Source organism: Microvirga sp. GCM10011540 (assembly GCF_042650665.1).
Taxonomy (GTDB): domain Bacteria; phylum Pseudomonadota; class Alphaproteobacteria; order Rhizobiales; family Beijerinckiaceae; genus Microvirga; species Microvirga lenta.
On the sequence record NZ_JBHSBQ010000133.1, the window covers coordinates 1 to 53921 of the forward strand.

The 53921-nt window shown below is 63.6% G+C and carries 60 protein-coding genes and 3 tRNA genes (1 of these 63 running past the window's edge); 39 read left to right on the plus strand and 24 right to left on the minus strand.

Annotation, left to right across the window (positions count from 1 at the left end; translation table 11 throughout):
• Positions 1-271 precede the first annotated feature (271 nt).
• Entirely contained in the window at positions 272-691 is a 420-nt protein-coding gene (locus ACFOYU_RS19720) for a BA14K family protein (protein ID WP_226742502.1), read from the minus strand.
• A 509-nt stretch (positions 692-1200) separates the two neighbouring features.
• On the opposite strand from ACFOYU_RS19720, the gene ACFOYU_RS19725 reads away from it, so the two are divergent.
• From ACFOYU_RS19725 to ACFOYU_RS19745, 5 genes are all read left to right on the plus strand, one after another.
• Positions 1201-1707, plus strand: coding sequence for a molybdopterin-dependent oxidoreductase (locus ACFOYU_RS19725; RefSeq protein ID WP_226742503.1), 507 nt, complete (start codon positions 1201-1203; stop codon positions 1705-1707).
• Position 1708: 1 nt separating this feature from the next.
• Positions 1709-3853 (plus strand): ATP-binding protein, encoded by a 2145-nt coding sequence (locus ACFOYU_RS19730; protein WP_226742504.1) that lies wholly within the window; start codon positions 1709-1711, stop codon positions 3851-3853.
• Positions 3854-3866: 13 nt separating this feature from the next.
• A complete protein-coding gene (locus ACFOYU_RS19735) occupies positions 3867-4910 on the plus strand; it encodes a response regulator (RefSeq protein ID WP_377034938.1) in 1044 nt (347 codons plus the stop codon).
• A 177-nt stretch (positions 4911-5087) separates the two neighbouring features.
• Positions 5088-5450 (plus strand): hypothetical protein, encoded by a 363-nt coding sequence (locus ACFOYU_RS19740; protein ID WP_226742506.1) that lies wholly within the window; start codon positions 5088-5090, stop codon positions 5448-5450.
• 121 nt (positions 5451-5571) lie between these two features.
• A complete protein-coding gene (locus ACFOYU_RS19745) occupies positions 5572-5760 on the plus strand; it encodes a hypothetical protein (protein WP_226742507.1) in 189 nt (62 codons plus the stop codon).
• Positions 5761-5788: 28 nt separating this feature from the next.
• On the opposite strand, the gene ACFOYU_RS19750 is transcribed toward ACFOYU_RS19745, so the two are convergent.
• Positions 5789-5998: a DUF2842 domain-containing protein gene (locus tag ACFOYU_RS19750; protein WP_226742508.1), complete on the minus strand. Its 210-nt coding sequence runs from the start codon at positions 5996-5998 to the stop codon at positions 5789-5791.
• A gap of 158 nt (positions 5999-6156) precedes the next feature.
• Here ACFOYU_RS19750 and ACFOYU_RS19755 point away from each other — a divergent pair, with 158 nt between their 5' ends.
• Positions 6157-7200, plus strand: a complete 1044-nt coding sequence (locus tag ACFOYU_RS19755; RefSeq protein WP_226742575.1) for a COX15/CtaA family protein — start codon at positions 6157-6159, stop codon at positions 7198-7200.
• 64 nt (positions 7201-7264) lie between these two features.
• Here ACFOYU_RS19755 and ACFOYU_RS19760 read toward each other — a convergent pair whose 3' ends face one another.
• Positions 7265-7675, minus strand: a complete 411-nt coding sequence (locus ACFOYU_RS19760) for a DUF1236 domain-containing protein (protein ID WP_226742509.1) — start codon at positions 7673-7675, stop codon at positions 7265-7267.
• Positions 7676-8145: 470 nt separating this feature from the next.
• On the opposite strand from ACFOYU_RS19760, the gene ACFOYU_RS19765 reads away from it, so the two are divergent.
• Positions 8146-8820 carry a ParA family protein gene (locus tag ACFOYU_RS19765; RefSeq protein WP_226742510.1) on the plus strand — a complete coding sequence of 225 codons (675 nt, stop codon included), beginning with the start codon at positions 8146-8148 and terminating at the stop codon, positions 8818-8820.
• 38 nt (positions 8821-8858) lie between these two features.
• Here the strand turns inward: ACFOYU_RS19765 and ACFOYU_RS19770 are convergent, their stop codons facing one another.
• Positions 8859-10142 carry an O-acetylhomoserine aminocarboxypropyltransferase gene (locus tag ACFOYU_RS19770; RefSeq protein ID WP_377034939.1) on the minus strand — a complete coding sequence of 428 codons (1284 nt, stop codon included), beginning with the start codon at positions 10140-10142 and terminating at the stop codon, positions 8859-8861.
• 72 nt (positions 10143-10214) lie between these two features.
• Positions 10215-10742: a CoA-binding protein gene (locus ACFOYU_RS19775; RefSeq protein WP_226742512.1), complete on the minus strand. Its 528-nt coding sequence runs from the start codon at positions 10740-10742 to the stop codon at positions 10215-10217.
• Positions 10743-10793: 51 nt separating this feature from the next.
• Here ACFOYU_RS19775 and ACFOYU_RS19780 point away from each other — a divergent pair, with 51 nt between their 5' ends.
• Positions 10794-11231, plus strand: a complete 438-nt coding sequence (locus ACFOYU_RS19780; protein ID WP_377034940.1) for a PaaI family thioesterase — start codon at positions 10794-10796, stop codon at positions 11229-11231.
• Between the two features lie 35 nt (positions 11232-11266).
• Here the strand turns inward: ACFOYU_RS19780 and ACFOYU_RS19785 are convergent, their stop codons facing one another.
• Positions 11267-11911 carry a glutathione S-transferase family protein gene (locus tag ACFOYU_RS19785; RefSeq protein ID WP_377034941.1) on the minus strand — a complete coding sequence of 215 codons (645 nt, stop codon included), beginning with the start codon at positions 11909-11911 and terminating at the stop codon, positions 11267-11269.
• 284 nt (positions 11912-12195) lie between these two features.
• On the opposite strand from ACFOYU_RS19785, the gene rplM reads away from it, so the two are divergent.
• The 7 genes from rplM to ACFOYU_RS19820 all read left to right on the plus strand — a co-directional run bounded on the left by rplM (position 12196) and on the right by ACFOYU_RS19820 (position 16849).
• Entirely contained in the window at positions 12196-12660 is a 465-nt protein-coding gene (gene rplM, locus ACFOYU_RS19790; protein ID WP_226742515.1) for a 50S ribosomal protein L13, read from the plus strand.
• Positions 12661-12664: 4 nt separating this feature from the next.
• Positions 12665-13141 (plus strand): 30S ribosomal protein S9, encoded by a 477-nt coding sequence (gene rpsI / locus ACFOYU_RS19795; protein ID WP_226742516.1) that lies wholly within the window; start codon positions 12665-12667, stop codon positions 13139-13141.
• Positions 13142-13394: 253 nt separating this feature from the next.
• On the plus strand, positions 13395-14060 hold the full coding sequence (locus ACFOYU_RS19800) for a cytochrome c3 family protein (RefSeq protein ID WP_377034942.1): 666 nt from the start codon (positions 13395-13397) through the stop codon (positions 14058-14060).
• Complete coding sequence (locus tag ACFOYU_RS19805; protein ID WP_377034943.1) at positions 14057-14875, plus strand: DUF3365 domain-containing protein; 819 nt, start codon at positions 14057-14059, stop codon at positions 14873-14875. Before ACFOYU_RS19800 ends, ACFOYU_RS19805 begins: the two co-directional genes overlap by 4 nt.
• The gene (locus ACFOYU_RS19810; protein WP_377034944.1) at positions 14872-15438 is read left to right on the plus strand and encodes a hypothetical protein; all 567 of its coding nucleotides are present in this window, start codon (positions 14872-14874) and stop codon (positions 15436-15438) included. The genes ACFOYU_RS19805 and ACFOYU_RS19810 overlap by 4 nt, the downstream gene beginning before the upstream one ends.
• A gap of 189 nt (positions 15439-15627) precedes the next feature.
• Entirely contained in the window at positions 15628-16587 is a 960-nt protein-coding gene (argC, locus tag ACFOYU_RS19815; RefSeq protein ID WP_377034945.1) for an N-acetyl-gamma-glutamyl-phosphate reductase, read from the plus strand.
• Positions 16588-16651: 64 nt separating this feature from the next.
• On the plus strand, positions 16652-16849 hold the full coding sequence (locus tag ACFOYU_RS19820; RefSeq protein ID WP_377034946.1) for a hypothetical protein: 198 nt from the start codon (positions 16652-16654) through the stop codon (positions 16847-16849).
• Here ACFOYU_RS19820 and ACFOYU_RS19825 read toward each other — a convergent pair.
• Together ACFOYU_RS19825 and ACFOYU_RS19830 are read right to left on the minus strand one after the other, a co-directional pair.
• Complete coding sequence (locus ACFOYU_RS19825) at positions 16842-17519, minus strand: protein-L-isoaspartate(D-aspartate) O-methyltransferase (protein ID WP_377034976.1); 678 nt, start codon at positions 17517-17519, stop codon at positions 16842-16844. The two genes, ACFOYU_RS19820 and ACFOYU_RS19825, sit on opposite strands and share 8 nt — an antisense overlap.
• A gap of 163 nt (positions 17520-17682) precedes the next feature.
• Positions 17683-18573, minus strand: coding sequence for a fumarylacetoacetate hydrolase family protein (locus ACFOYU_RS19830; RefSeq protein WP_377034947.1), 891 nt, complete (start codon positions 18571-18573; stop codon positions 17683-17685).
• A 389-nt stretch (positions 18574-18962) separates the two neighbouring features.
• On the opposite strand from ACFOYU_RS19830, the gene ACFOYU_RS19835 reads away from it, so the two are divergent.
• Positions 18963-20282 carry an OmpP1/FadL family transporter gene (locus tag ACFOYU_RS19835; protein WP_377034948.1) on the plus strand — a complete coding sequence of 440 codons (1320 nt, stop codon included), beginning with the start codon at positions 18963-18965 and terminating at the stop codon, positions 20280-20282.
• A gap of 77 nt (positions 20283-20359) precedes the next feature.
• Here the strand turns inward: ACFOYU_RS19835 and ACFOYU_RS19840 are convergent, their stop codons facing one another.
• Entirely contained in the window at positions 20360-22156 is a 1797-nt protein-coding gene (locus tag ACFOYU_RS19840; protein ID WP_319004873.1) for a class I poly(R)-hydroxyalkanoic acid synthase, read from the minus strand.
• A 120-nt stretch (positions 22157-22276) separates the two neighbouring features.
• Here ACFOYU_RS19840 and ACFOYU_RS19845 point away from each other — a divergent pair, with 120 nt between their 5' ends.
• The 8 genes from ACFOYU_RS19845 to ACFOYU_RS19880 all read left to right on the plus strand — a co-directional run bounded on the left by ACFOYU_RS19845 (position 22277) and on the right by ACFOYU_RS19880 (position 29273).
• A complete protein-coding gene (locus tag ACFOYU_RS19845) occupies positions 22277-22654 on the plus strand; it encodes a hypothetical protein (RefSeq protein ID WP_377034949.1) in 378 nt (125 codons plus the stop codon).
• A 42-nt stretch (positions 22655-22696) separates the two neighbouring features.
• Positions 22697-23917 carry an LL-diaminopimelate aminotransferase gene (locus ACFOYU_RS19850; protein WP_377034950.1) on the plus strand — a complete coding sequence of 407 codons (1221 nt, stop codon included), beginning with the start codon at positions 22697-22699 and terminating at the stop codon, positions 23915-23917.
• A gap of 96 nt (positions 23918-24013) precedes the next feature.
• Complete coding sequence (locus ACFOYU_RS19855; RefSeq protein ID WP_226742528.1) at positions 24014-25336, plus strand: homoserine dehydrogenase; 1323 nt, start codon at positions 24014-24016, stop codon at positions 25334-25336.
• A 57-nt stretch (positions 25337-25393) separates the two neighbouring features.
• Positions 25394-26392, plus strand: a complete 999-nt coding sequence (gene glpX / locus ACFOYU_RS19860) for a class II fructose-bisphosphatase (RefSeq protein ID WP_377034951.1) — start codon at positions 25394-25396, stop codon at positions 26390-26392.
• A gap of 94 nt (positions 26393-26486) precedes the next feature.
• Entirely contained in the window at positions 26487-26948 is a 462-nt protein-coding gene (locus ACFOYU_RS19865) for a GNAT family N-acetyltransferase (protein ID WP_377034952.1), read from the plus strand.
• A 25-nt stretch (positions 26949-26973) separates the two neighbouring features.
• Complete coding sequence (gene recJ, locus ACFOYU_RS19870) at positions 26974-28785, plus strand: single-stranded-DNA-specific exonuclease RecJ (RefSeq protein ID WP_377034953.1); 1812 nt, start codon at positions 26974-26976, stop codon at positions 28783-28785.
• 76 nt (positions 28786-28861) lie between these two features.
• Positions 28862-28936 (plus strand) — tRNA-Glu (locus ACFOYU_RS19875).
• A gap of 109 nt (positions 28937-29045) precedes the next feature.
• Entirely contained in the window at positions 29046-29273 is a 228-nt protein-coding gene (locus ACFOYU_RS19880; protein WP_226742532.1) for a DUF6894 family protein, read from the plus strand.
• A 12-nt stretch (positions 29274-29285) separates the two neighbouring features.
• On the opposite strand, the gene ACFOYU_RS19885 is transcribed toward ACFOYU_RS19880, so the two are convergent.
• Both ACFOYU_RS19885 and ACFOYU_RS19890 read right to left on the minus strand, forming a co-directional pair.
• Positions 29286-30281 carry a ribonuclease Z gene (locus ACFOYU_RS19885; protein WP_377034954.1) on the minus strand — a complete coding sequence of 332 codons (996 nt, stop codon included), beginning with the start codon at positions 30279-30281 and terminating at the stop codon, positions 29286-29288.
• A complete protein-coding gene (locus ACFOYU_RS19890) occupies positions 30278-30916 on the minus strand; it encodes a 2-dehydro-3-deoxy-6-phosphogalactonate aldolase (protein WP_377034955.1) in 639 nt (212 codons plus the stop codon). The genes ACFOYU_RS19885 and ACFOYU_RS19890 overlap by 4 nt, the downstream gene beginning before the upstream one ends.
• Positions 30917-31124: 208 nt before the next feature.
• On the opposite strand from ACFOYU_RS19890, the gene ACFOYU_RS19895 reads away from it, so the two are divergent.
• The 3 genes from ACFOYU_RS19895 (at position 31125) to speB (ending at position 33994) form a co-directional block, all read left to right on the plus strand.
• On the plus strand, positions 31125-31646 hold the full coding sequence (locus tag ACFOYU_RS19895) for an Lrp/AsnC family transcriptional regulator (RefSeq protein ID WP_226742535.1): 522 nt from the start codon (positions 31125-31127) through the stop codon (positions 31644-31646).
• Between the two features lie 92 nt (positions 31647-31738).
• Complete coding sequence (gene rocD, locus ACFOYU_RS19900; protein WP_377034956.1) at positions 31739-32938, plus strand: ornithine--oxo-acid transaminase; 1200 nt, start codon at positions 31739-31741, stop codon at positions 32936-32938.
• An 18-nt stretch (positions 32939-32956) separates the two neighbouring features.
• Entirely contained in the window at positions 32957-33994 is a 1038-nt protein-coding gene (gene speB / locus ACFOYU_RS19905) for an agmatinase (protein ID WP_226742537.1), read from the plus strand.
• On the opposite strand, the gene ACFOYU_RS19910 is transcribed toward speB, so the two are convergent.
• Entirely contained in the window at positions 33991-34965 is a 975-nt protein-coding gene (locus ACFOYU_RS19910; protein ID WP_377034957.1) for a heparan-alpha-glucosaminide N-acetyltransferase, read from the minus strand. The genes speB and ACFOYU_RS19910 overlap by 4 nt on opposite strands.
• Positions 34966-35035: 70 nt before the next feature.
• On the opposite strand from ACFOYU_RS19910, the gene ACFOYU_RS19915 reads away from it, so the two are divergent.
• The 6 genes from ACFOYU_RS19915 to ACFOYU_RS19940 all read left to right on the plus strand — a co-directional run bounded on the left by ACFOYU_RS19915 (position 35036) and on the right by ACFOYU_RS19940 (position 37583).
• A complete protein-coding gene (locus ACFOYU_RS19915; protein WP_377034958.1) occupies positions 35036-35797 on the plus strand; it encodes an NAD-dependent deacetylase in 762 nt (253 codons plus the stop codon).
• A 123-nt stretch (positions 35798-35920) separates the two neighbouring features.
• On the plus strand, positions 35921-36541 hold the full coding sequence (locus ACFOYU_RS19920) for a cold-shock protein (RefSeq protein WP_226742540.1): 621 nt from the start codon (positions 35921-35923) through the stop codon (positions 36539-36541).
• Complete coding sequence (locus tag ACFOYU_RS19925) at positions 36541-37008, plus strand: DUF192 domain-containing protein (protein WP_226742541.1); 468 nt, start codon at positions 36541-36543, stop codon at positions 37006-37008. Before ACFOYU_RS19920 ends, ACFOYU_RS19925 begins: the two co-directional genes overlap by 1 nt.
• Positions 37009-37068: 60 nt before the next feature.
• Positions 37069-37145 (plus strand) — tRNA-Pro (locus ACFOYU_RS19930).
• A gap of 37 nt (positions 37146-37182) precedes the next feature.
• Positions 37183-37488, plus strand: a complete 306-nt coding sequence (locus ACFOYU_RS19935; RefSeq protein ID WP_226742542.1) for an ETC complex I subunit — start codon at positions 37183-37185, stop codon at positions 37486-37488.
• A gap of 18 nt (positions 37489-37506) precedes the next feature.
• Positions 37507-37583 (plus strand) — tRNA-Arg (locus ACFOYU_RS19940).
• Between the two features lie 181 nt (positions 37584-37764).
• Here ACFOYU_RS19940 and ACFOYU_RS19945 read toward each other — a convergent pair.
• The gene (locus ACFOYU_RS19945) at positions 37765-38628 is read right to left on the minus strand and encodes a hypothetical protein (protein ID WP_377034959.1); all 864 of its coding nucleotides are present in this window, start codon (positions 38626-38628) and stop codon (positions 37765-37767) included.
• A gap of 56 nt (positions 38629-38684) precedes the next feature.
• Complete coding sequence (locus ACFOYU_RS19950; protein ID WP_377034960.1) at positions 38685-39014, minus strand: hypothetical protein; 330 nt, start codon at positions 39012-39014, stop codon at positions 38685-38687.
• Between the two features lie 66 nt (positions 39015-39080).
• Between ACFOYU_RS19950 and ACFOYU_RS19955 the strand changes: the two genes are divergently transcribed.
• The 6 genes from ACFOYU_RS19955 (at position 39081) to ACFOYU_RS19980 (ending at position 43983) form a co-directional block, all read left to right on the plus strand.
• The gene (locus ACFOYU_RS19955) at positions 39081-39335 is read left to right on the plus strand and encodes a hypothetical protein (protein WP_377034961.1); all 255 of its coding nucleotides are present in this window, start codon (positions 39081-39083) and stop codon (positions 39333-39335) included.
• A gap of 100 nt (positions 39336-39435) precedes the next feature.
• Entirely contained in the window at positions 39436-39894 is a 459-nt protein-coding gene (locus ACFOYU_RS19960; RefSeq protein ID WP_377034962.1) for a hypothetical protein, read from the plus strand.
• Between the two features lie 72 nt (positions 39895-39966).
• A complete protein-coding gene (locus ACFOYU_RS19965; protein WP_377034963.1) occupies positions 39967-41109 on the plus strand; it encodes an AI-2E family transporter in 1143 nt (380 codons plus the stop codon).
• 199 nt (positions 41110-41308) lie between these two features.
• A complete protein-coding gene (locus ACFOYU_RS19970; RefSeq protein WP_377034964.1) occupies positions 41309-43156 on the plus strand; it encodes an extracellular solute-binding protein in 1848 nt (615 codons plus the stop codon).
• A gap of 196 nt (positions 43157-43352) precedes the next feature.
• Entirely contained in the window at positions 43353-43598 is a 246-nt protein-coding gene (locus ACFOYU_RS19975; RefSeq protein WP_377034965.1) for a hypothetical protein, read from the plus strand.
• A gap of 73 nt (positions 43599-43671) precedes the next feature.
• The gene (locus ACFOYU_RS19980; RefSeq protein ID WP_377034966.1) at positions 43672-43983 is read left to right on the plus strand and encodes a hypothetical protein; all 312 of its coding nucleotides are present in this window, start codon (positions 43672-43674) and stop codon (positions 43981-43983) included.
• 41 nt (positions 43984-44024) lie between these two features.
• Here ACFOYU_RS19980 and ACFOYU_RS19985 read toward each other — a convergent pair whose 3' ends face one another.
• The 10 genes in view from ACFOYU_RS19985 to ACFOYU_RS20030 are tightly spaced (at most 59 nt apart) and all read right to left on the minus strand, a layout consistent with a single transcriptional unit that may run on beyond the window.
• Positions 44025-44942 (minus strand): cytochrome c oxidase assembly protein, encoded by a 918-nt coding sequence (locus ACFOYU_RS19985; protein ID WP_377034967.1) that lies wholly within the window; start codon positions 44940-44942, stop codon positions 44025-44027.
• Between the two features lie 10 nt (positions 44943-44952).
• Entirely contained in the window at positions 44953-45318 is a 366-nt protein-coding gene (locus tag ACFOYU_RS19990; protein ID WP_377034968.1) for a hypothetical protein, read from the minus strand.
• 4 nt (positions 45319-45322) lie between these two features.
• Positions 45323-47842: a cytochrome c oxidase subunit I gene (gene ctaD, locus ACFOYU_RS19995; RefSeq protein ID WP_377034977.1), complete on the minus strand. Its 2520-nt coding sequence runs from the start codon at positions 47840-47842 to the stop codon at positions 45323-45325.
• Positions 47843-47901: 59 nt separating this feature from the next.
• Positions 47902-48936 (minus strand): cytochrome c oxidase subunit II, encoded by a 1035-nt coding sequence (gene coxB, locus ACFOYU_RS20000; RefSeq protein ID WP_377034969.1) that lies wholly within the window; start codon positions 48934-48936, stop codon positions 47902-47904.
• A 5-nt stretch (positions 48937-48941) separates the two neighbouring features.
• A complete protein-coding gene (locus tag ACFOYU_RS20005) occupies positions 48942-49370 on the minus strand; it encodes a c-type cytochrome (protein WP_377034970.1) in 429 nt (142 codons plus the stop codon).
• A 10-nt stretch (positions 49371-49380) separates the two neighbouring features.
• Positions 49381-50397 (minus strand): c-type cytochrome, encoded by a 1017-nt coding sequence (locus tag ACFOYU_RS20010; RefSeq protein WP_377034971.1) that lies wholly within the window; start codon positions 50395-50397, stop codon positions 49381-49383.
• Entirely contained in the window at positions 50394-52163 is a 1770-nt protein-coding gene (locus ACFOYU_RS20015) for a GMC family oxidoreductase (RefSeq protein ID WP_377034972.1), read from the minus strand. Before ACFOYU_RS20015 ends, ACFOYU_RS20010 begins: the two co-directional genes overlap by 4 nt.
• A 9-nt stretch (positions 52164-52172) precedes the next feature.
• Positions 52173-52973 (minus strand): gluconate 2-dehydrogenase subunit 3 family protein, encoded by an 801-nt coding sequence (locus ACFOYU_RS20020; RefSeq protein WP_377034973.1) that lies wholly within the window; start codon positions 52971-52973, stop codon positions 52173-52175.
• A gap of 16 nt (positions 52974-52989) precedes the next feature.
• The gene (locus ACFOYU_RS20025; RefSeq protein WP_377034974.1) at positions 52990-53328 is read right to left on the minus strand and encodes a hypothetical protein; all 339 of its coding nucleotides are present in this window, start codon (positions 53326-53328) and stop codon (positions 52990-52992) included.
• A gap of 14 nt (positions 53329-53342) precedes the next feature.
• Positions 53343-53921: the 3' portion of a c-type cytochrome gene (locus ACFOYU_RS20030; RefSeq protein ID WP_377034975.1), read on the minus strand. Its footprint extends 243 nt past the window's final position; only the last 579 of its 822 coding nucleotides appear in the window; the start codon falls outside the window, past its right edge; its stop codon occupies positions 53343-53345.

The window sequence follows — 53921 nt, forward strand, 5'->3', positions numbered from 1 at the left end:
TGATAGTGCACATTCACAAATGCCAACGACAACGTTGACATGGGTGCGGTTCGCCTCGCGGCGTAACCATCCGGGGCTCGGGAAAGCCTAGCAACAGAAACGGCACCTTCGGGTGCCGTTCCCATTTCAGCGTCATTTCATCGACAATCCAGACCGCCGGAAGACGGCCCCGGCCGCGCTGCTCGCTGGCCGGTCCCGGACGGCTATGAAAAAGCCCCGCTACGGAGCCGTAGCGGGGCTTTTTCGCGCCTCCCGAGAGGGCACGAGCGGATTACGGATAGGTGCAGACGTAACGCATTCCGTTATGAGCCAGGAAGGTTCCGGTAACCGGATCGTAGGAGCGGTACTTGCGGGCGCAGTAGGCGGCTACGGAGGGGTTGACGGTGCCGGGAGGAGGAGGGGCGACCGGCTGTGCCTGGGCCTGACTGGCGATGGCGCCGGCGATCAGGGCGCCAGCGGCAAGGCCCGCGACACCGGCCGCGACAGCCGCCCCGTTGTCCCGACGGTAGTAGGGGCGGCCATAGTAAGGCCGGCCATAATAGCCACGGCGGTAGTAGTACTGAGAGTACGACTCGTTGGGATAGACCTTCTGCACGTCCGGGAGCGGACGGCTCTGGAATGGATCCGCACTAGCGGGCAGGGCAGGGGCCAGCACGGCCGCGCCAACCAGAACCGCAACGAACTTGCGCATTTCGAACTCCTCGTGTCGCAGAACGGCTGAGAGACCAGCCGGTGAAATGATGTGTTCAATATAGCGTGTCATCATGCCCTTGCAAAACATTTGCAAGGGTAAAATTGACGTCATGACAAATGATAGTTACCTGAAAGCAATAAAACCTTCATCGGGTTCTTAACCAAATGAGTATTGGGTCGAGAGGTATATATTCAAGGAACAAGATAAACTGCTTGCAAGAAAAGCCGACTCTCAGTTTCCTTAGATGCGCGTCATTTGAGATGATGATCTTGCAGTCATAGAAAATTGCGCGACCTTACAGCTCAGTTTGTCCTCGCGGAACTGGAACGCGGGTGGAACAACTTCGGGATCCTACCTTTTTGGGGCAGTTTTCGACGCGTCTTGCCGAACTCCGCCGGTGCAAGCACGTGTGGACCGCATCAACTTTACGGGACACACTAGATTTTCGAAGAAAAATTCTCCAAAGCGTATATTTCGCTCTGTTATAACTCTCTGGACCTCGACCCATGCACCGCCTTGGACTGTTTGCCGCCGTGGCTGCCCTTCTGGGTTGGGGCTTTCTCGCCCATGCAGCCGAGTCCCTGCCCGTGCCGTCGGGACCGGTCCTTCTGACGGTTTCGGGTGCGATCGAGCGGACCAACGCCCCTGGCGAGGCGCGGTTCGACCGGGCGATGCTCGACGCGATGGAGGAGGCGTCGCTCTCGACACTCACGGTCTGGGCGGACGAGGTCCAGCACTACGAAGGAGTTCCTCTCCGGGCCGTTCTCGACCGGGTGGGGTACAAAGGCACTCACCTGCGCGCGACCGCTTCGGATGCCTATGAGGTCACCATTCCCTTGAGCGATCTCCAGTACGAGCCTCTGATCGCCCTGCGGGCCAACGGCCGGGATCTGACCCTCAGGGACAAGGGGCCGCTCTGGATCGTGTATCCGCGCGACGATCACAAGGTTCTGCAGGATCAGCGATACGATTCGCGCTGGATATGGCACCTGAGCCGGTTGCAGGTCGAATGACATGAAACTCGGCCTCCAAACCTACCGGACCTCCCTCGTCACCCTCGTCGCCATCGCGGGGCTGGTGGCTTGCCTTGTCTTCACGGTCGCCCGGCTGCTCAACGTGGAGAGCGATCTCCGCAGCGAGGACACCCATACCAATCTGTGGCAGATCACCCAGACCCAGTTCGAGGCGACGCTGTTCGCGGAAAGCCTGACGCGCAAGGCGGCGAACGAAACCATCGCGGACCCGCAATCTGAGCCGGATTTCCGGCTCGCCATCCTCATCAGCCGTCTTGCCGTGCTCCTGGAGGGGCCGCAGGGTCAGGTGATCGAGAAGGTGGGGATGATGGGCGGCCTCAAGCGGGCCTATCTCCAGCTGACACTGGCCGAGCCGGTCGTTGCGAGGGGACTCGATGCGCAAAGCGCATTTCACATGCGGTCCCAGGCGCGCGATCTCGCCTACGAGCTGAGGAGCGCGGCCAACAAGGTCATGCTGCTCAACCGGGAGCAGGGGGCCATGACGCGCACGATGTATCTGCGGGTCGTGTTCGAGAGCCTTGCATTCATCATCGGCATCGTCATCAGCGCCTCCTTCCTGTTGCTGCGCCTCTTCAAGGGCATGCAGGAGGCGAACCAGGCCAAGCGGCTCCTGCGCCAGGAGCAGGAACTGTCGGATCTGGTGATCAACAACATCAGCAACCAGGGCATCATCATTTTCGACGAGCGGCTCAACTGCCTGCTCTGGAACCCGGGCATGGAGACATTGCTGGGATTGAAGCCCGAACAGACGGTGGGCCAGAACCTGCCCGCGCTCGACCCGCTCTTCAGCAAGCCGGATACGGTTCAGTCGCTCGGACAGGCGATCCAGGGTGCAAGCTCCGTCTTCGAGGACGACAGCCCCACCCAGACGGGGCACGAACGCTGCCTCGAGATCAACTGCTTCCCCCTCAACATGGCCGAACGCAAGCTCGGCATCGCCTTCATTCGGGACGTGACGGAGCAGTGGCTGGCGCGCAAGCAGGCGGAGCGGCAGAATTTCGACCTCGAGATCAAGGTCCTGCAACGGACGGCCGCCCTGCGGCAGGCGGAGCGCCGCCTGATCGCCGCCATCGAATCGGCGCCGGACGGCTTCGCCGCCTTCGATGCCACAGGCAGGCTTCTCTTCGCCAACGAACAGATCTGGGCGGCCGATCCGATCGCGATCTGGTGCCGGGAGGAGATGACCCTGCCGGTCTTCCTGCAATGCTTCGCCATGTGCGAGGGTGCGGACCAACGTCTTCTCCAGGGCAACGAAGCCTTCGAGGAGATCGAACTCGATCTTCTGATGAGGAAGGGTGTCTGGGTGCACCTTTCGGTCACCAAGGCGGACGGCGGCACGATCTTCGTGCGGCTGACGGACATCACCGGGTACAAGCAGGCGGCCCAGGCCCTGCAATCCGCTCTCGACCGCGAACGCGAGACGACGAACGCCTATCGCAGCTTCGTCTCCATGGTGTCCCACCAGTTCCGAACCCCGCTGGCGATCCTGGATTCCAGCGCGCAGCGCATCCTCCGGCGCGGACAGGACATTACGCAGGACGAACTCGTCACCCGCGTGCAGCGGATCAGGAATGCCACGAGCCGCCTTACGCGTCTGGTGGAAAGCGTTCTCAATGCGGCCAAGCTCGATGCGGGACGGATCGAGCTCAATCCGGCCTCCTGCAATCTGGTCGATCTCGTCGCAGAAATCTGTGAACGGCAGCGCGAATTGAGCACTCATGCGGACATCCGCTTTGTCGCGCCGGAGAAAACGGTCCAGGTTTATTGCGACAGCATTCTCATCGAGCAAGTCGTCATCAACCTCCTCTCGAACGCGGTCAAATACTCGGGCGATACTCCTGTCGTAGAGGTCAAGATCTGGGCCGACGGCGCCCGGGCTTATTGCTCCGTGCGAGATTGGGGAATCGGGATTCCGGCGGATGAAATCGCAAAGATTTTCGACCGTTTCTATCGCGCCCGTACGGCAACCGGCATTGCAGGAACGGGAATCGGCCTGAATTTCGCGCAGAAAATCATGCACTTGCACGGTGGTGAGATTCAGGTTGAGAGTTACGAGGCCGCAGGGTCTCTCTTTACTTTCGATTTGCCTGTCTCGAATGCCGGGGAGGCGCAGCAGGCAGCATGAGTGGCTTGAAACGATGAATGCTCACAAGACGATTTTGTGTATCGAGGACGAGGACGATCTGAGGACCGATCTCGCCGAGGAACTGACGGCTGCCGATTATCGGGTTCTGCAGGCCGCCAATGGGAGCGAGGCCCTGTCCCTTCTGGAGCAGAACCGGCCGGATCTCGTCCTGTGCGACATCACCATGCCGGGGCTCGGAGGATACGACGTCCTGCGCGCCATGCGGGAGCAGGGCGATCTGTCGGATATTCCCTTTATCTTCCTCACCGCCTTGGCCGAGCGGAATGACGTGCTCGTGGGCAAGCAGGCCGGTGCCGACGACTATCTGGTCAAGCCGATCGATTACGAGATCCTGCTCGCCACCGTTGCTGCGCGTCTCAGCCAGGTCGAGCGGGTCAAGTCGGGGGCCGTGCAGCGTGCCGAGGAGGCCTGGCAGGAAATCCTGAAATCCTCCCGCGGCCGCACGGTCGAGGCTCTGTACAAGGCGACGTTCGCCTTCGACCGCTTCCTCGTGGGTGTGGTCATCGTCGATGAGAATGCCACGGTGCGGTTGATGAACAAGGAGGCCGAGCGCATCCTTGGAGAGAACGACGGCCTCGGAATCGCCCAGGACGCCCTGAGGGGATCCGTGCCGCGGCAGAACACGAAACTGCTCGAGGGCATCAAGAAGGCCTTCGAGGAGGAGTTCCTGGACGAGATCGTCTCCTTCCCCCGGCTCTCCGGCGGACGGCCCTACCTCGTGCTCATTCCCGGACAGCGTTTTTCCCCCGAGGACAAGCCCGAGGCCGTCGTGCTCCTGCTGATCGATACGGAGCAGCGGACCAAGGTTTCCGGCGACACCCTCGTCCGCCTCTACAACCTGACCCCATCAGAGACCCGGGTCGCGCTGATGCTGATCGACGGCAAGCGGCTGGACCAGATTGCGGAGGAGCTCGAGGTCGCCCAGACGACGGTCGTCTTCCACCTCAAGAATCTCTTCCGGAAGACCGATACGAATCGTCAGGCGGACCTGATCCGGGTTCTGCTCTCGGTGCCGCTGCGGACGACGGCCGACTGACTTCTTCTCGTAACGGAAGGGCAGGGGGTGGATTTACCGGCCGGTTACTATGTTCGCCGATGCCGCTCGCTGCCCAAGCTTTGCCATGTTTCATTCAGCTTCCGGAGAGGTTCGGGGCGCTATAGCTTCTCGTGAAGAGAGGCGCCTCAACCCTCTCCAAGAAACAAGGTGATGATCATGAGGATCTTCCGTTTAGCATCCGGTACGGCCGCCGCTCTGGCGGTGGTGACCACCCTGGCTGCCGTCGAGCCGGCCGCAGCACGCGACCGCCTGTCGCCTGGCGCAGCAGCGGCCATCGGCGTCCTGGGAGGTCTCGCGATCGGCGGCGCAATCGCCGCGTCCCAGGGGCCGGCCTATGCCGCACCCGCTCCGGTCTACGTGGCGCCCCCGCCGCCTCCGCCGGTCTATGTGGAACCCGCTCCGGTCTACTACGCCCCTCGTCCGCGTCCTGTTTACGTGGAGCGCTGCTTCACGGAACGGTACAGCGAATGGGTGCCGGGCTGGGGCTGGGAGCATCGCCGCCGCCGGGTTTGCCGCTAGAATCAAAGGGAAAGGCCCGCATCGAGCGGGCCTTTTTCGTCGACCTAAAGAGCTGGATTTCCGATGCAACCCGGTTTTCGCTCGGGCGTTGAGGGTGAAAGGCGTCAGGATGAGCCCAGCCATGAACAAGAAATCGCAGACCGAAACGGACACGCCCAAGCTCAATCCCGGAGATCAGGGCGATGCGGGTACGCCGGGAGTGGGCGAGAACGTCTGCCCCGAATGCAAGGGCAAGGGCCGTATCGGCGTGACGTCCTGCCCGACCTGCAGCGGCACCGGGACCATCATGGAAGGCATCGGCGGCGCCTAGCGAGCCTGCGAGCCGGGCTCGAGGCGCGCTAGGCCTCGTCGGGCTTGTTCATCCAGCGGATGAGCGGCATCATGGGGATGACCCAGATCAGCCCCAGGACGACGTAGACGATCGTCTGGACGGCGGTCGACGCATCCCTGACCCGGCCTTCTGCCACGGCCATGGCGAAGAGTGCGTAGAAGCCGATGAAGAGCAGCATCACGACCGTCCCGATCAGCTTGCGGGTTCGCATGCCCATGTTCCGACTCCTCGCTGAAGGCCTCGACGCCTGCAGGGTGCGTCACCGGCATTGATTGCCTCTGGTTGAGGCAATCTCTATGTGACATGGAGCATTCCGGCTTCAAGCCCTAATCGACGACGAGAGTGAGCATGGCTGTCGCAGCCTCCCCCGAAGGCATGCCGCTGGCACGCCTTCCCCAGACGCGATCCGTTACCGCCGTCCGCACCTGGATATACGTCCTGGCCGCCTTGGTCATCGCCATGGTCGCCGTCGGCGGGGCGACCCGGCTGACCGGCTCCGGCCTGTCCATCACCGAATGGCGCCCCGTCACCGGAGCGATTCCGCCCCTGACGGAGCAGGCCTGGCTGGCGGAGTTCGAAAAGTACCGGCAGATTCCCCAGTACGAGCTCGTGAACAAGGGCATGAGCCTGTCCGAGTTCAAGTTCATCTATGCCTGGGAGTGGGGGCACCGGCAGCTCGGCCGTCTGCTGGGGCTCGTCTTCTTCGTGCCGCTCATCTGGTTCTGGCTGCGGGGGGCCATCAAGGGAAGACTCGCGCTGACTCTCCTCGGCATCGGCGCCCTCGGCGGCCTTCAGGGGGCCGTCGGCTGGATCATGGTGGCGTCCGGCCTGGAGCCGGGCATGACGGCCGTCGCACCGATCAAGCTCGCCCTGCATCTGACCATCGCCAGCATCATTCTCGCCTGCCTCGTCTGGGTGGCGGCAGGCCTCGATCCGCGTCCGGATCCCGCCCGCAAGGCCTCTGCGGGAAATCTGTCTCCGCGGGTCCTGGTCGGCCTCGTTCTGCTGCAGATCGCCCTCGGGGGACTGGTGGCCGGGTCCAAGGCCGGCTTGACCTACAACACCTGGCCGCTGATGGACGGTGCCCTCGTTCCGTCCGCGGCGGCCCTGTTCGTGGTGACCCCATGGATCGAGAACTTCGTCGATAATGTCGCTCTGGTGCAGTTCAATCACCGCATGCTGGCCTATGGGCTCGTCGCCTTTGCCTTCTGGCACGCCTGGAATGCTCGCCGCGAGGCCGCCGGTTCACGTTATGCCGCGCGGGCTACCGCCCTGGCTGGCCTGACCCTCGCGCAGATGGTGCTCGGCATCGTCACGCTGCTCCTCGCGGTGCCTCTCTGGGCCGGTCTGGCGCATCAGGTCTTCGCCATGGTCGTTCTGGCCATGGCCGTCGTCCACGCCCGGGTGAGCAGGGCCTGAACGGAGCTCCGGACAAGCGAAAGGCGGCCCGATGGGGCCGCCTCTGCTTGAAAGATCTTCCGTCTTAACGGATGACCTGAACGATCCGGCGGGTCTCCGGCTCGACGAGGACCGGGGTCTCGTTGACGACGGTGTAGCGGTAGCCGCGCACGCCGTACTCGGCCGGAACCTCATAGTACTCGATGCCGGACGAAGGCAGGACCGCGCCGACGCGAACCTCATCCGAGTAGCGGTAGGACGGCACGTCCTGCGTCACGACGTACTGACGGAACTGCTGCTGCTGCTGGCCGGCGAGGCCGCCTACGATCGCACCCGTCACGCCGCCGACAGCGGCACCGACCGGACCGCCGACGATCGCGCCGCCGACAGCGCCCGTCGCAGCACCGGCTGCAGCGCCGCCGTTGGACTGGGCAAAGGCACCGGCAGGGGCCAGAACGGCGAGAATCGCACCAGCGAGAAGAACCTTCTTCGACATGTTAACTGCTCCTTGACAAGTAAGTCGCGGTTTAAACGGTCAAGAAAAACAGAGGTTCCCAGAGTCCTTGCAGTGATTTTCATTATGAACAGTCGATGAACAATTCGTTCAGCCCCAAGTATAGAGACTCGACCAAGCGCAGCGAATATAGTTTCCGCGTCACTCCGCGCGGGAACTTTGCGAAACCGGCGCATCAGGAGTTGCAGCGGGGTGGCGGTGACTGCCGAAAGGGCTGAATAGGTGGAGCAACGGTCAGGTCTCTTTCCGCCTCGTCCGATTCTCGGCGGGGCTCGTGGGAGATGGCTTTCGCCGGGTGGAAGACCTTGCGACCATACCTAAGAGGGATATGCACAGACGGATTGAAAGACGAATTAGCAAGTCCGGCGTTGTTCTGTTAGATAGGAACAATGTTAGGGTGGCATTCACTCTGTTGCACCCAGCTGAGGGACCCAAACTATTAGGAGTTAGGCATGAACGTGCTGGTCTTTGCTTCGCGAAAAGGTGGCTCGGGTAAGAGCACGCTCGCTGCTCAACTAGCGACCTATATCGCCGGGCCGTCGCGTCGCACTCTTCTGATCGATGCGGATCCGCAGGGCTCGCTGTCCCTCTGGCACGGCCTGCGCAATCAAGACGAACTGATCCTGAAGCGGGGTGTTCGCAATCTATCCGAGACCCTGAAGGAAGCAAAGCGCGACGGCGTCGAGTGGGTGCTGATCGACACGCCTCCGCTCAAGTCGCCCATCGTGGCCGAAGCCATCAAGCACGCGACGCTCGTGATCATCCCGACGCGCCCGAGCCTGTTCGACATCGCTGCCCTGCAGGACACGGTCCACATCGCCCGTGAACTGCGCAAGCCCTATGCCGCCGTGATCAATGCCGCCCCTCCCAAGCGCGGCGAGACCGAAGCGGCGGTGGTGGCGGATGCCCGCGGCGCCCTGAATGCCCTCAAGGTTCCGGTCTGGTCGGGCCAGATCACCCATCGCGGGGAGCTTTCCCTCTCCCTGACGTCCGGCGAGGGCGCGCAGGAATACGAGCCCGGGTCGCAGGGCGGTGAGGAGATCGAGCGTCTCTGGACGGCTCTCGACCGCTCGCTGAGCGCCATTCACAACGCGTACAAGAAAGCCCGCACCTCGGCCGCGGCCTGAGGAACGGGCTTCCTTTCCGAAAAGCTCGGCGCGGCGGCTTACGCCGCGTCGAGGGCCTGGTTGAGGTCGTCGATCAGGTCTTCCGTGTCCTCGATGCCGATGGACAGGCGCACCACCTCCGGACCTGCGCCGGCTTGAACCTTCTGCTCGTCGGTGAGCTGACGGTGAGTCGTCGAGGCCGGGTGGATGATGAGCGAGCGGGTATCGCCGATATTCGCCAGGTGCGAGAACAGCTTCAGGTTCGAGACCAGCTTCACGCCTGCCTCGAAGCCGCCCTTCAGCCCGAAGGTGAAGACGGCGCCTGCGCCCTTGGGGCAGTACTGCTTGGCGAGGTTGTGGTAGCGGTCGTTGCGCAATCCCGGATAGCTAACCCAGGAAACCTTGCTGTGGTTAGACAGGTGCTCGGCCACGGCTAGAGCATTGTCCGAGTGCCGCTGCATCCGCAGGGGCAGGGTCTCGATTCCCGTGAGCAGCATGAAGGCGTTGAACGGCGACAAAGCGGGACCGAGGTCGCGCAGGCCGAGCACGCGGCAGGCGATGGCGAAGCCGAAATTGCCGAAGGTTTCACCCAGCACCATGCCGCCATATTCAGGGCGCGGCTTCGAGAGCATCGGATAGCGATCGTCGCCGGCGAAACTGAACGAGCCGCCGTCCACGATCAGGCCCCCGATGGAGTTGCCGTGGCCGCCGAGGAACTTCGTCGCCGAATGCACGATGATATCCGCGCCGTGCTCGAAGGGGCGGATCAGGTAGGGCGTCGCCATGGTGTTGTCGACGATGAGCGGGATGCGGTGCTTCTTCGCGATGGCTGAAATCGCCTGAAGATCGACGATCACGCCGCCGGGATTGGCGATCGACTCCACGAAAATCGCCTTGGTCTTCGGCGTGATCGCCGCCTCGAAGGACGAAGGATCGTCGGAATCGGCCCAGACCACGTTCCAGCCGAAGTTCTTGTAGGCGTGGTTGAACTGGTTGATCGAGCCGCCATAGAGCTTCCGGGCCGCGACGAACTCGTCGCCGGGCTGAAGCAGGGTGTGGAACACCAGGAACTCCGCTGCATGGCCGGAGGCCACGGCGAGGGCCGCCGTCCCGCCCTCGAGGGCGGCGACGCGCTCTTCCAGCACGGCGCAGGTCGGGTTGCCGATGCGGGAATAGATGTTGCCGAAGGCCTGGAGACCGAAGAGGGAGGCGGCGTGATCCACGTCGTCGAAGACGAAGGACGTGGTCTGGTAGATCGGGGTCGCGCGAGCCCCGGTCGCCGCATCCGGCGCGGCGCCTGCATGAACGGCAAGCGTGTTGAAACCGGGCAAACGGTCGGTCATTGCAGGCACCTTTCGAGGTTTTCTGAGCAGATCGTTCTATTTAAAGAACGATCTGTTCGTCCGTCAAGGAGCCTATTTCGGGCGGTTCAGGCTGAGCTTCTGGAAGCCTTTGCCCGCGAGCACGGGCTTCTTCGCGCTGAGCATCCGGGAGTTCACCCCCTGCCAGGAGATCTCGCCGGAGAGACGGCCGAACTCGATCTTGGGGCAGCGATCCATCACCACCTGAACGCCCTTGGCCTCGGCGCGGCCTGCGGCCTCGTCGTTGCGGACGGAGAGCTGCATCCAGAGCACTTTCGGGAGCGGGTCCAGGGTCAGAGCCTCGTCCGTGATCGGTCCTGCGGCTTCCGAGTTGCGGAAGATCTCGACCATGTCGACAGGTCCCGGAACGTCCGAGAGCTTGGCATAGACCTTCTTGCCGAGAAGCTCCCCGCCGGCGAGGCCCGGATTGATCGGAATCACGTCGTAGCCGCGGTCGAGCAGATACTTCATCACGATCCAGCTCGGCCGCGCAGGGTTCTGCGAAGCGCCCACGAGCGCGATCGTCTTCACGCTCTGGAGAATGCCGCGGATGTAATCGTTCGGATAATTGTCGTGGTTCATGGGCGAAACGTATGGGATAGGGCAGGGCAGTTCAATGAGCATCCATCAAGAATGACAACCCACCAGCCGATCATGACCCGGGACGAGGTGTCGGACTTCCTCGACCGGGAATTCCCGCAGCTTCATTTCGGGGGACGCACCTATCACCTGACGGGTGTGGGTCCCATGACCGCGCAGGTGCGGATGGATTATCACGAGAGGCACCTGCGGCCGGGCGGCACCCTTTCCGGCCCCTCCATGATGGCCCTTGCGGATCTGGGGCTCTACGCGGTGATCCTCGCCCATATCGGACCCGTCGGACTGGCGGTGACCACCAGCCTGAACTTCAATTTCCTGAGAAAGCCGGGGCAGCGGGCGCTGGTTGCCGAATGCCGGCTCCTCAAGCTCGGCAAGCGCCTCGCGGTGGGCGAGGCCTCGATCTATTCGGAAGGAGGCGAGGATCTGGTCTGCCACGCGACGGGGACATATTCGATCCCCGATCGCCGGTAAGGCGGGCCGTCTCCGGTGAACGGAGGCCGTGGCTTCTATGAGGAAGCAGCCTTGGTCTGCTCCTGCGCAACGAGTGCGTCGTCGATCTCCCGCGCCCGGATGGCAGCCGGCCGGCTGCTGATCCGATTCCAGTAGGCCTCGAAGGACGGTCGTTTTTCCAGCGTGCCGAACATCATGGCCCAGCCGATATGCGAGCCCACATAGACGTCGGCCGCGGTGAAGCGGTCGCCGGCGATGAATTCCGACTGTGTTACCGCATAATCCAGGGTATTGACCGCATCCTCGACGCTTCCGTAGCCCATCATGCGCTTTCGCTCGGCAGGCACCTCGAAGCCGAGGGACCTGTTGGTCAGAGCCGCCTCGAGCGGGCCGGCGGCGAAGAACATCCAGCGGTAGTACGGTCCCCTGCGGGGATCGCCGGGCGCCGGAGCCAGGCCGGCTTCCGGGAAGGCATCGGCCAGATAGGCGCAGATCGCAGCTCCCTCGGTCACCACGGTGCCGCCGTGGACGATGGCCGGGACCTTCCCCATGGGATTGATCGCCAGATAGGCCGGATCCTTCATCGAGGTTGCGAATCCGAGCAACTCGGTGCGGTAGGGGCGCCCGACCTCCTCGAGCATCCAACGGACGACGCGGCCCCGCGACATGGGATTGGTATAGAAGACGATCTCGCTGCTCATATCGTCGCCCTTCTGGTTGACGCCGAAAGGGTAGAGCCGCGGAAGGGGTGTTTCAACACCGCCCGCGATGAATGTGGTAATATGATACCTACATTGCGGTATTTAGATACCACAAGCGCCGGAAGCCATGAATTATAAGGGTTTTTCGCTCCTGGCGGGCCGCAAAAGCCTGTTGACTTGCCCGGCGGAACGACGTAATTAGCCGCCACTCGCCGCCGCATCTCGCGGCGGTTTGTCGTTTTCAGAACCAGGGCCCTCAACAGGTCCATACGGGAAACAGCGCGATGAAGACTACTACTTCGCTGAAGCCCGCCGAGGTCGAGAAGAAGTGGGTTGTGATCGATGCGAAGGGCCTCGTCGTTGGCCGTCTCGCCTCGATCGTGGCGATGCGCCTGCGCGGTAAGCACAAGGCCAACTACACCCCCCACGTCGATTGCGGCGACAACGTCATCGTCATCAACGCCGATCAGGTGGTGTTCACCGGCCGCAAGCGCGAGCAGAAGGTGTACTATCACCACACCGGATATCCGGGCGGCATCAAGGAGCGCACTGCGAGGTTCATCCTCGAGGGCCGCTTCCCCGAGCGCGTGGTCGAGAAGGCTGTGGAGCGCATGCTCCCCCGCGGCCCGCTCTTCCGCCAGATCATGGGCAACCTGCGCGTCTACGGCGGCGCTGAGCATCCGCATACGGCTCAGCAGCCTGAAACGCTGGACGTTGCTGCCCTCAACAGCAAGAACGTGAGAGTCTAATCATATGGCGACCCTCCAGTCTCTCGCCGATCTGGGCCAGAACGCCCAGCCCGCCGCTCCGGAAGCTCCGAAGCACGTCCAGAAGCTCGACGCCCAGGGCCGCGCCTATGCCACCGGCAAGCGCAAGGACGCGGTCGCCCGCGTCTGGATCAAGCCCGGCTCCGGCAAGATCGTCATCAACGACCGTCCGGTCGAGGTGTACTTCGCCCGTCCGGTGCTGCGCATGATCCTGTCGCAGCCGCTGCAGATCGCGAACCGCGACGGCCAGTACGACATCGTTGTCAACGTCGATGGCGGCGGTCTCTCCGGCCAGGCCGGCGCAGTCCGTCACGGCCTCGCCAAGGCGCTGACCCACTATGAGCCGGAGCTTCGCGCTCCGCTCAAGAAGGAAGGCTTCCTGACCCGCGACGCCCGCGTCGTCGAGCGCAAGAAGTACGGCAAGAAGAAAGCCCGCCGCAGCTTCCAGTTCTCGAAGCGCTAAGCTTTCTCTGCATCCAAGATGTCGAAGGGCGGCTCCGGCCGCCCTTTTTCTTTGCGGGCAGCGGTTGGACGGACACGTCATCGAGTGCCGGCGAGTGCGGCAAACCGGCTGTCTCAATTGCTGGTATCTGCTGCGGCGATGTTTCCGGGGTGGCTCAACCACCACAATATTGTAACAGTATATAGAAGCGCGCTATCGGGTTTCCGCGTCGCAGGGTTCTCCTGCTTCAGCCTCGACTGATCGGGAACCGCCGTTGAACACCAAAACAAAAATTGCCGGCATCGGTCTGTTCCTCGGGCTGGCGGCTCTCCTTCTTGTCGCAGTGTCGCCGCTCCATCTCCAGGCTCTCAACCCCGGACCGATGACGCCGGGCCATGAGGCATTGTCCTGCACGTCCTGCCACACGGAAGCTCCGGGAACCGCACGCCAGCAGATCCAGGCCAATCTCGCCTACCTGACAGGCTTCCGAAAAGCGCCCGTGGCTTTCGGCTACGAGACGCCGGACAGCAACGACTGCAGCGCCTGCCATGCACGCCCCGACGATGCTCATCCGCTGCATCGGTTCGCCGAGCCGCGTTTCGTGGAAGCGGTGAGGGTGGTCCGCGCCACCACCTGCCTGGGGTGCCACAGGGAACACCAGGGAACGCGCGTCTCTTCAAACACCGAGTTCTGCGCCGCCTGTCACGATGATCTCGTGGTGAAGAACGACCCCGTTGACATCCCCCACCGCATCCTCGTTGCGGAGGAGCGCTGGTCCACCTGCCTCGGCTGCCACGACTATCACGGCAATCACGCCCGCGAGGCGCAGAAGCGGTTGGCCGACGCCTTCGACGTGCAAACCATCCGCTCCTACCTCTCCGACGGGTCCGACCCTTACGGCAAGGCAAGACGCCATCCGGCGAAGGGAGAGCGCCCATGATGCGCCAGGTCATCATCGCGCTGCTGCTCGGTGTGGCGGCCATCTATCTGTTCGTCACTGCCCCGCCGCCGCTGCCGGAAACGGCGATAGCACAAGCTCCGCAAACTTCGGACCTGCCGGTGAAGATCCTGCTGGACGCCGCGAACCTCGTGAATGCGGCTGCCCGGAAGATCTATACCGAGCGGATCGTGACACCCGGCCAGCAGGTGGGCCTCGTCTTTGGGGAAGACTGGCAGGAGGCGCATTCGAAGACAGGGCCTCTTCCGGCGCTGTTCCTGCGCAAGGTGGCGGCGGAACTCCAGGCACAAGGAGCGCCGCTCGCCCTATTCCTGGGGTCGGACCAGCCCATCTCGCCGTCCAACGCCTTCAAGGGCGAGCAGGTCCGCCACTTCGCGGCTCTGAAGGAGGACCGCAAGCCCCGCTATTTCGATATGCCCGCGCTCAGGCTTCAGGTGGCCCTCTGTCCCGACATCGCTGCGGCTCCGGGCTGTGTGAGTTGCCATAACGAACACCCGAACTCACCGAAGACCGACTGGCGGCTGGGCGACGTGATGGGTGCCACGACCTGGACCCATCCCCGAGCCGCCGTGTCCGACCGGGAGCTGCGCCAGGGCATCGCCCAGGTCTATGCCGCGGTCGAGAGAGCCTATGCCGCCTATCTCGAGAAGGTTCGACGCATTCCCGACCCGCCGTCCATCGGCGCAGCTTGGCCCGGCAGGGAGGGCAGGCGGCTTCCGGATGCCGAGACGTTCATGAGTGCGGTCAAGGAGGCGACGGCAGCCCAGATCCTCGATGCCGCGGTTCTGTTGCGATGAGCGTTCTCCTCAAGCTTCAGCAACGGAAGACCGCCTATCTCCCGGTCGGTCTGTGCTTCGCCGCGATCGCGCTCGCCGCGCTCGTCCTCGGGCAGGGTGGCCGGGGCTTCGTCAAGGACATGCCGACGGCCGCTCTCTTCGCCTACGAACTCGCGACGGGTACCCTGCTCGTTCTGTCCCTTCTCTGGCAGTGGCGGCTCTATTTCGTGCGCCGGAGCAGGGATGCCCGCAGGCTTCAGCGGGCATACCGCCAACACCGCTGGCTCGGTCTCGTGCCGATGGGGCTGCTCGTCGTCCACATGGGGCCGCCGGAAGCCAATCTTCTCTCGGCCATGACCTGCCTGTTGCTGGTCTCCTGCCTGAGCGGCCTCTTCAACAACGAGATCGTCCGGCAGCGGGCGGGCTGGGTACGGACGGCATGGCTCGTCGCCCATGTGGGGTCGGCAGCCTTCATCCTGCCTCTGGTGGTCCTCCACATCTGGCCGTTCTGGCGTTCCGGGTCCATTGACCGCGAAAGGTCCTCGTTGACACGGCCGAGCTTCGCTCGCATAAAACTCCCATGACATGCCTGCCGATCATCCGCCGACGCCGAACCGACGCTCCGCACGCGCGAGCGCGATGACGGCCGCCCTGGCTTGATCGCAGCCGCGCCCGGAGCGCGGCTTTTTTGTTTTCCGAGAACTCTTTGGCGCCAAGCGCCTTTTGTCCTATATCAGCGGCCTGACAGGCGGATGGGATCGGCGATGACCACCATGACCACGAATACAGCGGACCTCGGGCAGAAGACCCGGACGGTCTTCATCGACGGAGAGGCGGGAACGACGGGGCTCGGCATCCGCGAGCGCCTGCAGCATGTCCCTGGCATCGCCATCAAGAGCATCGCGCACGAGCTGCGCAAGGATGCGGCCGCCAAGCGGGACATTCTTTCCGAGGTCGATCTGGTGGTCCTGTGCCTGCACGACGACGCCGCGCGCGAGACGGTCGGCCTGGTGGACGCCATGGGCGGCAACGGTCCCCGGATCCTCGACGCCAGCACCGCGCACCGGGTCAGCCCCGGCTGGGTCTATGGCTTCGCGGAGCTCGATTCGAACCAGCGGGCGGCGATTGCCGGTGCCGACCGGGTGGCCAATCCGGGCTGCTATCCGACCGGCGCCATCGCCCTCATCCGCCCCCTCGTGGATGCCGGCATCGTCCCGGCCGACTATCCGATCAGCGTGAACGCGGTCAGCGGCTATAGCGGCGGCGGGCGTTCCATGATCGAGTCCTACGAGGCCGGCACGGCCCCTGCCTTCGAACTCTACGGCCTCGGTTTCGAGCACAAGCACGTGCCGGAACTGCAGCGCTATACTGGGTTATCCCGGCGTCCGATCTTCATTCCCTCTGTCGGCAATTTCCGGCAGGGCATGCTCGTCAGCGTCCCGCTTCATCTCGACATGCTGCCCGGCAGGCCAGGTGCGGGGGACCTCGAAGACGCGCTCGTGAAGCACTACCGCGAGGGCGGCCTCGTCACCGTGGTGCCGACGGCGCCCGAGGGCAAGAAGGTCGAGCGGATCGAGCCGGAGGCGCTCAACGATACGGACCGGATGGAGCTCCGTGTCTTCCGCCACGACGCCTATGGCCATGCCGTCCTGGTGGCGCGCCTCGACAATCTCGGCAAGGGAGCTTCGGGAGCGGCGGTCCAGAACATCCAGCTGATGCTCGGGCTGATCTGAAAACCCGCTCCGCGCCCACATTCCGCCACGCTGTCCGACTGTACTCGGCTCCATGCGATACGACATGCGAGCCGATAGAGCCGGTTGGACCGTCTATGACGTCGCCACCGGACGTCCCGTGATCCTGGGCGACGTCGCCCTGATCGGCATCAGTTTCGAGGATGCGGATTCTCTCGTGAACCTGCTCAACGTGCAGGACCGGGAGAGCGCGAGAGGGGCCTCCCAGTCCTCTCCGGCGCCGCACCCCGTCTCCGTCAGGTAATCGTTTCGAGCCGGCTGAAACGGACGGGAATGAGGTCCCTGGCCTTGGTCTGCCCCGCCTCGTCCTTGTCGATGATGGTGAGCCGCTGCATTCCCTCGGGCCCGATGGGCATGACCAGACGCCCGCCGGGCTTGAGCTGGTCCAGGAGGGCCGGGGGCGGGCGTTCGGCCGCGGCCGTCACCAGGATCTTGTCGAAGGGGGCGTGCTCGCGCCACCCGCGGGAGCCGTCTCCATCCCGGATCTCGATATTCGTGTAGCCGAGATGGTGGAGGAGCACTCCCGCGTCGCCGGCGAATTCCTCGACGATTTCGATGCTCCACACCCGCCCCGAGAGTTCCGCCAGGATGGCCGTCTGGTAGCCCAGGCCCGTGCCGACCTCGAGCACCGTCTCGTGCGGCTGCGGCGAGAGGAGATCCGTCATCAGCCCCACGATGAAGGGCTGGGAGATCGTCTTGTCGAAGCCGATCGGCAGTGGCATGTCCTGATACGCATAAGGCGCCAGAGGGGCGGGGACGAAGAGGTGGCGCGGGACCTTGCGCATCGCCTCCATCACGCGCTCGTCCAGGGTCGCCTTTCCGATTTCGTCGCTTGCGAGGTCGGTATGAATGGCAACGACCTCGACCATGTGCCGACGCAGAATAGCCAGGTGGCCCTCGTTCATCGGCTTCATGACGTTCCTTTTCTCCGCGATCGGCCTGCCGCCGAACAGGTAACGCCCGGCGAGGCCTTTCGGTTTGGCGGATGGGCGGAAGTGCATCCCCGGCTCAAACGAGAAGAGGGCGGATGCCTGCACATCCGCCCTCCTGCTGTTCTGGTCCTCAAAGGCTGTGGGGCTAGCCGTGGTGAACCCGGGGTGCCCGGCTGGTGTCCGGAGGGTTCTCCTCGAAGGCGATGACCTGCTGGCGCTGTTCGCCCAGACCTTCGATCCCGAGGGTCACCACGTCGCCCGCCTTGAGGAAGCGCTGAGGCTTCATGCCCATGCCGACGCCCGGCGGAGTGCCGGTGGTGATGACGTCGCCGGGTTCCAGGATCATGAAGTGGGAAACGTAGGACACGATCTGCGCCACGTTGAAGATCATGGTCTTGGTCGAGCCCGTCTGCATGCGCTCGCCGTTCACGTCGAGCCACATGGAGAGGTTCTGCACGTCGGCGATCTCGTCCTTGGTCACCAGCCACGGGCCGATGGGGCCGAAGGTGGGGCAGCCCTTGCCCTTGGTCCAGGTGCCGCCGCGCTCGAGCTGGTATTCCCGCTCCGACACGTCGTTGCAGACGCAGTAGCCGGCGACGAAGTCCAGCGCCTCGTTGGCGCCCACATAGGAGGCCCGGTCGCCGATGACGATGGCGAGTTCGACCTCCCAGTCGGTCTTCTGCGACCCACGGGGGATGATCACGTCGTCGTTGGGGCCGACGATGCAGGAGGGCGCCTTGTTGAAGACGATGGGCTCCGCCGGAATCGCCGCCCCTGTCTCAGCCGCATGGTCGGCATAGTTCAGGCCGATCGCGATGAAATTGCGGACATTCCCGACGCAGGGGCCCAGACGCTGTCCCGCGGGGGCGCTCGGGAGGGAGCTCGGATCCACCTGCTTCAGACGCGCCAGACTCTCGGACGTGAGAGATTTCCCTGAAAAATCGGGAAGAATGCTCGATACGTCGCGAATCTGACCATTTCCATCGACGATCCCCGGCTTCTCCTGTCCAGGGTTCCCAAACCTCACCAGCTTCATCAAGCACTCCTGTCGTAGCGGTACCGCTTTTATGTGGCACATCCCGCCCCTGGGCAACGCAATTTCCGGCCGCAAACATGTTGCGCTTTTGCCACGAAGGGGGACAAAACGGCATTCCGGCCTGTCCGAAAGGATGATCGAAACGGGATTAGTGCGGGTTGCAAATACATCCGTTTACATATGAACCATTTTTTTTATTCTGTATTGAGCGAGCGATACGCTAAGTAATGTATGATATATATTTCGGAATTATCTTTATATCAGCGTAGTAGAAAACGCCGCTTAGGTTTTCGTTAAACGATTGCGGCAGAATTAAAGCATTGGCACATTGGCGGCAACGCGGGATTCGCCGTGCACAAATCAAGTCCATAAAGGGCAGGAAGCTTCCCATGAGCCGTTTCAATCGTTCTTTGACCCTGGCTGCCGTTTCCCTCGCAGCTCTCATTACCGCTCAGGGCGGCGCTCAGGCCGGAGCCTTCGCTCTGCGCGAGCAGAGCGCCTCGGGGCAGGGCCTGTCCTTCGCCGGCGTCGCCGCCGGCTCGGGTGGAGTATCGTCCATCTTCTGGAACCCGGCCGCGATCACGATGAATCCCGGCTGGCAGAGCGAGTGGCACGCCACGGCCATCATCCCGCGTGTCGAAATCACGCCGACCTACACCCTGCCCGCCGGCCTTGCCGCGCTGGGCTCTTCCGGCGACATCGGTCTCGATGCCGTGGTGCCCGCCAGCTACACCAGCTACCAGGTCAACGACCGTCTCTGGGTCGGCCTCTATACCGGCGCGCCGTACGGCCTTTCCACGAAGCCCGATCCGTTCTGGGCCGGACAGCTCTACGCCCGCACGACCGAGGTCTTCTCCCTCGAGGCTCAGCCCACCATCGGCTTCAAGGTGAACGATTGGCTGTCGGTCGGTGCCGGCATCCGCGCCCAGTACTTCGATGTCCGCTACTTCTCGGCCGTGGGCCCGACGGCCACGAACCCGAACCCGTTCGTTCCGAGCGCCGGCCTGGAAGGCGACAGCTTCGGCATCGGCTACACCCTCGGCGCCACGCTGACGCCTTTCGCCGGCACCACCATCGGTATCGGTTTCCGCTCCGCCATCGAGCACCAGCTCGAAGGCGAGTTCCAGTATTTCGGCGTTCCGATCAAGGCGAACCTCGTCCTGCCGGAATCCGTGTCCGTCGGCATCAGCCAGCAGATCGGCAGCGCGTTCACCCTCCACGCCACGGCGGAATGGACGAATTGGAGCCGACTGGGCTTCCCGCGCGTCTACAACAACCTGACCGGCGGTCTTCTCGCGCAGGCCCCTTACCTGCCGCTCGCCTACGAGGATGGCTGGTACTTCTCGGTCGGTGGCGAGTACGCCATCAACCCGGCATGGACCGTGCGCGCCGGCGTCGGCTACGAGATCTCGCCCATCGAGCTCGAAACCCGCAACCCGCGCCTGCCCGATTCCGACCGCGTGTGGCTGTCCCTGGGCGCCACCTACAACTGGAGCGACAAGCTCGCCTTCGACCTGGGCTACACGCACATCTTCTCGGTGGGCAACACGGACATCAACATCGCTCCGGGCAACCCGATCTTCCCGACCCGCGGCGTGGTGTTCGCGGCCGATGTCCAGTCCAGCGTCGATATCGTCTCGGCCTCGATCAAGTATCGCTGGGACAACCCGGCAGTGGCCATTCCGGCTCCGATCGTGCGCAAGTACTGAGAGCCTTCAGATCATCGGAAACGAAAAGGCCGGCTTCACGCCGGCCTTTTCTTTTGCACGTCAGGTTCTCCTGGGTTTCAGGATTTTGCCAGGACGTAGGTGCCCGGCGCGTCGCAGAGGGGTGCGAGCTTGCCGCCGCCGGGCTCGCGGGCCTTCACCATGCGGGGCGCCTGCTCCTTGATCCACGAGAACCAGTAGGGCCACCATGTGCCGGGCGTTTCGGAGGCGTTCTTCATCCAATCCTCGAGCTCGCCTTCCACAGGGCCGCCCGTCCAGAACTGATACTTCGGCTTGTTGGTAGGGTTGACCACGCCGGCAATATGACCGGACCCGGCGAGCACGAAGTCGACCGGCCCGCCGAAGGACTTGGAGCCCAGGAAGACGGAGCGGGCAGGGGCGATATGGTCCTCTTTCGTCGCAAGGTTGAAGATCGGCACCTTCACCTTCTTCAGATCGAGCTTGATGCCGCCGATCTCCATCTCGCCCTTGGCGAGCTTGTTGTCGAGATAGCAGTTGCGCAGGTAGAAGGCATGGTTCGCCGCCGGCATCCGGGTCGAGTCCGCGTTCCAGTAGAGCAGATCGAACGGGTAGGGCGACTGCCCCTTCATGTAGACGTTGACCACGTAGGGCCAGATGAGATCGTTCGGCCGCAGCATGTTGAAGGCGTTGGCCATGCGCGATCCCTCGAGATAGCCTCGCGCCTTCATGTCCGCTTCGAGGCTCTTGATCTGCTCTTCGTCCGCGAAGACCTTCAGATCGCCCGCATGGGTGAAATCCACCTGCGCGGTGAAGAAGGTCGCGCTGTCGATCCGCTTGTCGCGGGTGGCCGCCATATAAGCCAGGGTGACCGCCAGGAGCGTTCCGCCGACGCAATAGCCGATGGCCGTCACCTTCTTCTCGCCGGTCGCCTCCTCGACGGCGTCGAGGGCGGCGAAGATGCCCTCGCGCATGTAGTGCTCGAAGCTTTTCTCCGCGTGGACTTCGGCCGGGTTGACCCAGGAGATGCAGAAGACGGTCAGTCCCTGCGAAACCGCCCACCGGATGAAGCTCTTCTCCGGGTTCAGGTCGAGGATGTAGAACTTGTTGATCCAGGGCGGCACGATCAGAAGCGGGCGCTTGAGGACCTTGTCCGTCGTGGGTGCGTACTGGATCAGCTCCATCAGCTCGTTGCGGAAGATCACCTTTCCCGGCGTCGTGGCGATGTTGCCGCCGACCTTGAACCCGGTCGGGTCCGATTGCCGGATCTTCAGCTCCCCCGATCCTGCCTCGATATCCTCGGCCAGCATGGACATGCCGCGGGCCAGATTGGCGCCGTTCTGCTGAAGCGTCTCCCGAAGGAGCTCGGGATTGGTCAAGAGAAAATTCGACGGCGAAAGGGCGCTGGAGATCTGCTTCAGGTAGAACTGCGCCTTATGGCGGGTGCGCTCGTCGACGCCCTCCGCATCCTCCACGAGATCCTCCGCCCAGCGGGAGGTGATGAGGTAGGCCTGCTTCAGGAAGTCGAAGAGAGGATTGTTGGACCATTCCGGGTCGCGGAAGCGGTTGTCCTTCGGCTCCGGCTCCGCGACCGGCTCGGCGGGTTCGCCCTGCGCGCGCTTGAGGGTCGAGGTCCAGAGGTCGAGAAACTGGGTGCCGAGACGTGTCTGCGCCTCGAGCGCCTTCTGCGGGTCGGTCATCCAGGCTTCGGCCACCGGGCCGAACGCCTTGACCATCTCCTGCGCGTCGGCGGCGAGCCCCGGCTTGGGTTGTCCGTTCTCCAGAGGCTTGAGATAGGCGGCGGTTGCCTTGCCGGCGCCTTCGATGAAAAGGGCAACGTTGCGGGACAACTCCTCGAAATCCGGAGTTGGGGTCTTTGCCTTTCCTTCGTCGAGCATTTTGCTCATAAGGCGATCTCCCTGCGTCCCACCGCCATTGCTCATGAGCCGCATTTCCGACATTTTAGCGTTCGAAGCATCGGATAAGCCAGAGCTATGTCATCTTTGTTGAGCCTGAAAATGCGTTTTACGACTAAAGCTTTACTCACCGGTCGCGCCGCCGCGGTGGGTTTTACGGCGCTTCTCGTTGCCAACGCTGCAGGCTGTGCCGACGGTTCCAACCCCACACGGGACCTTTTCGCGGCGGTGGGGGCCGGGCCGAAGACCGCGCCGACCCCGGATTTCGTGACAAGCTCCAGGCCAGAGACACTTGATTACATGCCCGTCGGCACGTCCCAGCCGGGACGCAGCACGCCGGCCAGAACGGCGGAGGAGGTCAAGGCCGCCGAGGCCGAGCTCGACGCCCTGCGGGCCCAGAACGAAGCCAAGGGCGCAGCCGCCGCCGAACTGGGCGGCACCCCGGCGCCGAAGCCTGTTCCGCTCCCGAAAACCCGCTAGCCCGATACCCGAACGAGCCTTTTCCCCTCGAGGACCAGAACCATGACGGATTTCTACCGTATCAAGCGTCTTCCCCCTTACGTCTTCGAGCAGGTCAACCGCATCAAGGCCGCCGCCCGGGCCAATGGAGCCGATATCATCGACCTCGGGATGGGCAATCCCGACATGCAGGCGCCCCAGCACGTGATCGACAAGCTGTTGGAGACGGTCGGCAAGCCGCGCACGGACCGTTACTCGGCCTCCAAGGGCATCACCGGCCTCCGCAAGGCGCAGGCCGCCTATTACGAGCGCCGCTTCGGCGTGAAGCTCAACCCGGACACGCAGGTCGTCGCCACCCTCGGCTCGAAGGAAGGCTTCGCCAACATGGCGCAGGCGATTACGGCGCCCGGCGACGTGATCCTCGTGCCCAATCCCAGCTACCCGATCCATGCCTTCGGCTTCCTCATGGCAGGCGGCGTGATCCGCTCCGTGCCTGCCGAGCCGACGCCGGACTTCTTTCCCGCGGCCGAGCGGGCAGTCGCGCATTCGATCCCCAAGCCCGTCGCCCTCGTGGTGTGCTATCCGTCGAATCCGACCGCTTACGTTGCGTCCCTCGATTTCTACCGGGACCTCGTCGCCTTCGCGAAGAAGCACGAGCTGATCCTGCTGTCCGATCTCGCCTATTCCGAGGTCTATTTCGACGAGAGCAACCCGCCGCCTTCGATCCTGCAGGTTCCCGGAGCCATGGACGTGGCGGTCGAGTTCACCTCCATGTCGAAGACCTTCTCCATGGCCGGCTGGCGCATCGGCTTCGCCGTGGGCAACGAGCGCCTCCTGGCCGCCCTGGCGCGGGTGAAGTCCTATCTCGATTACGGCGCGTTCACGCCCGTGCAGGTGGCCGCCACCGCAGCCCTGAACGGGCCGGAGGACTGCATTCGCGAGATGCGCGCCGTCTACAAGCGCCGCCGCGACGTGCTGGTGGATTCCTTCGCCAAGGCCGGGTGGTCCATTCCGGCCCCCACCGCGTCCATGTTCGCCTGGGTGCAGATCCCGGAAAAGTTCAGGTCCATGGGCAGCCTCGAGTTCTCGAAGCTCCTGGTGGAGAAGGCCGACGTCGCCGTCGCTCCCGGCATCGGATTCGGCGAACACGGGGACGACTACGTCCGAATCGCTCTCGTGGAGAACGAGCAGCGCATCCGGCAGGCCGCGCGCAACATCCGCCGGTTCTTCGATTCGGCCGATCAGACGCTCCACAACGTCGTACCCATGGTGCGGGCCCGCTGAGCGGGATTTTGCCTTGCCGCGAAAGCGGTCCGCACATGGACATGCAACCCTGGCAGTCGTAAAGAGCAACGCGATTGTCAGAGGGAGCTGCTGTTCGTGACACGTCCTTTTCGGGTGGGTATTGCCGGCCTCGGCACGGTTGGCGCATCGGTCATCCAGATCCTCGACCGGCAGAACCAGGTCGTGGCGGAGCGGGGCGGGCGCCCGGTTGAGGTGGTGGCGGTCTCCGCCAGGGACAGGGCCAAGGATCGCGGCTTCGATCTCTCCCGATACACGTGGTTCGACGACCCGGTGGAACTCGCCAGGTCCGGCGACGTGGATTGCGTGGTCGAACTGGTGGGCGGGGCGGACGGCGCTGCCCGGCAGGTCGTCGAGACTGCTCTGTCCCATGGTAAGCACGTGGTCACGGCCAACAAGGCGCTGCTCGCCAAGCACGGCTCGGCGCTCGCCGAACTCGCGGAGGGCAAGGGCGTGTCCCTTGCCTTCGAGGCTTCCGTCGCGGGCGGCATTCCGGTCATCAAGACCTTGCGGGAGGCTTTGCCGGGCAACAAGGTTTCCCGCCTCTACGGCATTCTCAACGGCACCTGCAACTACATCCTCTCCCGGATGGAGCTCGAAGGCCTGACCTTTGCGGAGTGCCTCAAGGATGCGCAGCGCCTGGGTTATGCCGAGGCCGATCCCACCTTCGACGTGGAGGGCTTCGATACGGCCCACAAGCTCGCCGTCCTGACGAGCCTCGCCTTCGGTTCGAAGATCGACGCGGAGGCGATCTACGTGGAGGGCATCTCGTCGATCACGCCGCTCGACCTCGCCATGGCCCAGGAACTCGGCTTCCGCATCAAGCTCCTGGGCGTCGCCGAGCGCACGGAGACGGGCATCGAGCAGCGCGTCCATCCCACGATGGTGCCCAAGACCTCGTCCATCGCGCAGGTGATGGGCGTCACCAACGCCGTCACCATCGATGCGGACGCGGTGAAGGAGCTGACCCTGATCGGCCCCGGCGCGGGCGGCGACGCGACCGCGTCGGCCGTGGTCGCGGACATCGCCGATGTGGCCCTCGGGAAGGGCGGGGCTCCCTTCGGGCGGCCCGTGGCTTCGCTCGAAGCGGCCCCCAGGGCGCCCATGCAGCGTCACGAGGGCGGCTACTACATCCGCTTCACGGTGCATGACCGTCCCGGCGTGGCGGCCGGCGTCGCGACGCGGATGGCGGAGGCCGACATCTCCCTGGAGAGCATTCTCCAGAAGCGTTCCGAGACGGCCGCGACCAAGGACCCGCACGGTCGCTCCGGCGCACCCGTCTCGCTCGTTCTCATCACCTATGCGGCCACCGAGGCTTCGATACGTTCGGCTGTGGATAAGATCTCCAGGGATGGTCTTATTGCCGAGCCGCCCCAAGTCATCCGCATCGAACGAGAGTAACCCCATCACGCAGAGCCTCAGGCTCGCAGAGTACCGTCAAAGGGAGACGACACGTCCATGTCGCAAGGCATTACCGTCCAACCGGGCCAGATCATCGAGCGAATCCTGACCCTGGAACTTGTCCGCGTGACCGAGCGCGCGGCCGTCGCGTCGGCAAGGCTGCGCGGGCGCGGCAACGAAAAGGCCGCCGACCAGGCTGCCGTGGACGCCATGCGCCGGGAGCTCAACAAGCTGCCCATCGACGGCACGGTGGTGATCGGCGAGGGCGAGCGCGACGAGGCGCCGATGCTCTTCATCGGCGAGAAGGTGGGCAACAAGCAGGGCCCGAAGGTGGACATCGCCGTCGACCCGCTCGAGGGCACCACGCTCTGCGCCAAGGACATGCCGGGCTCCATCGCCGTGATGGCCATGGCCGAGGCCGGAACCCTCCTGGCCGCACCCGACGTCTACATGCACAAGATCGCGGTCGGTCCGGGCTATCCGACCGGCGTTGTGGATCTGGATGCCCCTCCCGAGGAAAACATCCATAATCTCGCCAAGGCGAAGGGCGTGAAGCCCAATCAGATCACTGCGCTGGTGCTCGATCGTCCGCGTCATGCCGACCTGATCGCCGCCATCCGCAAGACCGGCGCCGGCATCCGTCTCATCTCCGACGGCGACGTGGCGGGCGTGATCTTCACGACCAAGCCGGACGAGACCGGAATCGACATCTATCTCGGCATCGGCGCCGCTCCGGAAGGCGTACTCGCGGCAGGCGCGCTGCGCTGCATCGGCGGCCAGATGCAGGCGCGCCTGATCCTCGACACGGAGGAGAAGCGGTCCCGCGCACTCCAGATGGGCGTCACGGATCCTCACCGGAAATACGACATGACCGATCTCGCCCGCGGCGACGTCATCGTGGCGGCGACCGGCGTCACGGACGGCGCGCTCATCAAGGGCGTGAATTTCGGCAAGGACGTGATCACGACCGAAACCGTCGTGTACCGCTCCGCGACCGGCACCGTCCGCCGCATCTACGGCGAGCACCGGGAGCTGTCGAAGTTCCATCTGGATTGAGCCGCGAACGGGCTCCCCTTCCGCAGGGGAGCCTGCTTCTATGCCTTGGGCCGGACAAAAGCAGCCGGCACGACTCGCGAAGGGGGCAGTTTCCATGGCCGAGACACAGCAGAACGGAATCCATATACGTCCCTTCCGTTCCGAGGACCGTCAGGCCTGGGAGCCGCTCTGGCAGGGATACCTTACCTTCTACAAGACGTCGCTGACGCCCGAGGTTACGGAAACGACGTGGCAGCGGCTTCTCGACCAGGCCGAGCCGATGCACGGGCTTGCCGCTGTTCTCGACGGCCGCGTCGTCGGCATCGTCCATTACCTCTATCATCGCTCCACATGGACGGTCGGAAATTATTGCTATCTCCAGGATCTCTTCACCTCCGAGGAGGCGAGGGGCCGGGGCGTCGGGCGGGCCCTGATCGAGGCTGTGTACGAGAAGGCGCAGGCGGATGGGGCGAGCCGGGTCTACTGGCTGACGCACGAAACGAACACATCCGCACAGGCCCTTTACGAGAAGGTCGCGGCGCGCAGCGGCTTCATTCAATACCGCAAGGTGTTTTGACCACATTTCGGGTTAATCTCGGCGCGTGACCGAATCAGCTCCTCTTCATCTTCCACGCCCGTTCCTGGGCGTGAGCAGTTCCGCCCTGGGCCGCACCTGGGTCGAACGATGCACGGCCGCTCAAGGAACCATAGCGCTCGCCATCGCCCAGACCCACGGTCTGGCCGACGTGCTGGCCCGGGTGCTGGCCGGGCGCGGCGTCGGAATTCACGAAACGCAAGGCTTCCTGAATCCCCGCCTGCGGGATCTCATGCCCGATCCTCACGTCCTCACGGACATGGAGAAGGCCGCCTCACGTCTGGCCGACTCGGTGATGCGCCGGGAGAAGGTGGCGATCTTCGGCGATTACGACGTGGACGGGGCCTGCAGCGCGGCTCTTCTGGCCGAATATCTGCGCAGCTGCGGCGTTCCGTACCTGATCCACATTCCCGACCGGATCACGGAAGGCTACGGGCCCAACGTGGACGCGATCCGGGGCCTGAAGGAGCAGGGGGCCGAAATTCTCGTCACGGTCGATTGCGGCACCGCCAGCATCGAACCGCTGGCGGAGGCAAAGCGGCTCGGGCTCGATTCTCTCGTTCTGGATCACCACCAGGCTCCTGCGGAACTGCCGGACGCCCTCGCCATCGTCAATCCGAACCGCCAGGACGACCTTTCCGGCCTCGGGCACCTCTGCGCGGCCGGCGTCGTCTTCCTGTTCCTGGTTGCGCTGAATCGCTCCTTGCGCGCCAAGGGGTTCTTCAACGGCAGGCCAGAGCCCGATCTCCTGGCGAGCCTTGACCTGGTCGCCCTGGCCACGGTTGCGGACGTGGTGCCTCTGACCGGCCTGAACCGGGCCTTCGTACGCCAGGGGCTCACGATCATGCGCAGCCGGCGCCGTGCCGGCCTGGCGGCGCTGTTCGACGCGGCCGGCTTGGCCGGTGCCCCGGAATGCTGGCATCTCGGCTACCTCGTCGGCCCCCGCATCAATGCGGGCGGACGCATCGGCGACGCCGCCCTCGGGTCGAAGCTTCTTCTCACGGAGGATCCCTCGCAGGCCGCGCAGCTGGCAGCCGAACTCGACCGGCTGAACCGGGAGCGGCAGGCCATCGAAGTGGCGGCCGTCACGGATGCCGAGGCGCAGGCCCTGTTCGCCATGGAGCGGGCTCCGGACCTGCCGGTGGTGATCACGGCCTCGCCGGAATGGCATCCGGGTGTCGTCGGGCTGATCGCGGCCCGGACGAAGGAGCGCTTCCGGAGGCCCGCCTTCGCGTTCACCCTCAATTCCGACGGGACGGCCACCGGCTCCGGCCGTTCGGTCCCCGGCGTGGATCTCGGGTCCGTGGTGAGGGCGGCCGTGGATGCCGGTCTCGCCATCAAGGGAGGCGGCCACACCATGGCGGCCGGGGTCACGATCCTGGCCGCCGAGCTGGAGCGTTTCCGCGCCTATGTCAGCGAGAGGTTGGCCGATCCTGTCAGCACCGTCCGTCTCAACGATCATTTCCCGGTCGATGCCACCCTGACCGCCGGCGGGGCCCAGCCCAGCCTTGTCGCTGCCCTGGAGCGGGCAGGACCGTTCGGCTCGGGGCAGCCGGAACCGGTTTTCGTCTTTCCCCAGCATCGTCTCGTCGAGGCGCGGGAGGTCGGCAGCGGAGGCCATGTCCGCGTGAAGCTGCGTGGCGGCGACGGGTCCATGATCGGGGGAATCGCCTTTCGTGCCGCCGGGCAGCCCCTGGGCATCGCACTCTCAAATGCCATCGGGAACAGCCTCCACCTGGCCGGGACCCTGTCGGTCGACCGGTGGGGTGGAAACGAAAAAGTCGAGGTTCGCCTCATGGATGCGGCAAAGCCCGAATAAGTGCTCCTTTAGCGCTTGCCGTGCGGAAAGAACCCATCTATATGTCCGCCCACTTCGGCGGCACTGCCCCGATCAAGCGGCCTTCGTCTATCGGTTAGGACACCAGCCTTTCACGCTGGGAAGAGGGGTTCGATTCCCCTAGGCCGCGCCACCCCCTGATCCTCAAAAATATCTCTTTGAATCGCCCGGACGGGAACTAAGCTAGGTTTCCTCCATTCGTGGGTGATATCGATCTTACCCCCTTCCGACGCTGGACTTCCATGCCGCGCTTTTTCTTCAATATCCGGGACGGCTACGACCTCGACGAGGACGAGGAGGGAATCGAGCTGCCCGACCTCGAGGCTGCCCGAGCCGAGGCGCTCGCGACCGTGGAGGAGCTCCGCGATCAACTGACGGATGCCGGCAATATCGAGCTCGAAATCACCGACGAGACGGGGCGGCGCCTCCTGACGGTGCCGTTCTTCCGTGGCCGGGGCGGTCGGCGCTGAGCGACGTCGGCTCTAGGGAGCCGGAGCCTGTTCGAAGGCCCTGAACGCCTCGCGCTTGAGGGCTGCCGGCTCTTCGAGATAGCGCGGCGAGTGGTGAAAGACGTTGAGCTCCCTGACCCGTGCCTTCAAGGCCAGCTCGCCCGCCTGCCGCGCAGTCAGGTGCTTGGAAGCCGAGGCGAGGGCATGGTCGCGATCCAGAAAAACGGCCTCGATGAAAAGCTGGTCGGCCTCCCGTGCGAGAAACAGGATCTTGTCCCGGTTTTCCTCCGTGAATGCCGCATCGGTCACATAGGTGACGACTTGGCCCGGCCCGACGAAGAAGAGCCTGTCGACGAGGTCCCTCAGAACGATGCTCCCCACGCCCGGCACCGGAACCTCGGCATCCTGAACGCCTGAGCGGATCAGGGTTTTCGCTTCGCTGAGCCAGGGCCCCTTCGGCAGCCCGAGGCCTTCGAGAACTCCGCGGCGGACATTCACGCGCAGGGTTTCCCTCAGGCTGAAGGCCAGAGAGGCGATGCCGTGATCGAGCGCGGCGGCTTCGATGTGGAAGTCGTCTTCCTTCAGGACGACACGTTCCGGAAGGTCAGGACAGGCCACCTCGTCGCGCTTGAAGACATCTCGGGCCCTGAAGATTGCAGCGCGGTCCACCCGCGCATCCCGGAACTCGCTCACGTGAAGCCAGAAATCCACGGAGGTTTCGTCGAGGAGATTCCAGGTGAAGCCCTGGAGCCTGTGCTCGACGCGGTCGATGAAACCCGGCGGGCCGAGCAGATGGAGCGGGCCTGGACGATGGAGACACAGGCGCAAGAGCCGGTCGAAGCCCGCGAAATGATCCACATGCGTGTGCGACACGAAGACGTGGCTGACGCGCATGAGCTCGCGCGAGGAGAGGGGCGTCAGATCGCCCAGGTCGAACAGGATCGCCCGGCGACCGTAGCGGAAATCGATATAGAGTCCTGGGTCGTCGAAAGGGCCATTGATCAGCCGTGGTTGGACCAGCCAGCTCATCCGGTCCGCAGGCCGCGCCAAGCGGCGGCGAAGTCGTCCGCATTCCGTCGGATGTCCTCGACGGACATGCTCGGCGTGAACAGGGCCGAACCCAACCCGAAACCGTCTGCGCCGGCTTGAACGTAGGCTTTCATCGTGTCGGGCCTGATGCCGCCCACCGGAATGACTATGGCGTCCTTGGGCAGAACGGCTCGCCATGCCTTGACGACAGCCGGAGGCGTCGCCTCGGCCGGAAAGATCTTGATGCCGTCGGCGCCCGCCTTCAGGGCGGCGAAAGCCTCGGTCGGTGTCGCGACGCCCGGGGTGCAGATGAGACGAAGCTCTTTGGCGCGCTTGATCACCTCGGTATCCGCGTGCGGCATCACGATCAGCTTTCCGCCGGCGTCGAGGACGCCGTTGACCAGATCCGGCTCGAGCACCGTGCCGGCCCCGACGAGGACATCCTGCGGCAGGGTCTTCGCCATGATCTCGATGCTGCGGAAGGGCTCCGGCGAGTTCAGGGGGACCTCGATGATCCGGAAACCGGCTTCGACCAGGGCATGGCCGACCCGCTCGGCATTCTCGGGCTTGAGGCCCCTGAGGATCGCGATCAGGGGCAGGCCGGTCATGAAATCCCGCAATATCAAAGTAAGCATCCCTCTCGTTCGGCTCGGACGGCAGACGTTGGTGCCAATCTATCCCCACCCCCGTCAACTCGTCCGCCGGCTTTTGGTTTGACGGGCCGGGAGCGGATGGAACGGTCAAGCATGGAATTGCCTCCATCCCCGGTGGTACGATAAGACGCGCCAGTCTCCCGCGGCTCCCACGGATCCCTGACGGGCGCCTATAGTGTCGAGAGGGAACATGAAGTCGCCTGCGAAGCCGCTCAGCCGCAACGTCAAGGACACCCTCGACCGGATCGACCTTTCGATTCTCGAAGCGCTTCGGCACAGCGGGCGCATGACCTATCAGGCGCTGTCCGAGCGGGTGGGGCTGTCCGCCCGGCCTTGCCTGGAGCGGGTGAAGCGTCTCGAACAGAAGGGCGTCATTCGCGGCTACACGGTCCTGGTGGAGCCCTCGGCCCTGGGGCACGACATCATCGCGCTCGCCGGAATCAGTATGCGCGATCCCTCGGCTGCGGCCCGGCAGCGCCTGGAGCGGGCACTGATCGCCCACACGGCCGTGGTCGAGCTTCAGGTCGTGAACGGGGAATACGACTATATCGCCCGCATCGTTGCGCCGTCGCTTGCGGAATACGAGGCGCTGACCGATGCCTTTCTGGCCGATCCGAGCTTCGGAATCGGCCGCATCCACACCACCTTCGTCCTGAAGACTCTCAAGAGCTTCGAGGGCTATCCGGTCATGAACAGCCGGGATCGTGCCTAAGGGGCGCCCGAACGACAGAATAGGCTGTTCCCTCCACGGATTTTGACGCCAACGGGATCGAGGCCTTTCTAAGCTTATCCATGGAGGAACCCATGGACTGCATCACGCTCGAAAAGAAGGTCACCGCCGCCAACTACGATCCGCTGCCCGTCGTCCTGAGAGACGCCAAGGGCGTGTGGGCGACCGACACGCAGGGGCGGCGCTACCTGGATATGATGAGCGCCTATTCGGCGGTCAGCCTGGGACACGCCCATCCCCGCATTCTGAAGGCCATGGCGGAGCAGGCAGCAAAGCTTGCCGTCACCAGCAGGGCCTATCACACCGAACTTCTCGGCCCCTTCCTGGAAAAGCTGGTCCAGGTGACCGGCCTCGACATGGCTCTGCCCATGAATACGGGCGCCGAAGCCGTCGAGACCGCCATCAAGGCCGCCCGCCGCTGGGGCTATCGCTTCAAGAAAGTTCCGAAGGACCGGGCGGAAATCATTGTTGCGGAAGACAATTTCCATGGCCGTACGACGACCATCGTCGGCTTTTCCTCGGATGCGTCCTACCGGGAGGATTTCGGCCCCTTCGCGGGCGGCTTCAAGCTCGTTCCTTTCGGGAATGTTCAGGCGATTGCCGACGCCATCACCGAGAACACCTGTGCCGTTCTGATCGAACCCATCCAGGGCGAGGCGGGGATCGTGGTGCCGCCGGAGGGCTATCTGCGCGAGCTTCGCGCCCTCTGCGACAGGCATAATGTTCTGCTGATCCTGGACGAGGTGCAATCCGGCCTGGGCCGAACCGGACGCTGGTTCGCGCATCAGCACGAGGACATCCGGCCCGATGGCCTGATCCTCGGAAAGGCCCTCGGCGGCGGGGTCTATCCCGTCTCGGCCTTCGTGGGCACCCGCGAACTGATGAGCGTCTTCGATCCCGGCTCCCACGGCTCCACCTTCGGCGGCAATGCCCTGGCGGCAAGGATCGGATTGGAGGCTCTTGCCGTTATCGAGGAGGAGCGCCTCGTCGAGCGGAGCGCCGAGATGGGCGACTATCTCCTGGCGAGGCTCCGGGAGATGCGGAGCAACATCGTGAAGGAGGTCCGTGGAAGGGGCCTCTGGGTCGGCGTGGAGGTCGACACGAGCGTCGTCTCCGCCCGAGCCGTCTGCGACGCGCTTTTGGCCCATGGGGTCCTTTCGAAAGACACCCACGGCACCGTGCTGCGCTTCGCACCGCCCCTCACGATCAGCCGCGAGGAGATCGATTGGGGAATGGAACGTATCGAGCGGGTTTTCGCCCGCGCCATTCATTGAACCGAAGGACCGGATTTCATGGCTCAGAACCTGAAAAAGAAGGTGGACCAACCAAGCAGGGCGGAGCGTCTGGAGGCCTACCAGCCGCTCTCCGGAATGGTGGTGCCGCGCTTCGCCGGCATCTCCACCTTCATGCGGCTGCCCTATCTCGCCCCGACCCAGGCGCCGGGGGAGATCGACATCGCGCTCCTGGGTATTCCGTTCGACGGCGCGACCACGAACCGGCCGGGCACGCGACTGGGGCCGCGGCAGGTTCGGGAGGCTTCCTCGCTCATGCGCCTCGTGAACTACGGCACGCTGGTGGCGCCCTACGACCTTTGCGCCTGCGCGGACGTGGGCGACGTTCCGGTCAATCCCATCGACGTGCAGGATACCCTGCGGCGCATCGAGGCGGAGGTGTCCTACCTGCATCAGGGCGGCGTGACGCCCCTGTCCATCGGCGGCGACCACATCATCTCCTATCCGATCCTGCGCGCCCTGGGCGGCTCACAGCCTCTCGGGATGATCCATATCGATGCGCACAGCGACACCGGCGACACCTATTTCGGCGGTCAGAAGCTCACGCACGGCACCCCGTTCCGCCGGGCGATCGAGGATGGCGTGCTCGATCCCAAGCGCATGGTGCAGATCGGCATCCGCGGCACGATGTATTCCGCCGACGAGCGCGATTGGGCGCTCGAGCAGGGGATCCGCATCATCGACATGGAAGAGGTGGTGGAGAAGGGGATTCCCTATGCCATCGCCGAGGCCCGCCGGGTCGTCGGTACGGGGCCGACCTACTTCACCTTCGACATCGACTCCATCGATCCGGCCTTCGCGCCCGGCACCGGAACGCCGGAGATCGGCGGCTTCACGAGCCGTGAGGCCCTCCAGCTCGTGCGCGGGTTCCGCCATCTCAACCTGGTCGGCGCGGACATGGTCGAAGTCTCGCCGCCCCTCGACCAGTCGGGCGGCACCGCGCTGGTGGGCGCCTCCATCGCCTTCGAGCTTCTGTGCCTCCTGGCCGAGGCTCGCTCCGAGCGCGGCGAAACGCGCCTGAACGTGGTCGGCTCTTAAGGAGCTCTCTGCAGGCATTGCTGCGCGGCCCTTGAAACCCGGGTCCTGTCCTCGGCATCGACATTGTTGCCGAGGATCTTCTGCCAGACATCCGTCTGCCGCAGGTTGTCCACGATGCAGGAGCACATCGAGCGGCAAAGGGCCGGCTGCCCGTTCTGCTGAACGCAGTTCGCTTCGCACTCCGCCAGGAAGGGCCGGGCTTCCGCCGCCGGGTTGGGGCCGACGATCTGGAGCACCCCATAGAGGATCCCCAACAGCACGATCTGGTGGATCAGATAGATGGGCAGGCTCTTGCGCCCGGCCCAGACGAGGCCCCTGGACAGCCCGTTCTCCGCACGCCAGCGGGCAAGCCCCATCGTCTCCTTGAGCGGGAGAAGGACCTTTCCGGCGGCGACGCCGATCAGCACCATGCCGAACCAGGGAAAGATCGGAACGTAATCGTTGGTGACGGGCTCCTCGGCGCCAAGGCCGAGCCAGTCGAGCCACGGGTGGTCGAGGGCCGGACTGGTGAAGAGCGCCGGAGCCGCCAGGCAGAAGAGCGCCGCCAGGAACGTGAGAGCGGGATGGAGCCTCAGGAAGGGCAGGGCGAGCACGCTCGACACGGCGATGCAGTGCAGGATGCCGAAGAAGATGTAGCTCTGGGGAAAGGCGAAGAACGTCGCCAGGGTGATCGCCAGGGCCGCGCCTCCCACCCGCATCAGCCGCCGGAGAAACGAGATGCCGCGGAAGCCCTGGACATGAGCCAGGGCGAGCCCGACCCCCGCCAGCAACAGGAAGGACCCTGCGATGGCGCGCGCGAACCAACGCCAGGCCGGAACCTGGAGGATGCTCGTCTCGATCAGTTTGAGAAAACTCAGATCCCAGCTGAAGTGGTAGACGATCATGGCGCAGATCGCGACGCCGCGGGCAACGTCGATGGCGTCCCACCTTTGGGAGGCGGCGGCATGGGCCTGAATGCTTCGAGCGGTCACGTCTTCCGGTCCGTTGATCCTGGGGCGGGGAGAGTGTGACGTCTCCGGCGCTCCTTCCTATATAAGCTTCATGACCGATACCCTTGCCGCGTCAATCGCTGCCCTCAAGGAAATGGTTGATGAAGCCGGCCTCATCGCCGGCTTTACGGGAGCGGGCATTTCCACCGAGAGCGGGGTGCCCGACTTCCGCTCGCCCAACAGCCCTTGGAAGCGCAATACGCCGATCCCTTTCGAGCTCTTCCTGAGCAGCGAGGAGGCGAGGCGGGAGGCGTGGCGGCGGAAATTCGCCATGGACGATCTCTATCGAGGCGCTCGCCCCAACCGGGGACACCTCGGGCTGGCGTCTCTGGTCACATCCGGACGGATGCCGGCGGTGGTCACCCAGAACATCGACGGACTGCATCAGGCATCGGGACTGGCCGATCACGAGGTCATCGAGCTGCACGGCAACGGAACCTATGCGAAGTGCCTGACCTGCGAACGGCCTCACGAGTTGAGCTGGATCCGGTCGCAGCTCGAGGAGCACGGGAACCCGCCCCCATGCCGGGCCTGCGGCGGCATCCTGAAGTCGGCGACGATCTCCTTCGGGCAGGCCATGCCTCGGGAGCCCATGCGCCGGGCGCAGAAGCTCGCCCTGACGTGCGACCTCTTTCTCGTGGTCGGGTCCTCCCTGGTGGTTCATCCGGCTGCGGCCTTTCCGGCCGTGGCCAAGGAAAACGGCGCAAGGCTCGCGATCCTGAACCGCGACCCCACTCCGCTCGACGGGATTGCGGACCTGGTGGTCCGCGAAGATATCGGGGCCGTGCTGTCGGCTTTTATTGCAGGAAAATGAGACGCTTAGGAATCCTGCGGAAAAAACGTGCCTCCTGGAAGCGCGTTTCTGGCTTCCCCTGACTCAGGACGATGTTATCCTCTCGTTAAGAATCTGGTTTCTGATTCGAGTCTGGGTTTTTTCATGACTAACGATTACGGCTCTAACTCATTCGCTCTTCGAGGAGAAACGGCTTCCTTCGACTCCGGTCGTCGGGAGGAGGCGCGCCCGGTCTCGGAGGAGAATTCGCTCGAACTCGTTCAAGTCAGCGGTCACATCAAGTGGTTCGACGTGGCCAAGGGCTTCGGATTCATCGTGCCCGACAACGGTCTGCCGGACATCCTGCTGCACGTGACCTGCCTGCGGCGGGACGGGTATCAGGCGGCGAATGAAGGAGCGCGGATCGTTGTCGAGGCGGTGCAGCGCCCCCGGGGACTCCAGGCCTTCCGGATCCTCTCCCTCGACGAGTCGACAGCCCTCCACCCCTCGGAGCTTCCGCTGCCGCGCACCCATGTTCAGGTGGTGCCGACCAGCGGGTTGGAGCCGGCGGTGGTCAAGTGGTTCAACCGACTGCGTGGCTTCGGCTTCCTGACGCAAGGTGAGGGGAAGCCCGACATCTTCGTGCACATGGAAACGCTGCGGCGCTACGGTATTGCCGAGCTCAAGCCCGGGGAGCAGGTCTTCGTGCGCTTCGGCGACGGCTCGAAGGGCCTGATGGCGGCCGAGGTTCGCCTAGCCGACATGTCCCTGCCGCACTCCCATTGATGAGCCGCAACGTGCCGCGCCTGCTCCGGGCCGTCGCCCTGACATGGGTCTTTTGCCTCGTGTTCGCGGGAGCGGTCTATGCCCAGGCCTTGGAGCCGCTGACCATCGTCCTGCAGAACGGCCAGAAGCAAAGCTTCCAGGTGGAGGTCGCCCGCACGGAGGCCGATCGCGCCCAAGGGCTCATGTTCCGGCGCTCCATGCCGGCCGACCAGGGCATGCTGTTCGATTTCGGGCGGGTCGAGCCGGTCTCCATGTGGATGCAGAACACCTACCTGCCCCTGGACATGCTTTTCGTCCGTCCCGACGGGTCCATCGCCCGGATCGCGGCCAATACGGAACCTTTGTCCACCCGCACCATTCCATCTGGCGAGCCGGTTTTGGCCGTTCTGGAGCTGAATGCCGGTACGGCAGCCCGTCTGGGGATCAAGGCCGGGGATCGGATCGAGCATCCCCTGTTCAAACGCTAGCGTTCTAGTGCTTGCTGACCCGGGGCTGCCGTGATAGCCAACACTTCTCGGTGACGAAGGCGGGGTGTAGCGCAGTCTGGTAGCGCATCTGCTTTGGGAGCAGAGGGTCGCGGGTTCAAATCCTGCCGCCCCGACCATCTCACCGGTGAAACATCAAGAGAGTGCCTGAACCCGATGTCCGCACGGATTTACAAGCCAGCCAAATCCGCAATGCAGTCCGGCATGGCCCGGACCAAGCAGTGGCTCCTGGTCTTCGATCAGGACAGGCCGCGTGAGATCGAGCCGCTCATGGGCTGGACGAGCTCGGGCGATACCCGCCAGCAGATTCGTCTCGGCTTCGACACGAAGGAAGAGGCCATCGCCTACGCGGAGCGCGAAGGCATCCCTTACCGGGTCGAGGAGCCGCACGAGGTCAAGCGGCGTACGATCTCCTATTCCGACAATTTCAAGTTCAATCGCGTCGAGCCCTGGACCCACTGAGGTCCAGCCTCGGACGAAGGCCCCGTAGCTCAGCTGGATAGAGCAACTGCCTTCTAAGCAGTAGGTCGCAGGTTCGAGCCCTGCCGGGGTCGCCACTCAAGAGCTTCCAGACTCATCGGGTTCACCCCGCCGACCGGATGGTCGCGGGGTGAACGAGTCAGAGGGCGTGGGCGCCCTTCCAGCCGTCCCGGCTTCCTTATGGCGGCCAGGGACCGGTTCAGTCCCCCGCTGCCAGAATGCCGTCACGTCCCGGATAAGCTGACGGTGCCGTACCCCTCAGCTTTGCCTGCGACGGTGGGCCGGACGATTGACGTCATAGGTCTGCTCACCTGCCTGGACCTGATGCGCCAGCAGGACGACCCGGTCACCGACCCGCACCTCGCGCCCGCGCGCGGTAATCTGCTGACCGTGCTGCAGGTTCGCGTCCATGCTCTGCGCGGAGCCGAGATCGACCAGAACGCGTTGACCGCCTTGCGTCTGAACGAGGGCGACCAGGTTCGGCTGATTGTGGCCGCGCACGTTCACCTGCCGGGTCCTGATGACGTTTCCGCGGACCTGGCGGTATTCGGGGCGCATCTGCTGCTGCTGAGAGCCGCTTCCGGGCCGTTGGACCTGAGCGCGCTGGTTGCCGGCCTGCACGTCAGTGACGAAGAAGACGAGGCGGTTTCCGACCCGCCCCGGGAAGCCGGAGACCCTGATCATGTCGTTGCGGCGGATGGGGATGTTCCTCAGGCCGCTAACCGGGCCGAGATCGACCAGTATGGCCCGGCCGCTCCTGGTCTGCATCAGAACGACGCCATGCGGTTCGTTGCCGTTTCGCTGCTGAACTTCCTTGAGAAGAAGAACTCGGCCGGTCATGCGTGACTGCTGGCTCGCATTCTGGTTCTGGGCCTGGCGTCGGGCCTGATTGTTGTCGGCGGACTGATTTCTCTGGCCGCCGAGCTGGGGCAGGTCGTACTGCTGGATCCCGACCTGGGGATTTTGCCTCTGCTGACCGCTCTGCTGGGTCTGCTGGTGGCCGCTCTGGGATTGGCCGGTGGTCTGCTGGCTTTGCTGGTTCTGGGGTGGCTGATTCTGCTGTGCCGCGACAGGCGCAATCATGAGCGCAAGCGCAGCGGATGAGGTTAGCAGCCTGTTCATCTTGAATCTCCTGTCAATGATGGGAAGCGAAGGCGTGGACGAGAGAGACGGGCGCCTCAGAACCAGCCGTCGTCCTCCTCGAGTTCACCTTCCTCGTAGTAGCCGCCGTAATCCTCGTAACCGCCGTAGATCCCTTCCTCTGCCTCTTCCTCCTCTTCGCCGAGACCGATATTCCCGTAATTGCCGTACCCGCCGGGGTAGTTGCCGCCATAGGAATCGTAGAACCAGTTGTCGTTCTCGGCGCCGCCCTCGTCATAGAGCCCCTCACCGATGCCGATGCCTTCCTCGTCGAATTGAGCGAGGGCAAGACTGGGCGTGAACAGGAGAGCTGAGGTAGCGACGACAATCAGTGGTCTTCGTAGTAGCTCAATCAGCGAATGGATCATGAGATTGATCTCCCGTGTTGTTCGGCTGACCGCGGGACAAGTTCAAGTCATGAGAGCGCCGGTGTCATGCCGGGTCGTGCGGGAATGCTCCCGTACCTGATAATGCGCGAAAATGCGGACAAAGGATCGGCCGATGGGGAAGGTCTGTACGGTAGCGCGCCTGAAAACGTTGAAAAACACCGCGAATCCGGCGTTTCAAACTGCCTGTCCGTGCCTTTCGAGGCCCTCGACGAACACTGCGCTCATTCCCCGTACGCCGGCGTACCGAAACTCGAATACCTGAGCGAGTTCAGTGAAACCACGGCACGCAGCGGGATTTGACAGGCTGCAGGCGCATCTCTGCCGGAATGCGAAGGCGCCTCATTCGCGGGAACGGAAGACGGATCATCTCAGGCACAGCAATCGAAACGGAAGGTGTGACATGAGGACGACCGGCATGTGGAAGGCAGCATCCCTTCCGAGCACGCTCCTTCTATCGGGAGCCGTCCTGGCTCAGTCTCTGGGTGGGGCCAAAGTCGAGGTGCGTCAAAAGCAGCCCTACGGCCGCTACCTGACCGACACCGAGGGGCGGGCGCTCTACATGTTCACGGCCGACAAGCCGGGCGAGAGCAACTGCTACGACCGCTGTGCCGCAGCGTGGCCGCCCTTTATCACCAGCGAAAAGCCGCGAGAAGGCGATGCGGTGAACTCTGCGATGCTCGACATCATGAAGCGCAAGGACGGCAAGCTGCAGGTGACCTACAACAGCATGCCTCTCTACTACTACGCCAATGACAAAGGGGCAGGCGCGACCACGGGACAGGATGTGAAGGGCAGTGGTGGCGAGTGGTATCTCGTCTCGCCCGAAGGCAAGCCGATCGAGGTCGAAGCGAAGAGTTGAGCGGTGATCCGCAGGTCCGGCATCCCTGCCCATGTGGAGCCGGATTCTCGATGAACAATATGGAGCGTAGCAATGCCGCGGGGGCACCGGTTCTGGAATCCTGAAAGCGCCCCGTCGGTGGGCTTCGTTCAGCATGTCCTCGTCGTCGCCGGAATCCTTTCGCTGATATACCTGCTCTGGCAGATCAGAAGCGCGCTGCTCCTGGTCCTGGCCGGCGTCATCGTGGCGGTGCTCCTCGTGGCCGCTGCAGAGCCGATCCGAAAACGGACGAAGCTTTCCAGACGATGGTCCCTCGGCCTGGCGGGCGGGGCGATATGCCTTGTTCTCGCGCTGTCTTTCTGGCTGGTCGGCAGTCAGGTTCAGTCGCAGTTGAGTGACCTCGCAAGCCGTCTGCCGCAGGCGCTTCAGTCCTTCGAGGACCGCTTGGCCGGAGTGCTTCCCAATATGGCGCCGAGCCAGGATGTGGCGGCGCAGAATGGCGCGGCCGCGCAGGGACAATCGAATCCGCAGGCCGCGCAGGAAAGTCAGGCAGATCGAGGCGGGAATCTCGATCTGCTCTCCCTGTCGAGGGATGTGGTCTCTCGGCTTACATCGTTCGGCGCAACGGCTCTCGAAGTGCTTGCCAATCTCGTTCTCGTTATCATCGCAGGCGTGTTCTTCGCGGCGGATCCGGGAATCTACCGCCGGGGAATCGTCAAGCTGTTCCCGCCAAGTCAGCACGAAAGGGTCGACGAGACACTGGGCGATTGCGGGGGTGCCTTGCGCAACTGGTTGATCGCGGAGCTCATCGCCATGGCGCTGGTGGCGGTTCTGGTCGGACTCGGCACATGGATCATCGGCCTGCCGGCGCCGCTGGCTCTCGCCCTCTTCGCAGGCCTGATGGAGTTCATCCCGATCGTCGGGCCGATCCTTGGTGCCGTGCCGGCCCTTCTCCTGGCCCTGACGCAGGGAACCACCTCCGTCCTGTGGACGCTCCTGCTGTTCCTTGCGATCCAGCAGCTCGAATCCAACGTGATCACACCATTGGTCCAGCGTCGGATGGTGAGCATCCCGCCCGCCCTTCTTCTCTTCGCCGTCCTGGCTTTCGGCCTTCTGTTCGGGCCGCTGGGCGTCGTGGTCGCGGCACCGCTGACCGTGGTCGTCTTCGTTGCCGTCAAGAAGCTGTACATTCGCGACACCCTCCACGAGGCTACCCCTGTGCCAGGAGAGAAGTAGGCAGGGACAATGGATTCTGCCCAGCCTCCGGGAAGGCCGCATTAAGGATCGGTCATGGAGCGGCAAGGATGCATCCATGGTCACGTCGCTACGGTAGTCGTGCCGGGCCAGATGAGGTGCTGTCCGCTGTTCGCGGCACCGGGCTTGGCCCACCGCAGAATCCTGAATCTTACTGCCGAATGCCCGGAGGAGATTTCCGATGATCCGCCGCCTCCTTTCCGTTCTCGTCGCATTGTACTTGGGTCTGCTTCCCACCCTTGCGCAGGAGGGTGAATGGCAGCATGGCCTCGCTCTCATGGGCGAGCCGAAGTACCAGCCGGGCTTCAGGCATTTCGACTATGTCAATCCGAACGCACCGAAGGGTGGGCTCGTGCGCTTCGGTGCTCAAGGCACCTTCGACAATCTCAACCTGGTGGTTGCCGGCGTGAAGGGTGAGCTCGAGGCCGGGATCAGCCAGATCTACGACACGCTCATGACTTCCTCAATGGATGAGGTCGGTACGGAGTACGGCCTCCTGGCTGAAGCCGTCCGCTACCCTGCCGACTATTCCTCCGTCACCTATCGTCTCCGGCCGGAGGCGCGCTGGCATGACGGCAAACCGGTGACGCCCGAAGACGTCATCTTCTCCTTCGAGGCCTTGAAGACCCATTCTCCGCTTTACGCCTTCTACTATCGAAACGTGGCGAAGGCCGAGAAGACCGGCGAGCACGAGGTCACCTTCACGTTCAACGAAACGGGAAACCGTGAATTGCCCCAGATCGTGGGTCAGCTCCCGGTCCTGCCGAAGCACTGGTGGGAAGCTACCGGCCCCGATGGGCGCAAGCGCAATATCGGCGAGACCACTCTCGAGCCGCCCCTGGGGTCGGGGCCCTACCGGCTGAAGAGCTTCGAAGCCGGTCGCACGGCCTCCTATGAACGGGTTCCGGATTACTGGGGCAAGGACCTCAACGTGAATCAGGGCCGAAACAACTTCGACGAGGTGCGCTACGAGTATTTCCGTGACGCCACGGTGCTCCTCGAAGCTTTCAAGGGAGATCGGATCGACTACCGCAGCGAGAACATCGCGCGCCAGTGGGCAACGGCCTACGACTTTCCTGCTGCCCGTGACGGCCGGGTGGTCCTTGAGGAGTTCCCGCTCCGCGCCATGGGTGTCATGCAGGCGCTGGTCTTCAACCTGAGGCGAGACAAGTTCAAGGACGAGCGCGTCCGTCGGGCCTTCAACCTCGCGCTCGATTTCGAGGATATCAACCGCACTCTCTTCTACGGACTCTACGACCGCATCGACTCGTTCTTCTTCGGCACGGAACTCGCCGCGACGGGTCTTCCCGAAGGGCAGGAGCTCGCCATCCTCAAGAGCCTGGGAGACAAGGTTCCTGCCTCGGTCTTCACGACGCCCTACCGCAATCCGGTGAATGGGACCAACGAGGCCGTGCGGGCCAACTTGCGGGAAGCCATGCGGCTTCTCGACGAGGCCGGGTACGAACTCAGGGGCGGGCGCATGGTGAACAAGACCACAGGCGAGCCGCTCACCGCCGAGTTCATCACTGCGGATTCGAGCTTCGAACGGGTCATACTGCCCTACAAGCAGGCGCTGGAGCGGATCGGCATCGGTCTCACGGTTCGGGTCCTGGATCCTGCACAGTATCAGAACCGGATACGGGCGTTCGACTTCGACCTCACGACCAATGTGTGGGCCCAGAGCCTTTCTCCGGGCAACGAACAGCGGGAGTATTGGGGATCCAATGCGGCCGACCGTCCGGGATCGCAGAATCTTGCGGGCATCAAGGATCCGGCCGTTGATGCGCTGATCGAGCGGATCATCTTCGCAAAGGATCGGGCCGAGCTGGTCGCAGCCACCAAGGCCCTCGACAGGGTGCTGCTCCACCACAACTACGTGGTGCCGCAGTGGTACTCCCTCGTGACCCGAACCGCCCGATGGAACCGGTTCGGTCGCCCGGAGAACCTGCCTCGCTACGGCGGCTCGGCTTTTCCGACGGTCTGGTGGTACGACCGAGCCCTGGCGGAGAAGGTCGGCACCGCCCGGTAGCGACGGATTCGGGCTGTGATTCTACCGGTGACGGCTGGAACCTCGCCGTTCTTTTGGCATACGAGGCAGTGCAATCTCGGTCCGCATCCGTACCGACGCCCAGAACGAACCCTCACCCGTCTGGTTGGTCCTCGGAGAGGGTTATTCCCGCTCATGTCAAATCCTTGAATGGGAGACGATCATGAGGCGAAGACAAATGACGGCTTTCGCAGCTGCGACGCTGATCGGGCTGATCGCATGTCCTTTGGCTCGTGCGGAGGTGCTCCTTGAAGATCAAGGGCTGTACGAGCAGCAAAGATGGAATGTCGGCAAACGCTATGACGATCTCGACAATCCTCGCGACGCTCCAGGCATCCTCACGCAGGGACGGGACCCGGCAAATCCTTCCGGGCCCGCAGTGGACGCTCAGGTGGAGCCAGATACATCGAGCAAGCCCCGGTAAAGCTGGACGGGGCGGGGGAGCCGAACGCCGCGATATGAAGCCCTCAGGGGCGCAATGAGTGCTGGAGAGTAGGATGTGGTGGAGAAGGAGACTATCTGATGATCGCGGGCGGTCCGGCGCCCGCGTGATTGAGACGAGCGCCGAGGCTCGGCAGGGTCCCAAGGGGCGGCCGGTCCTCATGGTTCTGGGAGGCAGCTTCGCTCTTCTCGGGCTCTATCTGGTGGGCATGATGGTTTGGGCGGTCGTGAGCGCGCCATCGAGCCCTCGTGAGGAGGCTGCCTTGTCGCGGCCAGCCGTCGTGGACGATCTTCGTCCGAGAACGGAGCCGGACCAGTCCGAGATCCCTCCGGCCAATCCGGCGTATCCTGTTCCGGTCGAGGACTAGCGCGTCGGGAGGAGCCATAAAGCTCGGTCGCTCCCGGCCGGTCACATAGACGCGTCATTACGGCCCTCGCAATAGGCAGGTGTCGGCACCAGCAGCCGTGCTGCGAGACCCAGGCAGGTCAGCAGGTAAACGAAACTGGCCGGCACGCCCATGATCAAGCCTGCCAGTTGTTGGTCGGACAGAGCATCAAGCCCCCACAGTTGCGAGGTTCCTTGGTACCAGGGATAGAGCAGCGCCGGGGAGAAGATGATTAACACGCTCAGGAATCCGCCATGGAGGAGCGTGAGGAAGCTTGCCGCAATCCCGCCCGGGATGGTTGTCGCGCTTCGTGCCGCAAACGCGATGCTCTGCCAGAACAGCATGGCGGTGGCGAAGAACGAGATGTGCTCGACCGAGTGAATGAACTCGTTGCGCAGCGCGGCCTCGAACAGCGCGGGAGCATGCCAGATCCAGAGAGCTGCGCCATGTAGGGCGGCGGCCGGGAGGGGGCGGATCAGGAAGGATGAGCGCCCCGCAATCTTGCGGAGGCCCGGGCTTCTGCCGAGAGCACGCCGTGCATTCTTCGGCAGCGACCAGGGCAGGGCCACGCCGGGGAGGCCGGCCAGCAGCAGGGGCGGTGCTACTCCAATCAGCAGGATATGTTGAACCATGTGGGCCGACAGCAGGGTGCCTCCGAGGGGATCGATCGGGGAGGCCAACGCGACGACGAGCGTCGCCCCACCAAGCGCATAGGAGGTGACGCGGGAAAATGAGATGCCGCGACCCGAACCGGCATGGCTCCAGATCCGCCAGACGCCGCATCCGTAGAGTGCGAACGCCAGGGCCAAGGAGACCACGATCCATGGTTCCGCGGACCAATGATGCCAGACATCGCCGGGATCTATCGGATCTCCATCCCCGTGCGCGAAGGCCGAACCGGCGGGAATGATAATCGCAACTGCCGCCGTGAGCGCCCTCATGACGGTTTTCTCACCCGCAGGGTGGGACTATCAAAGCGGGCAAGCCGTTCCAGGCGATGGCGACGAACGACAGGGCCGCAGTGGTGATCGTGGTATAGCGCATGAAGCCGTCGACCGGCTTCTCGTGCTGCGGAGCTCGCGCAGGGCCCCGGCGCCACAAGGCCAGCAGGAGAACTGCGACGACGCCGGCCAACGCGACCACGGTCGCTCCGGTGACGGTCAGGGGAACGATGCCGATCCCGAGATAGCTGAGTCCGACAAACTGCCGGGCGCAGGCGAGCGAGTTGAAGATGTAGACGAGGCCGAAATGGGCGCCCCAGATGAGAAGCCCACCGGTCATGAACAGCGATTTTCTGAGGAAGTCTGTATCGCCCATCGGATTATCCCAACAACCGCGGGAAGATGTGAACGACGAGAAGAGCGACGAGGCCCTGCGCCACCCCGTAGTGCCAGAACAGGTGGGTGTTGTCGAACGTCGAGCGCCGAACGCGATCAAGTCGCCCTGTGAGGGAGCGGACGATCGTATAGAGGCCCATGATCACAAGAACGGCGACGAAGAAGCCCTGCAGGGACGATAGAGTGTAAACCACCGCGCCATACCCGCTTTCCGAAGGACGAAGCCCTGTCGAGAGCTGCCCGAAGATTTCGAGGGCGACGCCCCCGACAAGCAGGGGAATGGCCGCCGCGAGGCCGAGACGTGTCGGCCAGGAACTGCGCTCCGGTACCCGGGACAGCCTTCTGCCCGCGAACCAGACGGAAAGGCTGCTCGCGACATAGAGCAGTGCCGCGCCTATGGGCCAGCCGATGGAAGGCAGCGCCGCCGCGGATGTCGGCCACATGCGCGGATTGACCGTCCAGAGGAAGAAATAGGAAAAGACGACGCAGCCGAAGACCATGCCTGCCACGATCATCAGGATGATCATCGCCCACCAGGAATGGTTCATCGGTCCCGTGACGTAGGTGGGAAGCATCAATCCGCCGCCGATATCGATTTCAGGCAGCCGCGCCGGACCCGGATCGCTGCTCCACAGCCAGCAGATGACGAAGACGATGGCGAGAACCCCGCAGATGAACGCGGGAATGTAGAGTTTGATCGTCAGGCCGATGAAGAAGGAAGCCGTAAAAAAGGCCGCGATAACCGGAAGCCAGCTCGGGCCGGGGACCTGGAGCACGTATTGCGGCCGTGCGTCGATGGGACTGGTCACGATGGTTTCGCGCCCGCCGGTCTGGGCGTCGTGCAGATAGTAGCGGCCGGCCTCGACGTCTTCCGAGAGGTGCGGCTGGTCCCAAATCGGTTCGCGGCTGATGACGATGGGAATGGACCGGGTCTGGTAGTTGCCGCTCGGGAGCCATTCCAGCGTGCCCGCGTTCCAGACGTTGCCGAGGTCGCCCTGATAGGGGCGGAAGTTTTTCGCGAGGTCGAAGAGGAAAACCAGCACGCCCAGCCCGATCATGTAGGCGCCGATCGTCGAGATCAGGTTGAGAGGTCCCCAGCCCATTTCCGCGAGGTACGTGTAGGCACGCCGGGGCATGCCCATCAGTCCGGTGATGTGCATGGTGAAGAAGGTGACGTTCACGCCGATGAAGATGAGCCAGAACGCCCACTTGCCGAGCGTTTCCGAAAGAGGACGCCGCGAGGCGGTGGGTGCCCAATAGTAGAAGGCGGCGAACATGGGAAAAACCATCCCGCCGATCAGGACATAATGGAAATGGGCAACGATGAAGTAGGTGTCGTGGGCCTGCCAGTCGAACGGCACCATTGCGACCATGACGCCGGTCAGGCCGCCGATGACGAAGATGAACAGGAAACCCAGGATGAAATAGGTCGGCGTCTTGTTCTGCAGCTTGCCGGACGCGATGGTCGCGATCCAGGCGAAGACCTGGATTCCGCTCGGGATCGAAACTGCCATGCTCGCAGCGGAGAAGAAGCTCAACGAGAGCTGCGGCAATCCTGTCGTGAACATGTGGTGGACCCACAGACCGAAGCTCAGGAAGCCCGTGCCGATCACGGCCAGAACCACAAGTCTATAGCCTGCGAGGGGGGTCTGCGCCATGGTCGGGACGATCATCGACACCATGCCTGCGGCAGGAAGGAAGATGACGTAGACCTCGGGGTGGCCGAAGAACCAGAACAGGTGCTGCCACAGAAGCGGATCGCCACCCCTTTCAGCAATGAAGAAAGGCCAGTGGAAGGCCCGCTCGAGTTCGAGGAGAAGGGTGGCCGCAATGATGGCCGGAAAGGCGAAAACGACCATCAAGGCGAAGATGAGCATGGCCCACGAATAAACGGGCAACTTGTCGAGGCTCTGCCCGGGAGCGCGGGTCTTGAGCACGCCGACAATGATCTCGATGGCGCCGGCGATGGCCGAGATCTCGATGAAGCCGATGCCGAGCAGCCAGAAATCGGCATTGATGCCGGGCGAGTATTCGTAGCTCGTCAGCGGGGGGTACATAAACCACCCGCCGTTGGGAGCCAGGCCGAAGAAGAGGCTGCAAAAGAAGGCAAGGCCGCCGAAGAAATAAGCCCAGAAGGCATAAGCCGAGAGGCGAGGGAAGGGGAGGTCGCGAGCGGCCTGCATGTTGGGCAGGAGGAAGACGCTCAACGCCTCCACCACCGGCACGGCGAACAGGAACATCATGATCGTGCCGTGCATCGTGAAGAGCTGATTGTAGAGCTCGTGCCCGATAAGCCTGAGCTCCGGCTGCGCCAGTTGGGTGCGCATGATCAGGGCGAGGATGCCCGCGAGAACGAAGAACAGGAAGGCCGTACCGATGTACCAGATGCCGACGTAGTTGTTGTTTACGGCGGAGAGGAAATGAATTCCTTTAGGCTGCTGCCAGACTCGCTTGAGGTCCTCGAGCTGCTGTTCCGACCGCGCCGCCTTGTTGGGCAGGTGCACCGGGCCGCCTTCCTGCCGGGCACGTGTGTCCGCTATTCCGCTCTGGAAGGTCGTATCGCTCACTTGAGGCTCTCCAAGTATGCGGCAATGGCTCGCAATTCCTCGCCTCGAAGGTTTCCGAACGACGGCATGAGGTTATCGGGCTTGAGATGCTGGGCCGAGGAAATCCAGCCGGCCAGGGTGCCGACATTGGTTGGGTAGGTACCGGCGGCAATCGAGAGCCTTCCCCCGACATGGGTCAGGTCGGGACCGATCGTGCCGTTAGCCTGCGTTCCCCGCACTGTGTGGCAGGCACCGCAGCCGTTCTCGATGAAGAGTTCCCGCCCGCGTGCAATGAAGGGAATGGCCGGCTCAATGGCCGGCCCGGCCTCGCGGGCGTACCAGGCATCGAAGTCAGCCTGAGGATGCGCGACGACGTAGAATGCCATCAGGGCATGCTGCTCGCCGCAGTACTCGGCGCACTGGCCCCGGTAAATTCCAGGGCGCTCGGCAGAAAAACGCATCACGTTGGTGCGGCCGGGGATCATGTCGAGCTTGCCCGCGAGGCTGGGGACCCAGAAGGAGTGGATCACGTCCTGCGTCTTGAGAATGAATTCGATCGGCCGACCGGTCGGAATCCTGATCTCGTTGGCGCTGACGAGACGGACCCGGCCCTCGCCGTCCACATAGTGCACACGCCACCACCATCGTTCACCTATGACCTCGATGCGGAGGGCCGGCGGATCACCGGTCACGAGTTGCCGGTTAACGGCCAGGCCGTAAATGAGCAGCGCCGTGAGCGTCACAACCGGAAAAACGATGCCGAGGCCGATGATGAAGGTTCGATTGGTCATCCATCCCCGCCACCGTGGCGGGGCCATGATGGCGTAGGCGGTCAGCACGAGGACGAGGGCGAAGATCAGGCCCGCGCCGATGAACATCACCCAGCTCAGGGTTTCGATGATCTCGGCACTCGGCCCGTAGGTCAAAAGCGTGGATTGAATCCACATCAGCGCCGAGTCGATGCGGTCGACGGCCTGGGCCGAAGCTTCGGTGCCGACCAGAAGGGCGGTCAGAGCTGATGGAACTGCAATCGAGAACCGGCGCCATCCCATGTGCATCACCGGAGCGTATAGAGGTAGGATGCGGCGTCCCGGGCTTCGTCGTCGGTCAGCCCGAGGTCCGGCATACCCGTTTGGGGAATGAGCGATGGGGCGTCCTGAACCCAGCGTATGAGCAATGTCGGCTGGTTGGGTACGACACCGCCGATGAGTTGACGTCGGGCGAATTTCGTCAGTGGTGGGCCTACGATGCCGTGAGCGCCCTGAATTCCCGGAATCGTATGGCAGGCCCCGCATTCGTAGCTCGCAATGACCCTGCGCCCTCTTTCCGGATCGCCCCCGACGATCCGTTGCAGGTCGGGATTGTAATCCTGCGAATAGGTGTCCTGAGAATTGGAGCCTTCGTTGCAGGCGGCCAGCATGAAGAGAGATGCCGCGGCCAGAGCCCGGCAAGGCTTCTTCCTCCATTCACGCAGCAACAAGGGCACGGTTGGTTTCCTACTGCTGATTCTGGACAGGGGCGCCTGTGGTGGTCGTAGTGCCACGCGGCCTCTCGTCGACAGGTGGGGAGAGATAGGGTGGAAGAGCATTGGGGGACAGCGGGCGGCGCGGGAGTCCCAGTGGCAGTTCGACGGTCGGTGCGGGCGGCCCGGCAGGCTCAACTCCCGGAACAACCACTGGTCCCCTGCCTGGCTCGGGGCTTCGCACCGCGCCGACATCGGTCATGTTTTGGTCTGCCGCCTGAGCGCCTGGACCTATTCCATCCGGACGCGTGCCCGAGCCCGGAGCGTACCGGACGTCCTGGGGGATCACGTCCAGCGGTCGTATCGAAGCATAGTAGAGCGATACCGCCCGGATTTGCTCCTCCGTCATCGCCTTTGCGATCAGCTCCATGACGTTCATGGGGTCGCCGTCGCGCCGACCCTGCTTCCAGAGCAGCAACTGATGTTCCAGGTAGGGAGCGAACTGCCCTCCCAGGAACGGATAGAGCGGGGCTTGTCCGATCCCGTTGGGGCCGTGGCATCCGTCACAAGCCGGGACTCCTTGGGAGGGAATGCCAACGGCGGCGATAGCCCCGCCAATCTGCCGAACCTGCACGTCGACCTGTGGCTCAGCCGGATACGGAGCATCCTTGATGCTGGCATAGTAGGCCGCCACATCCTGCATCTGCTGCAGAGTGAGCGTCTGCGCGATCGGCCCCATGATGTCGCTTGGGCGCAGGCCCGATGCATAATCCTGCAGGGTCTTATAGAGGTACCAGCCTGCCTGATCCGTCAGGCGCGGAAAGGCTCCGCTCGAATTGCCCGCGCCGTCGATCCCATGACACTGAACGCACCCGATCCGCTGATCGGCAAACATGCCTCCGATGGTTATGAACCTGCCGCGGTTCGGATCGGCCTCGCGGTTCGGCTCCCGCAGATCGTCCGACAAACCGAAAATCGATTGCGAGAGGGCGGTGGAGGTGATGAAGACGACTACGATGGTTGCGGCGCCGACGTGCAATGGACGTATCATGGCTGCACCAAAGGGGCTGGATTTTTTAGGTACTGCTTGATCATCGCGTCCGCCGCCCAGTAGGCGAGGGCACCTACCGTATCGGTGGGGTTGTAGCCGGCATTCTGGGGAAAGACCGATGAGCCCATGACCCACAGATTGTGCAGGTCCCACGACTGCAGGTAGCGGTTCACGACGCTCGTCTTCGGGTCCGTCCCCATGATCGCGCCGCCGGTGTTGTGGGTCGTCTGGTAGGGAACGATGCTGTAGTGATCGTCCAGCCAGCTGACGCTGATCCGGTCGCCACCCATGGCCTGGGCGATGCCCGCAACCTTCTCGGTGATGTATCTGGCCATCAGGCGGTCGTTGTAGGGGAAGTCGTAGGTGAGCATCCCGAGGGGTTGCCCGAAGGCATCGGTGTATGTGGGGTCGAGGCCGATATAGTTGTTCGGATGGGGAACCGAAGAGCCATGGAAAGAGAGGCTGACGGTGCTGTTGTAGTGCTGGCGGACAGCCCGCTTCCACTCCAGCCCCCAGCGCGGCGTGCCCTCGGGCACCGGATGGTGATAGATGGGCCGCCCGGTGGTCTGGTAGGCCGCGATGTAGCCGCCGCCGATGAAGCCCAGTCCTGAATGGTCGAAGCTGCCGTTGTTGAAATCGTCGATGGCGGTGCCGAGAGCGCCTGCGGCCATGAATGGATTGATGCGCTTCTTGCCATCGTAGAAAATGCTGGCGCCGGTCATCGTCTGGTAGGTGTAGTTGCGCCCGACCGTCCCCGTTCTCGTGACGGGATCGTATGGTTGGCCGATGCCGGATTGCAGCATCAGGATCGGGTTGTGGTGCGCAAAGGCGCAGAGCACGACCATATTGGCCGGCTGGAACGTTTCCCGCCCCTGAGCATCCACATAGGTCACCCCCGTCGCAACTTTCGCCTGCCGGTCCCATTCCACGCGCAGAACGTATGAATGGGTGCGCATTTCGAAGTTCTTGTTGGCGAGCGCGAAGGGCAGGATACAGACCTGGGGACTGGCCTTGGCGAAGTGCTCGCATCCGAAAGGATCGCAAAAGCCGCAATACATGCAGGGCTTTATTTCTGCCCCGAAGGGGTTCGTGTAATGCCGCGTTACATTCGCAGAAGGAACGGGAAACGGGTGATAGCCCAATTGCGCGGCTGCCTGTCCGAAAAGGTAGCCGGAGTGGGACTGCTTCATCGGCGGATTGGGATAAGGCTCGCTGCGCGGCCCCTCGAACGGGTTGCCGCCGACTTGAATCTGCCCCTTGATGTTGCCCGGTGCTCCGCTGATCCCCATGACCTTCTCGAAGAAGGTGTAATAGGGCTCGATCTCCTCGTATGTGATGCCCCAATCCTGGATGGTCACGTCGTCTGGGAGAAAGTCCGGTCCATAGCGTTCATTCACCCAGCTTTTCAGGACGAACCATTCCGGCTGGAAACGCCACGTCTGTCCGTTCCAGTGCGTTGCCCCTCCTCCAACGCCTTCGCCAGGCAGAAAGGAGCCGAGTTGGCGCATCGGCAGAGCCTGCTGCCCGACAAAGTTGCGGAAGGTGAGCGTCTGAACGCTGACGTCCTGAGCATAGGCATGGCGAACGTCGTATTTCAGCTCGTCGTGCATCGTCGGCGACTGAAAGTCCGGAATTGTTTGGCGCATCCCGCCACGTTCGAGAGCGACGACGGTCAGTCCGGCTTCGGCAAGCTCTTTCCCGAGAATGGCGGCGGTCAGGCCGCCGCCGACCAGCGCGACGTCGACCGGTTTCATGCGTAGTGCCATACCCTTCTCCTACCGCTTCTGAGTGCCGTGAGTGTGCCCATCGAGGTAGGACTGCCGCGCGCCGGTATCGCCGATGCTGATCGGCGGGCGCGTGTAAGGCAGATTGTAGAGCTCAACCAAGTCTATGAACTGGGCATAGGCGCCGGGAAAGCCGACCATGCGCCAGCCCACCATCTCACGGTTGCCGCCATAGACCGGATCGGCGAAGAAGCCTTCGACGGTATTGGCCAGCAGGGTCTCGAAGAAAACGGGCGCCGGAAGCGAGGGGAGCTGCATTGCGCCGCTCTCAAGGGCTGAAAGCACCTCATCCATGACAGGGGCGTTGAGTTCCCAGAACTCGCGTCCGCCGTAATTCGCTTTGACCTGGGCACGGGTTTCTGCAATCCCGATCCGGTAGAGCTGAGCCGGGGTATAGCGCAGCTGGTAGCCTTGCTGCGGAGGCGCATCCGGAACCCAGGGCCCCTTCAGATACATTCGCGCTCCGGCGCCATAGGCAGCGGCAAGCTGGCGGTCGATGAAGTTGAGAACGCCGGCCCACGCGGCTCCCGGCCATTCCGGATCGGCCGGGATAAGCCTCTCCACGGCTGCCTCGACGAAGCTGGCCTCCTCGTCGTTGAAGAAGAAGAGCATTCCTCTCTGGTTGGGCAGGCCCTGAGGCGGCGGAGGTGCTACATTGGCCGTTTGAGGAATGGTCGCCTGTGCGACCTGCTGAGGGGCCTCCTCGGCGGCAATCGCTTCCGGAACCGTGACAGCAACACCTGTCACGCCAGCGACTTTGAGGAGATCACGGCGAGAGATTTTCTCGGTCACTATGCAGTCCCCTTGTTCAATCTTTGAGTGAAACCCAGAGGCAGGATTGATAGGCGGCTGGCGTGTCCCGGTAAGGCTCGCAAAGCTTCGGACTCGGCAGAGGCGGCACCTCGATCTGCCCCGGTGTGCTGTTGGTCACCTTCGTCGGTCCGCTGTAGCCCGTCGTCGAGCCATTGGTCGTTCCAGCCCCGACATAAGCGGTCTGCGCATTCGGCTGACCGACTTCAGCCTGTCCGTCTCCCGATGCTCTCTGGTCCGATCGGTTGCCGCTCCTGTTGGAGTTGTCCTGGGCCGAGGCAGGATCGATGGCTGCAACGGCGAGTGCGACGAAGGGAATTGCGAGAGAGCGGAGCACTGAGTTGTTCATCATCATCTTCCCAGGGTCGGTGCCGAGATTTGAGGAAGCGGAACCATCGGAGCCGCGGCATCAGTCTGCTCGGGGGTCACGGAACGTGGCCGGATAGCGGCATAGTACTGCGAGACCGCATGAATCTCCTCATCGGTTAGCCGCTTGGCGATATTCTCCATGATCCCGAAGCCGTCACCCTTGCGTTCGCCGGTCTTCCAGGCCTTCATCTGCGCTTCGAGGTAGGCGGCGTACTGACCGGCGAGATAGGGATAGGTCGGAGGTAGCCCCACCCCGTCCGGCCCATGGCAGTTGATGCATCCCTGAACGCCGAGTCTCGCATTCCCTACCGCAGCGAGAGCTGCGCCATGCTGTAGGATCTGAGGGTCGACGCGATCAGGCGGCGGATATTCAGCCTCCTTCTGGGCTGCGTAATAGGCGGAGACATCGCGCATCTGCTGCTCGGTCAGCGCCTTCGCGATGGGCGTCATGATCTGGTTCTGACGCACGCCCGACGCATAATCCTTCAGGGAATCGTAGAGATATTTATAGGTTTGGTCCGTCAGCCGAGGGAACACGGCGGCCTTGTCGCCCTTGCCGTC

Excerpts from the sequence above, each read along its gene's own strand:
- ACFOYU_RS19720 (WP_226742502.1), bottom strand. The coding sequence starts at position 691 with ATGCGCAAGTTCGTTGCGGTTCTGGTTGGCGCGGCCGTGCTGGCCCCT.
- ACFOYU_RS19725 (WP_226742503.1), top strand. The coding sequence starts at position 1,201 with ATGCACCGCCTTGGACTGTTTGCCGCCGTGGCTGCCCTTCTGGGTTGG.
- ACFOYU_RS19730 (WP_226742504.1), top strand. The coding sequence starts at position 1,709 with ATGAAACTCGGCCTCCAAACCTACCGGACCTCCCTCGTCACCCTCGTC.
- ACFOYU_RS19735 (WP_377034938.1), top strand. The coding sequence starts at position 3,867 with ATGAATGCTCACAAGACGATTTTGTGTATCGAGGACGAGGACGATCTG.
- ACFOYU_RS19740 (WP_226742506.1), top strand. The coding sequence starts at position 5,088 with ATGAGGATCTTCCGTTTAGCATCCGGTACGGCCGCCGCTCTGGCGGTG.
- ACFOYU_RS19745 (WP_226742507.1), top strand. The coding sequence starts at position 5,572 with ATGAACAAGAAATCGCAGACCGAAACGGACACGCCCAAGCTCAATCCC.
- ACFOYU_RS19750 (WP_226742508.1), bottom strand. The coding sequence starts at position 5,998 with ATGGGCATGCGAACCCGCAAGCTGATCGGGACGGTCGTGATGCTGCTC.
- ACFOYU_RS19755 (WP_226742575.1), top strand. The coding sequence starts at position 6,157 with ATGCCGCTGGCACGCCTTCCCCAGACGCGATCCGTTACCGCCGTCCGC.
- ACFOYU_RS19760 (WP_226742509.1), bottom strand. The coding sequence starts at position 7,675 with ATGTCGAAGAAGGTTCTTCTCGCTGGTGCGATTCTCGCCGTTCTGGCC.
- ACFOYU_RS19765 (WP_226742510.1), top strand. The coding sequence starts at position 8,146 with ATGAACGTGCTGGTCTTTGCTTCGCGAAAAGGTGGCTCGGGTAAGAGC.
- ACFOYU_RS19770 (WP_377034939.1), bottom strand. The coding sequence starts at position 10,142 with ATGACCGACCGTTTGCCCGGTTTCAACACGCTTGCCGTTCATGCAGGC.
- ACFOYU_RS19775 (WP_226742512.1), bottom strand. The coding sequence starts at position 10,742 with ATGAACCACGACAATTATCCGAACGATTACATCCGCGGCATTCTCCAG.
- ACFOYU_RS19780 (WP_377034940.1), top strand. The coding sequence starts at position 10,794 with ATGACAACCCACCAGCCGATCATGACCCGGGACGAGGTGTCGGACTTC.
- ACFOYU_RS19785 (WP_377034941.1), bottom strand. The coding sequence starts at position 11,911 with ATGAGCAGCGAGATCGTCTTCTATACCAATCCCATGTCGCGGGGCCGC.
- rplM (WP_226742515.1), top strand. The coding sequence starts at position 12,196 with ATGAAGACTACTACTTCGCTGAAGCCCGCCGAGGTCGAGAAGAAGTGG.
- rpsI (WP_226742516.1), top strand. The coding sequence starts at position 12,665 with ATGGCGACCCTCCAGTCTCTCGCCGATCTGGGCCAGAACGCCCAGCCC.
- ACFOYU_RS19805 (WP_377034943.1), top strand. The coding sequence starts at position 14,057 with ATGATGCGCCAGGTCATCATCGCGCTGCTGCTCGGTGTGGCGGCCATC.
- ACFOYU_RS19810 (WP_377034944.1), top strand. The coding sequence starts at position 14,872 with ATGAGCGTTCTCCTCAAGCTTCAGCAACGGAAGACCGCCTATCTCCCG.
- argC (WP_377034945.1), top strand. The coding sequence starts at position 15,628 with ATGACCACGAATACAGCGGACCTCGGGCAGAAGACCCGGACGGTCTTC.
- ACFOYU_RS19820 (WP_377034946.1), top strand. The coding sequence starts at position 16,652 with ATGCGAGCCGATAGAGCCGGTTGGACCGTCTATGACGTCGCCACCGGA.
- ACFOYU_RS19825 (WP_377034976.1), bottom strand. The coding sequence starts at position 17,519 with ATGAAGCCGATGAACGAGGGCCACCTGGCTATTCTGCGTCGGCACATG.
- ACFOYU_RS19830 (WP_377034947.1), bottom strand. The coding sequence starts at position 18,573 with ATGAAGCTGGTGAGGTTTGGGAACCCTGGACAGGAGAAGCCGGGGATC.
- ACFOYU_RS19835 (WP_377034948.1), top strand. The coding sequence starts at position 18,963 with ATGAGCCGTTTCAATCGTTCTTTGACCCTGGCTGCCGTTTCCCTCGCA.
- ACFOYU_RS19840 (WP_319004873.1), bottom strand. The coding sequence starts at position 22,156 with ATGCTCGACGAAGGAAAGGCAAAGACCCCAACTCCGGATTTCGAGGAG.
- ACFOYU_RS19845 (WP_377034949.1), top strand. The coding sequence starts at position 22,277 with ATGCGTTTTACGACTAAAGCTTTACTCACCGGTCGCGCCGCCGCGGTG.
- ACFOYU_RS19850 (WP_377034950.1), top strand. The coding sequence starts at position 22,697 with ATGACGGATTTCTACCGTATCAAGCGTCTTCCCCCTTACGTCTTCGAG.
- glpX (WP_377034951.1), top strand. The coding sequence starts at position 25,394 with ATGTCGCAAGGCATTACCGTCCAACCGGGCCAGATCATCGAGCGAATC.
- ACFOYU_RS19865 (WP_377034952.1), top strand. The coding sequence starts at position 26,487 with ATGGCCGAGACACAGCAGAACGGAATCCATATACGTCCCTTCCGTTCC.
- ACFOYU_RS19880 (WP_226742532.1), top strand. The coding sequence starts at position 29,046 with ATGCCGCGCTTTTTCTTCAATATCCGGGACGGCTACGACCTCGACGAG.
- ACFOYU_RS19885 (WP_377034954.1), bottom strand. The coding sequence starts at position 30,281 with ATGAGCTGGCTGGTCCAACCACGGCTGATCAATGGCCCTTTCGACGAC.
- ACFOYU_RS19890 (WP_377034955.1), bottom strand. The coding sequence starts at position 30,916 with ATGCTTACTTTGATATTGCGGGATTTCATGACCGGCCTGCCCCTGATC.
- ACFOYU_RS19895 (WP_226742535.1), top strand. The coding sequence starts at position 31,125 with ATGAAGTCGCCTGCGAAGCCGCTCAGCCGCAACGTCAAGGACACCCTC.
- rocD (WP_377034956.1), top strand. The coding sequence starts at position 31,739 with ATGGACTGCATCACGCTCGAAAAGAAGGTCACCGCCGCCAACTACGAT.
- speB (WP_226742537.1), top strand. The coding sequence starts at position 32,957 with ATGGCTCAGAACCTGAAAAAGAAGGTGGACCAACCAAGCAGGGCGGAG.
- ACFOYU_RS19915 (WP_377034958.1), top strand. The coding sequence starts at position 35,036 with ATGACCGATACCCTTGCCGCGTCAATCGCTGCCCTCAAGGAAATGGTT.
- ACFOYU_RS19920 (WP_226742540.1), top strand. The coding sequence starts at position 35,921 with ATGACTAACGATTACGGCTCTAACTCATTCGCTCTTCGAGGAGAAACG.
- ACFOYU_RS19925 (WP_226742541.1), top strand. The coding sequence starts at position 36,541 with ATGAGCCGCAACGTGCCGCGCCTGCTCCGGGCCGTCGCCCTGACATGG.
- ACFOYU_RS19935 (WP_226742542.1), top strand. The coding sequence starts at position 37,183 with ATGTCCGCACGGATTTACAAGCCAGCCAAATCCGCAATGCAGTCCGGC.
- ACFOYU_RS19945 (WP_377034959.1), bottom strand. The coding sequence starts at position 38,628 with ATGAACAGGCTGCTAACCTCATCCGCTGCGCTTGCGCTCATGATTGCG.
- ACFOYU_RS19950 (WP_377034960.1), bottom strand. The coding sequence starts at position 39,014 with ATGATCCATTCGCTGATTGAGCTACTACGAAGACCACTGATTGTCGTC.
- ACFOYU_RS19955 (WP_377034961.1), top strand. The coding sequence starts at position 39,081 with ATGCCGGGTCGTGCGGGAATGCTCCCGTACCTGATAATGCGCGAAAAT.
- ACFOYU_RS19960 (WP_377034962.1), top strand. The coding sequence starts at position 39,436 with ATGAGGACGACCGGCATGTGGAAGGCAGCATCCCTTCCGAGCACGCTC.
- ACFOYU_RS19965 (WP_377034963.1), top strand. The coding sequence starts at position 39,967 with ATGCCGCGGGGGCACCGGTTCTGGAATCCTGAAAGCGCCCCGTCGGTG.
- ACFOYU_RS19970 (WP_377034964.1), top strand. The coding sequence starts at position 41,309 with ATGATCCGCCGCCTCCTTTCCGTTCTCGTCGCATTGTACTTGGGTCTG.
- ACFOYU_RS19975 (WP_377034965.1), top strand. The coding sequence starts at position 43,353 with ATGACGGCTTTCGCAGCTGCGACGCTGATCGGGCTGATCGCATGTCCT.
- ACFOYU_RS19980 (WP_377034966.1), top strand. The coding sequence starts at position 43,672 with ATGTGGTGGAGAAGGAGACTATCTGATGATCGCGGGCGGTCCGGCGCC.
- ACFOYU_RS19985 (WP_377034967.1), bottom strand. The coding sequence starts at position 44,942 with ATGAGGGCGCTCACGGCGGCAGTTGCGATTATCATTCCCGCCGGTTCG.
- ACFOYU_RS19990 (WP_377034968.1), bottom strand. The coding sequence starts at position 45,318 with ATGGGCGATACAGACTTCCTCAGAAAATCGCTGTTCATGACCGGTGGG.
- coxB (WP_377034969.1), bottom strand. The coding sequence starts at position 48,936 with ATGGGATGGCGCCGGTTCTCGATTGCAGTTCCATCAGCTCTGACCGCC.
- ACFOYU_RS20010 (WP_377034971.1), bottom strand. The coding sequence starts at position 50,397 with ATGATACGTCCATTGCACGTCGGCGCCGCAACCATCGTAGTCGTCTTC.
- ACFOYU_RS20015 (WP_377034972.1), bottom strand. The coding sequence starts at position 52,163 with ATGGCACTACGCATGAAACCGGTCGACGTCGCGCTGGTCGGCGGCGGC.